Consider the following 44465-nt stretch of genomic DNA (forward strand, 5'->3'; position numbering starts at 1 on the left):
GGGGGTGAGCACGCCCCACGTGCCCGCCGGGGTGGGGGGGGGGCGGGGGTGGTGGGCCCGGGGGCGGGGGGGGCCCGCCCCCCCCCCCCCCCCCGCCGGCCGCTCCTGCCCGGGCGCCGGCGCAGCCGCCCCGACCGGCGCCGGCTCGACCGCCCCGGGGACGTCGCTGGCACCGCTCAGCGGGCCCGTCTCGTCGGGATCGGGGACCAGCTGGCTGCGCAGGTAGCGCAGCGTCACCGTGATGATGGCGATGACCGGGACGGCCAGGAAGGCCCCGACGATCCCGAAGAGCGTGCCGCCGATCGTGACGGAGCTGAGGACCACCACGGGGTGCAGGGCGAGCGTCCTGCCGACGAGGAACGGCTGCAGGACGTTGCTCTCCAGCTGCTGCACGAGCAGCACGATGCCCAGCACGATGAGCGCCTGGACCCAGCCGAGCGTCACGAGGGCGATGAGCACGGCGAGGATGCCGGTGACGATCGCCCCGACGATGGGGATGAACCCGGCGAAGAAGATGAGCACGGCCAGCGGCAGCCACAGCGGCACGCCGACGATGAGCAGGCCGAGCCCGATGAAGACGGCGTCGACGAGGGCGACGGCCGCCTGGGACATGATGTAGCCGCGCAGGGTCTCCCACAGGCGGCCGCCGAGCTGCTCGGCGTGCTTGTGCGTGCCGGCGTCGAGCCAGCGGCGCGACCACGGCAGCATCTTGTCGCCGCCGGAGAGCACGAAGAAGGTCAGCACCAGCGCCAGGACGGCGGTGATGATCCCGGACCCGATGCTGGCCCCGACGGTGCTGACCCCGCCCACGACGGTCAGCGCGATGTTCTGCGCGTTGTTCTGCAGCTCGGTGATGCCCTGGTCGACGAGGTTCCCGATCTCGTCGTTGGCCAGGTTCAGGGGCGGGCCGGTGATGAACCCCTGCAGGCTGTCCAGGCCCGCGATGGCCGAGTCGGCGATCTCCTCGGTCTGCCCGGCGATGTTCGGGATGAGCGCGGCGAAGAGCCCGCCGACCGCCACGAGCAGGGCGAGCAGGGCCACGAGGGCGGCCAGGGCCCGCGGCAGGACCGCCCGCAGCACGTGGGCCAGCGGCCACAGCACGGCGGACAGCAGCAGGGCCAGCACCAGGGGCAGGATCAGCGACCACCCGCGGGCCAGCAGCCAGATCAGCGCGGCGACGGCCACGCCCAGGATCAGCAGCCGCAGGGCCCAGCGGGAGGCCTCCGTGATGCCCCGGCCGAGGACGGCCCCGGCGTTGACGTGCTGGGGCAGCGGCTGCTCCGGGGGCTGGTGCGGCCGCTCGGTGCCCTCCTCGTGGACCTCGCGCTGCCTGGCCGCGCGGATCCGGCTCAGGCGCGCCTGCTGCTCGGCGAACGGACGGCGGCGCAGGCGGCCTCCGGGTGGTGGTTCGGGGGAACGGACGTCCTCCGCTCGCTCGCTCACGGGTGGTTCGGGCTGGTCGCTCACGCGGGGATGCTGTCAGCAACGATCCGTGGCGGCTATCCAGAACCCCACCGCGCATGCGCCCGGCACCGACCGGCGGGGGCCCGCGCCGCCGCCGGAGCCCGGTCGGCGCGCCCTCCCGGAGCGGTCAGTGCCCGCGGTCCAGCCACTCCTGCAGGTGCGGGGCCTCGTCGCCGATCGTGGTGCTCTCGCCGTGGCCGGTGAGCACGCGGGTCTCCGGCGGCAGGACGAGCAGCACGTCGCGGATCGAGGCGGTGATCGTCTCGAAGCTGGAGAAGGAGCGGCCCGTGGCGCCGGGCCCGCCGGCGAACAGGGTGTCGCCGGTGAAGACCGTCCCCAGCTGCGGCGCGTAGACGCACACCGAGCCGGGTGTGTGGCCGGGGGTGTGCAGGACGTGCAGGTCCGTGCCGGCGACGGTGACGACCTCGCCGTGCGACAGGTCGGTCGTCGCCGCGCCGTCCGGGTGGGTCAGCCGCCACACCTCGCGGTCGGCCGGGTGCAGCAGGACGGGCACCGGGTGCCCCGGAGCGGAGAACCGCTGCGCCAGCTCCGGGGCGCGCCGGACGTGGTCGTCGTGGGCGTGGGTGGCCAGCACCGCCAGCAGGCGCCGCCCGCCGACGACGGCGGCGATCGCGTCCACGTCGTGCGGGGCGTCCAGGACGACGCACTCGCGGTCGTCGCCGACGACCCAGACGTTGTTGTCGACGTCGAACGTCTGCCCGTCGAGGCTGAAGGTGCCGGAGGTGACCAGGTGGTCGACGCGCGCGCTCACAGCACGACCACCGAGCGCAGCACCTCGCCGCGGCCCATGGTCGCGAACGCCTCCTCGACGTCGCCCTGGCCGATGCGCTCGGTGACGAAGGCGTCCAGCGGCAGGCGGCCGGCGGCGTGCAGCTCCAGCAGCGCGGGGAAGTCGCGCTCGGGCAGGCAGTCGCCGTACCAGGAGCTCTTCAGCGCCCCGCCGCGGCCGAAGACGTCCAGCAGCGGCACCTGCAGCTGCATCTGCGGCGTGGGGACGCCGACGAGGACGACGGTGCCGGCCAGGTCACGGGCGTAGAACGCCTGCCGCCAGGTCTCCGGGCGCCCGACGGCGTCGATGACGACGTCGGCGCCGAAGGAGTCGGTCAGCTCCCGCACCGCGGCCACGACGCCGTCCTCGTCCAGACCGCGCGAGTTCACGGTGTGGGTGGCGCCCAGCTGCCGGGCCCACGCCAGCTTGCGGTCGTCGAGGTCGACGGCGACGACGCGGCGGGCACCGGCCAGGACGGCCCCGGCCACGGCGGCGCAGCCGACCCCGCCGCAGCCGATGACGGCGACGGTGTCGCCGCGCTGCACGGGGGCGGTGTTCACGGCGGCGCCGATGCCGGCCATGACGCCGCAGCCCAGCAGCCCGGCCACGGCCGGGTCCCAGCTGTCCCCGAGCACGGACGTGTCGATCCTCGTCGCCTGCCCGGCGGCGACGAGCGTCTTGGGCTGGAACGCGCCGATGCCCAGCGCGGGCGACAGGGGCGTGCCGTCGGTCAGCGTCATCGGCTGGGAGGCGTTGTGGGTGGCGAAGCAGTACTGGGGCCGCCCGCGCTTGCAGGCGCGGCACTGCCCGCACACGGCGCGCCAGTTGAGCACGACCGGGTCGCCGACGGCGACGGTGCTCACGCCCTCGCCGACGGCGGCCACCGTGCCGGCGGCCTCGTGGCCCAGCAGGAACGGGTAGTCGTCGCTGATGCCGCCCTCGCGGTAGTGCAGGTCGGTGTGGCAGACGCCGCACGCGGCGACGTCGACGACGACCTCGCCGGCGCCCGGGTCGGGCACGACGACGTCGACGGTCTCGACGGGCGCGCCCTGGGCGCGCGAGATCACTCCGGGGACGGTCCAGGCCATGGCCCGACCCTAGCCGCGGGGCCCGCGCCGCCGCCGTCCGGCGCGGTGGTGCGGGCGGTGGCGCGGGCGGTGGGCGCGGCGGCCGCCGGTAGCCTGATCCGGTGACCCTCCACCTGTACGACAGCGCCACCGGCGCGGTGCGCGAGTTCGTGCCCCGCGTGCCCGGACGGGTGGGCGTGTACGTGTGCGGGGCCACGCCGCAGGGGTCCCCGCACCTGGGCCACGCGCGCGCGCAGGTCGTCTTCGACGTGCTGCGCCGCTGGCTGACCGCGGGCGGGCTGGACGTCACGCTGGTGCGCAACGTCACCGACGTCGACGACAAGATCCTGGCGAAGGCGCGCGAGGCGGGCGTGGAGTGGTGGGCGCACGCCTACCGCTACGAGCGCGAGTTCAGCGCCGCCTACGACGCGCTGGGCGTGCTGCCGCCGACGGTGGAGCCGCGCGCGACCGGCCACGTGCCGGAGATGGTCGAGCTGATCGGCCGCCTCGTCGAGCGCGGCCACGCCTACCCCGCGCCGGACGGCTCCGGCGACGTCTACTTCGACGTCCGCTCCTGGCCGGAGTACGGCAGCCTGACCCGCCAGCGGCTGGAGGACCTCGCGCCGGCGGCGGACGCCGACCCGCGCGGCAAGCGCGACCCGCGCGACTTCGCCCTGTGGAAGGGCGCCAAGGCGGACGAGCCGGCCAGCGCCTCGTGGGACACCCCGTGGGGTCGCGGCCGCCCCGGCTGGCACGTGGAGTGCTCGGCGATGGCCGGTCGCTACCTGGGCCCGGAGTTCGACGTGCACGGCGGCGGGCTGGACCTGCGCTTCCCGCACCACGAGAACGAGCAGGCGCAGTCGCGCGCGGCCGGCGACGGGTTCGCCCGGTACTGGCTGCACAACCACTTCGTGACGATGGCCGGCGAGAAGATGAGCAAGTCCCTGGGCAACGTCCTGGGGATCCCGCACCTGCTGCGCTCGCACCGGGCGGTCGTGCTGCGCTACTACCTCGTCGCCGCGCACTACCGCACGGCGCTGGAGTTCTCGGACTCCTCGCTGGCCGAGGCCGACGCGGCGTACGGGCGGCTGGAGGGGTTCGTGCGCCGCGCCGCCGAGCGCCTGGGACCCGGGGCGCCGGCGTCCGCGGCGGAGCTGCCCCCGGGTTTCGCGGAGGCGCTGGACGACGACCTCGGCACGCCCGCGGCGGTCGCCTCCCTGCACGAGGCGGTCCGCCGCGGCAACCAGGCGCTGGCCGCCGGGGCGCCGGACGCGGAGCTGGCGCCGGCCCTGGCGCGGGTGCGGGCGGGGCTGGCGGTGCTGGGCCTGGACCCGCTCGCCGAGCCGTGGGCGTCGCAGGAGACCGGCTCGGGCGCCGAGCGCCGCGCGCTGGACGCGCTCGTCGGGGCGCGGCTGGACGAGCGCGCGGCCGCCCGCGCGGCGCGCGACTTCGCGACGGCCGACGCCGTGCGCGACGGCCTGGAGGCGGCGGGGATCGTCGTCGAGGACACGCCCACCGGTGCGCGGTGGTCGCTGGAGGGTGGGCAGTAGCAGTGGCAGGCAACTCGAAGCGCCGCGGCGCGGTGAGCAAGGGCAAGAAGGGCCCCACGAGCGGCACCGGGGGCAAGAACCGGCGCTCGCTGGAGGGCCGGGGGCCGACGCCGAAGGCGACGGAGCGCACCGGCCACCCGGCCGCCGCGCGCGCCGCGCGCGCCGCGCACCGGGCGGCGACGACGAACCGCCCCGCGGGCACCGCGCCGGCCCGGCGCACCCGCTCCTCGCAGGGCGACACCGAGTGGATCGCCGGGCGCAACTCCCTCGTGGAGGCCCTGCGGGCCGGCCTGCCGATCACGGCGGTGTACGTCGCCAGCCGGATCGACTCCGACGAGCGCGTCAAGGAGGTGCTGTCGGCCGCCGGTGACCGCGGCATCCCGCTGCTGGAGGCCTCGCGCGCCGACCTGGACCGCTTCACCGACGGCGCCGTGCACCAGGGCCTGGCCGCGACGGTGCCGCCGTACAAGTACGCGCACCCGCAGGACCTGCTGGAGCGGGCGACCGGCTGGGGGGTGCCGCCGCTGGTGGTCGCGCTGGACGGGGTGACCGACCCGCGCAACCTGGGCGCGGTGGTGCGCTCGGCGGCCGCGTTCGGCGCGCACGGCGTCGTGGTGCCCGAGCGCCGCGCGGCGGGCATGACGGCCTCGGCGTGGAAGACGTCGGCGGGCGCGGCGGCCCGCGTGCCGGTGGCGCGCGCGACGAACCTCACCCGCACGCTGCAGGAGTACCAGCAGGCCGGGCTGTTCGTCGTCGGCCTGGACGCCGACGGCGACGTGGAGCTGCCGGAGCTGCGGCTGGCGGACGGCCCGCTGGTGGTCGTGGTCGGCGCCGAGGGCGCGGGCCTGTCGCGGCTGGTGCGCGAGACGTGCGACCAGGTGGTCAGCATCCCGATGGCGGCCTCCGTGGAGTCGCTGAACGCCGGGGTGGCCGCGGGCATCGCGCTGTACGAGGTGTCCCGGCACCGCTGAGCCGCTGGCGCGGGTGCCGTCCGAGCAGGGTCCGATCGACGAGGGGGTGCGGGGTGGCTGAGCCCCGCTGGCTGTCCGCGCAGGAGCGGCGGGTGTGGCTGCGCGTCAGCGCGCTCATCGAGCTGCTGCCGGCGGCGCTGGACGCGCAGCTGCAGCGCGACGCGGACCTGACGATGACGGCGTACCTGACGCTGGCGATGCTGTCGGAGGAGCCGGACCGGCGGCTGCGGATGAGCGAGCTGGGCGCCCGCTCCAACGCCAGCCCCTCGCGGATGTCGCACGTCGTGGCGCGCCTGGAGCGCGACGGCTACGTGCGCCGCGAGCGCAGCCGCGAGGACGGGCGCGGGCAGGTCGCCGTGCTCACCGACGCCGGCTGGGACAAGGTCGTCGCGACGGCGCCCGGGCACGTGGAGCGCGTGCGGGAGCTGGTGTTCGACCCGCTGGAGGGCGTCGACGTCGAGCAGCTGGACCGCGCCGCGCGCCGGCTGCTGGAGGTCCTGGACCCGTGCTCCCGGTTCGCGGCGACGGCGATGGCCCGCGACATGGACGGCCCGGAGGACGCTGCCGGGTCCCGCGACGAGGACGGGGCCCCCTCCGCCTGAGCGGTGGGAGCCCCGTCACGGGCGGCGCCGTCCTCAGACGCCGCCCTCAGACGTGGTCGCGCCAGCTGTGCTGCGGCTCGTAGCCGAGCAGCCGGCGGGCCTTGTCGATGCTCAGCAGGGTCTCGTGCTCGCCGAGCTCGCGGCGCACCTCGACGTCCGGGTACACCTGCGCCATGAGCTCCGCCGAGGAGCGGCTCATGACGGTGTCGGCGTTGGCGATGACGAACACCTCGACGCCCGGGCCGGTGCGCTGCAGCGAGCGGCGCACGGCCTGCGCGCCGTCGCGGGCGTCGATGTAGCCCCACAGGTTCCACCTGCGCAGGTGCGGGTCGGCGTCGAAGGAGGGGAAGGCCGCGTAGTCCTCCACGTGCATGACGTTGGAGAAGCGCAGGCCCGTCATCGTCAGCTCCGGCTGCCACCGGCAGAAGTGGTGCGCCATCTCCTCCTCGAGCGCCTTGACGAGGGAGTAGGTGGACTCGGGGCGGACCCGGTACTCCTCGTCCAGCGGCGCGTACGGCGGGGGAGCGCTGTCGAAGGGCAGGCCGAGCAGCGTCTCGCTGGAGGCCCACACCACGTTCCGCACCCCCGCGGCGCGGGCGGCGTCGAAGACGTTCCAGGTGGCCGCGGAGTTGTTGCGGAACGTGGCGGAGTTGCTCGTCAGCCCGGGGGCGGGGACCGCCGCCAGGTGCACGACGCCGTCGAAGGGGCCGGGCCGCTCGTCGGTGCGCCCGGCGATCGCCTCGACCACCTGCCCGTGGTCGGTGAGGTCGATCCGCGCGAACTGCGCGTCGTCGTCCTCGCGCAGCGTCGACGGTCGCACCTGGTCGAGCGCGAGCACCGACCACCCGTGGTCGAGCAGGTCGCGCAGCACGACGCGGCCCAGCTTGCCCGCGGCGCCGGTCAGCGCGACGCGGGGCTTGGTCTGGTCGGTCAAGGGTTCTCCTCGGGCAGGGGGTCAGTCGTCCGCGACGACGCGGATGGCCTGGGTGTCGACGCCGAGCACGGCGCGCTCGTCGGGTTTGCCCGGCAGGACGGCCTCGACGTAGGAGTGCACGGCCTCGTCGAGGCCGACGTCGCGCCCGGCGCGCTCGGACAGGTACCAGCGGTGCTCGAGCACCTCGTGGAACAGCTCGGGGCCCTCCAGCTTGCCGCGCAGCTCGCGCGGCACGGCCCGCTGCACGGGCTCGAAGACCTCGCCCATCCAGTCGTGGGCGACGATCTCCTCGTCCTCGTTCTGCCGGTCGGCGGCGGCCATGTAGGAGTCGAGGTCGTTGAGCAGGCGGCGGGCCTGGTTCTCCTCGGCGTCCAGGCCGGTCAGGCGCAGCAGGCGGCGGGAGTGGTGGCCGGCGTCGACGACCTTGGGCTCGATGCGCACCGACGTGCCGTCGATGTCGGTGGTGATGGCCAGCTCGCCGACGTCGAAGCCGAGGTCGTTCAGGCGCCGGATGCGCGCCTCGACGCGCCAGCGCTCGCCCCGCTCGAAGGACTCCGGCTCGGTCAGCTCCGACCACAGGGCGCGGTAGCGGGAGATGATGCGGTCGGAGATGGCGATGACGTCGTCCATGTCGACCTCGAGCGCCCCGCTGGCCACGACGTCCATGAGCTCGCCGGCGATGTTGGTGCGCGCCACGTCCAGGTCGTACTCGCGCTGGCCGGTGGACAGCTCGTCGTACAGCTCGCCGGTCTCGGCGTCCACGAGGTAGGCGGCGAAGGCGCCGGCGTCGCGGCGGAACAGCGTGTTGGACAGCGACACGTCGCCCCAGTAGAAGCCGGTCAGGTGCAGGCGCACGAGCAGCACGGCGAGGGCGTCGACGGCGCGCTTGGCGGTGTCGGGGCGCAGCGTCTGGCTGTAGAGGGCCCGGTAGGGCAGGGAGTACTGCAGGTGCCGGGTGATGAGGACGGAGTTCAGCGGCTCGCCGTCGCGGTCGGCGCGGCCGGTGATGACGGCGACGGGGGAGACCGAGGGCACCTCGAGCCGGTTGAGCAGGCGCAGCATGCGGTACTCGCGGTGGGCGATCTCCGCGTTCGTCTCCTTGACGGCGATGACGCGGTTGCCGATCTTCACGAAGCGCACGACGTGCCGGCTGATGCCGCGCGGCAGGGCCGCGAGGTGCTTGTCGGGCCACTCCTCCAGCGGCACCTCCCACGGCAGGTCCAGCAGCTCGGGGTAGGGGCGGGCCGCGGTGATCTGCAGGGACTGCGCGGCCGCCGTGCGGGACGCGGCGGTGCCGGGCGCGGTCGTGCCGGGGGTCGTGGTCGGCGTGCTCACGCGCTCATCCTCCCAGGAGGGGCGGGGGACCGGGGTTCCAGCGCGCGGCAGGGCCGCCACCCCGCGGGGTGACGGCCCTGCCGCGTGAGCGCGAGCGCGTCAGGCGGTCGCCTCGATGCGCTGGCCGGTGTTCTGGTCGAACAGGTGCACGTGGCCCTGCTTGGCCGTGAAGTGCACCGTCGAGCCCTTCTCCGGGGGACGGCGGCCGTCGACGCGCGCGATGATCTGGTGCGCGTCGCGGCCCGGCTGGGCCAGCGAGCCGTAGATGTAGGCGTCGGCGCCGAGCTCCTCGACGACCTCGACCTGCACCGGCAGGCCCGTGGAGGACAGCTCCAGGTCCTCCGGGCGCACGCCCAGCGTCATCTTGTCGCCGGAGGCGGCGAGGGCGGAGCGCTCCACCGGGTGGACGGTGTCGCCGAACTGCACGCCGCCGTCGACGGTGTCCAGGGTCAGCAGGTTCATGGCGGGGGAGCCGATGAAGCCGGCGACGAACACGTTGTTCGGGTGGTCGTACATGCGGCGCGGGGTGTCGACCTGCTGCAGCAGACCGTCCTTGAGGACCGCGACGCGGTCGCCCATCGTCATGGCCTCGACCTGGTCGTGGGTGACGTAGACGGTGGTGACGCCGAGGCGGCGCTGCAGGGACGCGATCTGGGTGCGGGTCTGCACGCGCAGCTTGGCGTCGAGGTTCGACAGCGGCTCGTCCATGAGGAAGACCTGCGGCTGGCGGACGATGGCGCGGCCCATGGCCACGCGCTGGCGCTGGCCGCCGGAGAGGGCCTTCGGCTTGCGGGTCAGGTACTGCTCGAGGTCGAGGATCTTGGCCGCCTCCTGCACGCGGCGCTTGATCTCGTCCTTGGGGGTGCCGGCGATCTTCAGGGCGAAGCCCATGTTGTCGGCGACCGTCATGTGCGGGTACAGCGCGTAGTTCTGGAAGACCATCGCGATGTCGCGGTCCTTCGGCGGGACCGTCGTGACGTCGCGGTCGCCGATGAGGATGCGCCCGCCGTTGACGTCCTCGAGCCCGGCGAGCATGCGCAGGGAGGTCGACTTGCCGCAGCCGGAGGGCCCGACCAGCACGAGGAACTCGCCGTCCTCGATGTGCAGGTCCAGGGCGTCGACGGCCGGCTTGTCGCCGCCCGGGTAGATGCGCGTGGCCTTGTCGAACGTGACCGTAGCCATGTCGTGTGCGTCCTCTCCACCGGCAGGTACGTGCCGGACGATCCGTCGTGGATGGACCCGGCCGCGTGCGGCGCCCGGGCGCTCTTCGGTTGTGCCGGGACGGGGATCGCCTCAGGCGGACGGCCTGGGAGTCACCCGCGACTCCGACCCCGCGGCGCCGTCGCCGTGCGGTCGCGGCGTCGCGGTGCAGCGATGGTGCACCAGGAAAGCGCTTGCGTCCAGGGGTGTGACCCAGTCCACACGCCCGCCGGGCGGCGCCGGGCGCCCGGTCGCGGGGCCAGACTGGCCCCGTGGACCTGGAGGAGACCAAGCTGCCGGGCGTCGGCCTGCGCCACGACTTCACGACCTCGCGCGGGCGCCGCGTGGGCGTGGTGTCCCAGCGCGGCGGCGAGCGCGAGCTGCTGCTGTACAGCGAGGACGACCCGGACGCCTGCCAGGCGGTGATCGACCTGGAGGCCGACGAGGCCGAGGTGCTGGCCGAGCTGCTCGGCCAGCCGCGCGTCGTCGAGCGGCTGGCGCGCCTGCGCGAGCAGGTCGAGGGGCTGGCCACCGAGGGGGTCTACATCGAGGCCGGCTCGCCCTACGCGGGCCGGACGCTGGGCGACGCCGCCGTGCGCAGCCGCACGGGCGCCTCCGTGGTGGCCGTGGTGCGCGCCGGGGAGGTCGTGCCCTCCCCGCGGCCCTCGCACGTGTTCGAGGTGGGGGACAAGGTCGTCGTCGTGGGCACCGCCGAGGGCGTGCGGGCCACGGCCGAGCTGCTCGCGCGCGGCTGAGCCGCCCGTGCACACGGCGGCGCTGCTCGTCGAGCTCGGGGCGGTCGTCCTCGGGCTCGGGCTCCTGGGGCGGCTCGCCGGCCGGGTGGGCGTCTCGCCGGTGCCGCTGTACCTGCTGGCCGGCCTGGCCTTCGGCGTCGGCGGGATCCTGCCGCTGGACGCCCCCGAGGAGTTCCTCGACGCGGCCGCGGAGGTCGGCGTCGTCATGCTCCTGCTGCTGCTGGGGCTGGAGTACACCGCCGGCGACCTGCTGGGGAACCTGCGCCGGCAGGCCCCCGTCGGCGTCCTCGACCTCCTGCTCAACGGCCTGCCCGGCGCGGCGGTGGCGCTGCTGCTGGGCTTCGGGCCGGTCGGCGCGCTGGCCATGTTCGGGGTGACGGCCATCAGCTCCTCGGGGATCGTCGCCAAGGTCCTGTCCGACCTGGGCCGGCTGGGCAACCGGGAGACCCCGAGCGTCCTGGGCGTCCTCGTGCTGGAGGACCTGCAGATGGCCGTCTACCTGCCGGTGCTGACGGCCGTCCTGGCCGCCTCCAGCGCCTGGGCGGCCACCCGCTCCGTCCTGATCGCCCTGGCGTGCCTGGTGGCCGCGTTCGTCGTGGCGCTGCGCTGGGGCTCGACCGTGTCCCGGTTCGTCTCCGGCGGCTCGCGCGAGGTGACGCTGCTGCGGGTGCTGGGCCTGGCCCTGCTGGTGGCCGGGATCGCCGAGGCGCTGCACGTGTCGGCGGCCGTGGGGGCGTTCCTGCTGGGCATCAGCCTGTCCGACGACCTCGACGAGGACGCCCGCCGGTCCCTGGAACCGCTGCGGGACCTGTTCGCGGCCGTCTTCTTCGTCTCCTTCGGCCTGAGGACGGACCCGGCGGTCCTGCCGCCCGTGCTCGTCCCCGCGGTCGCCCTCGTGGTCGTGGGGATCGCCACCAAGCTCGTCACCGGCTGGGTCGCCGCGGCCCGCGCCGGGGTGGCCGTGCCCGGGCGCGTGCGCGCCGGCGCGGCGCTGGTACCGCGCGGGGAGTTCTCGATCGTCATCGCCGGGCTGGCCACCGCGGGCGGGGTCGACCCGCGGCTGGGCGCCCTGGCCGCCGCCTACGTCCTGCTGCTGGCGGTCCTGGGCCCGCTGCTGGCGCGCTGGGCCGACCCCGTCGGACGGGCCTGGGCGCGCCGCCGGCGGGCCGCCGCCGTCCGGGCCTGACGCTCCGCGCCCCGGCCCGCGGGGGTCGCCGGCGGGTCAGCCGCGCAGGTCGGCCAGGGCCGCGAGCAGCGCCGCGACCTCCCGCGGGTCGGCCACCCGCGCGCCGGCGGCCGTCTCGCCCTCGCCCACCTTCACGCCCAGGTCCCCGGCCGCCGGGTCCAGCACCGCGAAGGCGTCCTCGTCGGTGACGTCGTCGCCGGCGAAGAACACCGCCTCCACGGGCGCGCCGTCGGCGGACAGGCGCTCGCGCAGCCGCCGCAGCCCGCCCCCCTTGCCCAGCGGCACCGCGCCGATCTCCACGACCTCCTTGCCGCGCAGCGCGTGCGCGCCCGGCAGGGCCGCCGGCCCGGCCAGCGCCGCCTCCGCCGCCTCCTGCGCGACGGGCCGCTCGGCGGTGCGGGTGTGCAGGACCACCGACATCGGCTTGCGCTCCACCCGCACCCCCGGGTGCGTCGCGGCGATCGACTCCACCCGGTCGACCAGGCGCTCCAGCAGGGCCGCCTCCTGCGGCGACAGGGCCGCCGCACCGCCCTCCAGCGAGCTCTGCGTGCCGTGCCCGCCCACCAGCACCACCCCGGCGGGCGGCTGCGCGCACGCCGCCAGGTCGTCGATGTCCCGCCCGGAGACCAGCGCGACGTCGGTGCGGCCGGGGTCGACGAGGCGCCGCAGCGCCTGCGCGGCCTCCGGGGTCGCGCGCGCCGCGGCGGGGTCGTCGACGATCGGGGCCAGCACGCCGTCGAAGTCGAGCGCGACGAGCACCCGCCCGCGCGCGGCGAACCCCTCCAGGCCGGGCACGGTCACCGGGACGCCCGCGCCGCTCACGCCGCTCACTCCGTCGCCTCCTCCGCGCTGCGCGCGATCTCCGCCGCCTTGGCCGTCCGGTCCCCGGGCACGTGCTCGGCCAGCGCGTCCAGGAACGAGGCCGCCCACCGCTGCACGTCGTGGTCGGCCACCCGCCGGCGCAGGGAGCGCATCCGCCGCCCCGCCTCGCGCGGCGACATGCGCAGCGCCTTGACGATCGTGTCCTTGAGCCCGGTGATGTCGTGCGGGTTCACCATGAGCGCCTGCCCGAGCTCGTCGGCCGCGCCCGTGAACTCCGAGAGCACCAGCACCCCGCGCTCGTCGTGGCGGGAGGCCACGTACTCCTTGGCGACGAGGTTCATCCCGTCGCGCAGAGCCGTGACGAGCATGACGTCGGCGGCCAGGAACAGCGCCGCCATCTCCTCGCGGCCGTAGGAGTGGTGCAGGTAGTGCACCGCGGTGTTCGCGATGGTCGAGTGGGTGCCGTTGATGCGCCCCACCGTCACCTCGACGTCCTGGCGCAGCTGCTGGTACTGCTCCACGCGCTCGCGGCTGGGGGTGGCCACCTGCACCAGCGAGGCCTCCGCGACGTCGATGCGCTCGTCGTCCAGCAGCTCCTCGAACGCCTTGAGCCGGTGCAGGATCCCCTTGGTGTAGTCGAGCCGGTCCACGCCCAGCAGCACGTGCTCGGGGTTGCCCAGGTCCCGGCGGATCTCCGCCGCGCGCGCCCGCACGTCCTCGCGCTGGGCCAGCTCGTCCAGGGCCGCGAAGTCGATGGAGATGGGGAAGGACGCCGCCCGCACCTCCCGGCCGCCCTCGGCGTCCAGCCGCACCCGGCCGGCGCGCGCCGGCAGGTTGCTGGTGCGCCGGCAGGCGCGGGCGAAGTTCCCGGCGTCGGCGGCGCGCTGGAAGCCGATGAGGTCGGCGCCCAGCAGGCCCTCCACGATCGCCTTGCGCCACGGCAGCTGCGCGAAGATCTCGAACGGCGGGAACGGGATGTGGTTGAAGAACCCGATCGCCAGGTCGGGGCGCAGGCGGCGCAGCATCCGCGGCACCAGCTGCAGCTGGTAGTCCTGCACCCACACCGTGGCGCCCTGCGAGGCCTGCTCGGCGGCCGCCTGCGCGAACCGCTCGTTGACGCGCACGTACGCCTCCCACCAGCTGCGGTGGTAGCCGGGCGCGACGATCACGTCGTGGTACAGCGGCCACAGCGTGCCGTTGGAGAAGCCCTCGTAGTAGTCCTCGACCTCCTGCTCGGACAGGCCGATCGGCACGCAGCGCACGCCCTCCGCGTCGAAGGGCTCCGGGGCGTCGCCGGGGGTGCCGGCCCAGCCGACCCAGGCGCCGTCCTCGCGCTGCATCACCGGTTCCAGGGCGGTCACCAGGCCGCCGGGGCTGCGCCGCCAGGACGTCGAGCCGTCCGGTTCCTCCACGCGGTCCACGGGGAGGCGGTTGGCCACCACCACCAGGTCGTAGTCGCCGGCCATCGGGGAGTCCTCCTCGGGGTAGCTCGCGGCGACCCTACCCGCCGTGCCCACCGCCCACCCCTCGTGAGCGCCCCGCGCACCGCCCGCGCACCGCCCGCGCACCGCCCGCGCACCGCACGGGCACCGCCCGTCCCGGGGGCGCCGAGCGCCGGGGCGCCCGCGGCCCGCTGCCGTACCGTGGTGGTCGTGGTCACCCCCTACCCGCGGTCGCCGGACACCGCGCCCACGCGCGCTGTCCCGCGGGACGGCGCCGCGCCCGGCGCGGACGGCCACCCGCGGGAGGGCCACCCGCAGGACGCGACCACCGGCTGGGGCGCCCGCGCCGGCGGCCACCCGCTCGAGCCGGGCTCGCGGCTGGGCGCCTACCGCCTCGACCACGTCGTCGGCGAGGGCGGCATGGGCGTGGTGTGGCTGGCGCTGGACGCCGAGCACCGCGCCGTCGCGCTGAAGGTGCTGCGCCCGCACATCGCCGCCGACCCCTCGGCCCGCCACCGCCTGGCGCGCGAGGTCGCCACCCTGGAGCGGGTCCGCTCCCCGCGCGTGGCCGAGGTCCTCACCGCCGACGTCGACGGCCCCTTCCCGCACCTGGTCACCCGGTACGTGCCCGGCAAGCCGCTGGACGCCGTCGTGGAGGCCCGCGGGCCGCTGCGCGGGACGGCGCTGCGCGACCTCGGGCACGGGCTGGCGGAGGCCCTGCGCGCCATCCACGCCGCCGGTGTCGTGCACCGCGACCTCAAGCCCGGCAACGTCCTGCTGCTGGACGGCCTGCCCGTCGTCATCGACTTCGGCATCGCGCACGTGGCCGACGACGTGCGCCTGACCTCGACCGGCCTGGTGATGGGCACCCCCGGCTACCTGTCGCCGGAGGTCGTCGCCGGCGGCGTCGTCTCGGCCGCCACCGACTGGTGGGGCTGGGCGGCGACCGTCGCGTACGCGGCCAGCGGGCGCCCGCCCTTCGGCCGCGGGCCGATGGAGGTCGTGCTGGACCGGGTGCGCCGCGCCGACGTGGACCTGACCGGGGTGCCCGCCCACCTGCGCGACGCGGTGGGCTCGGCGCTCGCGGTCAACCCGGCCCACCGGCCCGCCCCCGACGACCTGCTCGCCGCCCTGGACGGCGCGACCGGCGCCGCCGGCGCCACCACCGGCGGGGCGCGCCCCGCCGCCGGTCCGCCCACGGTGGTCGTCGACCCCTCCTCGGCGCCGCTCCCAGGGGCGCCGGCCGGTGCGAGCCCGGAGCCGCCGCGCTCGCGCTTCCACGCGATCATCGAGGACCCGCACGAGGCGGCCACCCGGCAGCACCCCGTCGTCCCGCCCGCGGGCCACGACCCCCGGGGCACCGGCGACCACGCCGCGGACCGCACCACCGTGCTGCCGCCCGTGCGCGACGCCGGGCCCACCCGCGCCGTCCCGGGCCCGCCGCCCGCCCCGCCGGGCCGGTGGGGCCAGCGCCCGCAGCCGGCCCAGCAGGCCCAGCAGGCGCCCCCCGGCTGGATACCGCGCGTGCCGGGCCCGGACGCCGCCCGCGCCCCCGCGCCCCAGGGCCCGCCGGGCGGGCCGGCCGCGCGCGCCCCGCGTCCCGGGCCCGCCGCCCGGCCGATGGGCACCGACGGCCAGCCGGCCCGCCCGCAGCGCACGTGGACCCTGCTCGTCGGACTGCTGGCCCTGCTCGGGGTGATCGCCGTCGCGCCCACCGCCGGGGCGATCACCGCGGTCGCGCTCGGCGTGCTCGCCCGCACGGTCGACCGCGCCGCGGCCCGGCTGTTCCGCCGCCGCTGGGAGGCGGGCCCGCGCGCCAGCGACGCCTGGGCGGTGGGCCTGAGCGCCCCGTGGCTGGTGCTGCGCGCGGCGCTGTCGACGGCGCTGGCCTCGGTCGTCCCGCTGCTGGTGGCCGCCAGCGTCGCCTTCATCGGCGGCAGCGTCACCGCGAGCGCCCCCGACCGGCCGCTGCTCCTGGCCCTCGGCGGCCTCGCCGGCCTGCTGACCGCGTGGTGGGGGCCGGGCAGCCGGTCCCTGCAGCGCGGTGCCCGCGCGGCCGTGCGCGGCGTCCTGCGCGGGGAACGCGAGACCGGCGCCGCGCTGGCCGTCCTGGGCCTGGTGGCCGTGGCGTCCCTCGTGGTGGTGCTGGGCGGGACGAGCCCCGACTGGTGGCCGCTGCCGGGCTCGCCGTTCACCACCTGGTGACGTCCTCGGCGCGCGGGGACCTGCGCTCCGTGCTTGTCTAGAAGTCGCCTGCAACCCGACGGGCTTCTCGACCGGGTCCGTCCCGCGAGGGCCGGCAGGCACCACCCGTCCGACCCCGCCGGGGCGCGACCCGTCACGCACCACGACGGGAAGGACGTCCCACGGCCTCGCACGACCCCCACCGCCCCGACACGGGCAGCACCGCCGGCACCTCCGGCACCACCCGGACCGCCGCCGACCGCGGTTCCGTCGTCCGCGACGACCGCCGCGCCGCCCCCGGCGGCCTGGCCGTCGCCGCCGCCGGCATCCTCGTCTTCAACGTGGCCCCGTTCTTCGACTGGGTCACCTTCGAGGGTTCCGACGTCGGCCGGGTCGGCTACGAGACCGACTCGCTGGTCCCCTTCACCGCCTACCTGGGCCTGGGCCTGCTGCTGGCGATGCTCTACGCCCGCGGCCGCGCCCGCCGCGGCCAGCACCGCGGTCTGACGCTGGTGTCCATGGCCGTCGGCCTGGCCGCCACGGTCCAGTGCGTCGCCTTCGCCCTGAACCCGATGGGCGGTCTGGAGCGCGGCGACGCGCTGAACCCGGCGATCGGCGTCTTCATCGGCATCGTCGGTGCCGCGCTGTGGTCGATCGGCTCCGGCCTGCTCGCCAAGGAGGTCGAGGGCGACGACGAGCGCGCCGACTCGGTGCAGCTGCCGCGCGGTCACTGACCCGCACGACCCCGACGCGCGCGACCCCCGGCGAGGCCGGGGGCGCGCGCGTCGCGCCGTCCGGGCCCCTCAGGGCAGGACCACCACGCAGACGGGGCTCGGGGTGCGGGCGCGCACGCGCGCCGCGCCCAGCCGGCCCGCCTCGTCGACGCCGACCTCGACGACGTCGTGACCGCGCTCGTGCGCGACGAGCAGGGTGTCCCCGCCGGCCCCGGCCGCGGCGAACCGCGGGACGGCGCCGCCGCGGCTGACCCGCACGGGCCGCAGGTCCCCGCTGGCGGGGTCCACGGCGAAGGAGGCCACGCTGTCGTGGCCGCGGTTGGTGACGTGGACGCTGCTGCCGCCGCGCGCGACGACGACGGCGGCGGGCGTGTTGCCGGCCGGGTCGGCGCCGGCGGGCAGCGTGGGCAGCACCTGCACGCGCACGGGCACGGCGCCGGAGGTGTCGAGCACCGTCACCGAGCTGGACAGCTCGTCGGCCACGTACAGCCGCGGCAGCCGCGGGTGGGCGGCCGCGTGGCGGGGGCCCGAGCCCGGCAGCGCCTCGACGACCTGCCGCACCTCCAGCCCGCCCGCGCCGACCTCGAGCAGGAACAGCCGGTCCAGGCCCTTGTCGCACACCCACGCCGCGCTCGCCGACACCGGCAGCACCTGGTGGGGGTGCGAGGAGGTCTGCTCGACCGGGTGCGGGCCCGGCTCGCCGGGCAGGTGGAGCACGTGCTCGGCGTCGCCGAGCGTCCCGTCGGCGCGCACGGGCAGCGCCGAGACGGTGCCGGTGGCGTACTCCGCGGTCAGCAGGTGCGGACCCACGAGGGCCGCGTGCGCGGGGTTGGTGCCCCCGCAGGCGGCGGTGCCGAGGCGCTCCAGCAGACCGGTGCCGGGGTCGACGGCGTAGGTGGTGGCGCTGGTGCCGTCGGCGTGGACCGCGTGCAGGCGGGTGCCGTCCGCGGACGGCACGAGCCAGGACGGGTTGGTCTCCGGGACGGTCTGCAGCGGTTCCCACTCCGCGCCCGGGTCGTCGTGGACGCGGTGGACGGTCAGGCCGGTGCCGCTGCCGCCCCGGTGGGGGGTGGTGAGGCTGCCGACGTACGCGGTGCTCAGGCGCCCGCCCCCTCGGGCACGCGCGCCCACGGGGCGCCCGTGCCGTCCATGCGCAGGGCGAACGGGTCGTCGGGGCCGATCTCGCCGCGGCGCACGGTGCGCCCGGTGAACGCCGAGCGGTAGATCGCCGCGACGAGCTCCAGCGTGCTGCGCGCGTCGGCCAGGGCGACCGGCGGGGTGCGGCCGGCGTCCAGGGCGTCGTGCACGGCGCGGAACTGCGCCTCGTGGCTGCTGCGCACGCCCCGCGGCTCGCGCGCCCACGCCCGCTGCGCCTCCTCCTCGTGCCCGGGGGCGGGGGTCACGGTGAAGTCGTCGTCGCCGTAGCCGTACAGGTGGTGGACCTCCACGGAGGCGTGCTCGAGGTCGAAGCGCAGGATCGTCGTCTCGCGCGGGGAGACCACCGAGTTCACGACCGAGGCGAGCGCGCCGCCGGCGAAGCGCACGGTGGCCGCCGAGACCTCCTCGGTCCGCGTGGGCCGGGCGCCGCGCGAGGCCATGGCGCTGACCTCCTCCCACGGGCCCAGCACCGACAGCAGGACGTCCATCTGGTGGATGCCGTGGCCCATGGTCGGCCCGCCGCCCTCGACCTCGAACGTGCCGCGCCAGGGCACCTCGAAGTAGGCGTCGGGCCGGTACCACTGGGTCAGGCAGGTGGCCACGAGCGGGCGCCCGAGCGAGCCGTCGGCGACGATCGAGGTCAGCCGCTGCACGCCGGAGCCGAACCGGTGCTGGGACACCACGGCCACCGAGCCGGTGCTGCGGGCCTCGGCGGCCAGCAGCCGGTCGGTCTCGGCCAGCGAGAGCGCGACGGGCTTCTCCACCACGACGTGCGCCCCCGCCGCGAGCGCCTGCTCGGCCACCGGCACGTGCGCCGACGGCGGGGTGCAGATGTGCACGACGTCGACCCGCTCGTCGGCGAGGACCTCGGCGAGGTCGCCCGCCGTGCGCGGCACGTCCCACTCCTGCGCGAACGCCGCGACCCGTCCGGGGTCGACGTCGACGGCGGCGACGATCCGCACGCGGTCCCCGAGGGCGCGCAGCCCGCGGGCGTGGGCCGCGGCGATGCCGCCGGTGCCGACGACGACGACGTGGCGCGGGCTGGTCGGTGCTGGCATCAGTGGTCTCTCCCGGGTGGTGCGGTGGTGGTCGTGCCGGTGGGTGCTGCCGGTGGTCAGGCGGACTCGACGGACGCGGTGAGCTCGTCCACGAGGCCCTGCGCGGCGCCGGCCGGTTCCTGCCGGCCGAACAGGACGTCGGTGCCGTAGCGCAGGACGGTGGCCTGCACGGCGCTGGCGCCCTTGGGCGCGCTCGTCGGCATGGGGCCGACGACGTCGCGCAGGGAGTCGACGTAGCTCACGGCGAGCGCGTCGGTCTCCGACAGCTGCGGGACGATCCGCTCGCGGATCTCCGGGTTGGCGGGGATGCCGCGCTCGGTGAGCATGATGTCGCCCGCGGTCGTGGAGTTCTCCAGGTAGTCCACGAACCGCGCGGCGGCCTCGGGGTACCGCGTCCGCGCGGAGATCGACCAGTACATGGCGGCCTTGTAGAACAGGCCGCTGTCCCCGCCGGCGTTCTGGCGCGGCGGGCGCAGCAGGGCCAGCGGCGAGCCGTGGGCGTTGGTGAACGCGGTGACCTGGGTGGCCCAGATGCCCTGCATGCCGATGGTGCCGGTCGCCATGCCGGACTGGTCCAGGCCGAGGGTCTGGCTCTCGACCGCCAGCGAGGCGGGGGTGGCGGCCCCGCTCTCGATGGTGCGCAGGTGGTACTCCCACCAGGAGGCGACGACCTCCGGGTCGAGGGTGACGGTGCCGGAGCGGTCGTAGAAGTCGTTGCCCAGCTGCTGGCCCCACAGCGCCAGCCCCGGCTCGTCCAGGCCCCCGGCGGACAGGCCGTAGGTGCCCGACGGGCCGGCCTGGGTGATGGCCGCCCCGAGGCGCTCGTAGTCGTCCCACGTCCACGCCAGGTCGTCGGGCAGCTCCTGGCCCGCGGCGGCGAAGAGCTCGGGGTTGGCGATGACCGCGTGCGGGACGATGCCGTTGACCAGGCCGAACAACCCCTCGTCGGTCTGCCCGGTCGACAGGTCCTGGGGGTCGATGAGGCTGGTGTCGATGCCCTCGACCTGGGACAGGTCGAGCAGGGCGCCGCGGTCGGCGTAGGAGCGCAGCTGGATGACGTCCATCTGGATGACGTCGGGGGCGTCGTTGGCGGCCACCGTGGTCGCCAGCTTGTCCCAGTACCCGGACCACTCGGTGTACTCGCCGGTGACGCGGATGTCGGGGTTCTCGGCGTTGAAGGCGTCGATGACCTCCTGCGTCGCGCGGTGCCGGGTGTCCGAGCCCCACCAGGTGAAGCGCAGCTCGGCCGGGCCGGAGGACCCGCCGGAACCGCCCGCGCCGCAGGCGGTCAGGGCGGCGGCGCCCGCGGCGGCGGCGCCGAGGCCGACCGCCCGCCGGGACGGGTGGCGTCCTGCGCTGGTGCCCGCGCTGGTGCTCGTCGTGCCGCTGGTGTCCACGTCGTCGGCTCCCCGTGTCGGTCGTGCCCGGTCGGTGGCGCTCACGCCGAGGCCACGTTGTTCGTGAGCTCCTGGACCATCGCGTCGGCGGCGGCGCGCGGCTCCTGGTTGCCGAAGAGGACCTCGGAGCCGTAGCGGGTGACGAGGTCCTGCACGGTGCTGGCGCCCGGCGGGGCGGCCGGCGGGGCGGGGGAGGTGGAACCCTCCAGCGACTCCACGTACTCCACGGACTGCGCGTCGGTCGGCTCCAGCAGCGGGACGACCTGCTCGCGGCGCTCGGGGTCGGCGGGGATGCCGCGCTCGACCTTGAGGATCTCCGTGGCGGCGGGGGAGTTCAGCAGCCAGTCGACGAACGCGGCCGCGGCCTCCGGGTTCCGGCTGCGCGAGGAGATCGACCAGAACATCGACGCCTTGTAGAAGACGCCGGGGGTGCCGCCGGGCTCCTGGACCGGCGGGCGCAGCAGCACCATCTCCTGCCCGGCTGCCGAGGACAGCGCCGTGACCTGGTTGGCCCACCACACCGCCATCGCGGCGGTGCCCGTGGCGGTGCCGGACTGGCTGAGGCCGGCGGCCTGGCGCTCGACGGCGAGGCTGGCGCCCGCGGCGGCGCCGGAGGCGACGGCGTCGAGGTTGTACTCCCACCAGGAGGCGACGTGCGCGGGGTCGAGCGTGACCTCGGTGCCCTCGTAGAACTGCCCGCCGAGCTGGGAGACCCACAGCTGCAGGCTGGCCTCGTCCAGACCCATCGTCTGCAGGCCCTGGACGTCCGGCTCAGTGGCGGCGGAGATCCGGTTGGAGATGTCCAGGGCGTCCTGCCACGTCCACGTCGTGTCGTCGGGCAGCGGTACGCCCGCGGCCTCGAACAGGGCCGGGTTGGCGACGACGACGTGGGAGTTGATGCCGACCGGGACGGCGAACAGGCCCTCCTCGGTGCGGCCGGTGTCGAGCGTGTCCGCGGGGATGCCCCCGGTGTCGATGCTGGTGCCCGCCAGGTCGAGCAGGGCGCCGCGGTCGGCGTAGGAGCGCAGCTGCAGGACGTCCATCTGGATGACGTCGGGGGCGTCGTTGGCGGCGACGGTGGTCGCCAGGCGGTCCCAGTACCCCGACCACTCGGTGTACTCGCCGCGGACGGTGGTGCCCGGCTCCTCCGCCGCGTACGCCTCGATCGCCTGCTCGGTCAGGGCGTGGCGGGCGTCGGAGCCCCACCAGGTGAAGCGCAGGTCCCCGCCGCCCCCGCCGGCCGCTGCGCCGCCGGAGTCCCCGCCGCAGGCGGCGAGGCCCGCGACGGCCGCGGTGCCGGCGACGCCGGCCCCGAACGCGCGGCGGGTGAGGGGGCGGGCGAGCGGACGGGCGGGGGGGCGGGGCGAGCTCGGCGTCGGCGACGAGGTCACGGTGTCTCCTGGGGTGAGGTTCCGGCGGGGGAGGAGCGGTCGGGGGCGCGTCAGGCGGAGTCGATCTGGCCCTGCAGCTCGTCGACGTACGCCTGCGCGGCGGCGGCGGGTTCCTGGCGCTCGAACAGCACGTCGGCGCCGATCCGCGTGAGGATCTCCCCGGAGGAGTTGCCGCCGGCGGGCGGGATGGGCGGCGCCTCCTCGACGACGTCGGCGATGGACTCGACGTAGGCGACGGCGGCCTGGTCGGTCTCGGCCAGGTTCGGGGTGATGCGCTCGCGGATGCGCGCGCTGGCCGGGATGCCGCGCTCGGTGAGCATGAGGTCGGCGGCGGTGTCGGAGGTCGCCAGGTAGTTGACGAAGCGGACGGCGGCCTCGGGGTTGCGGCTGCGCGCGGACACCGACCAGTACATGGACGCCTTGTAGTACAGACCGGGGTTCCCGCCCGCGGTCTGCGCCGGCGGGCGCAGCAGGACCAGCCGCTGCCCGGAGGCGTTCGTCAGGGCCGTGAGCTGGGTGGACCACCACGGAGCGAACGCGACCGTGTTGGTGGCGGTGCCGGACTGCTCCAGGGAGGCGGTGGCGGAGTTGCGCTCGATGGTGAGCGTGACGGGGGTGCCCGCGCCCGTCTCGGCGAGCTGGAGCTGGTACTCCCAGAACTCGGCCAGGGTGTCGGGGGACAGGCCCACGTCACCGCTGTCGGTGAACAGGGACTCCCCGCGCTGGCGGGCCCAGTTCTCCATCGGCGGCCCCTGCACGCCCTCGGTCTGGATGCCGTACACGTTCGGCAGGCCCGCCTCGGTGACGGCCAGGCCGGCGGCGGCGTACTCCTCCCACGTCCAGGCGCTGTCGTCGGGCAGCGGGACACCCGCCTGCTCCAGCAGGTCGGCGTTGGTGACGACGGCCAGCGGCACGACGCCCTGGACGATCCCGTACAGCCCGCCCTCGCTCTCGCCGAGGGCCAGGTCGGTGTCCTCGATGTCGCCGGTGTCCAGGCCCTCCTGCTGGGACAGGTCGAGCAGGGCGCCGCGGTCGGCGTAGGAGCGCAGGTAGGCGGCGTCCATCTGCATGACGTCGGGGGCGTCGTTGGCGGCCACCGTGGTCGCCAGCCGGTCCCAGTAGCCGGACCACTCGGTGAACTCGGGCTCGACGACGACGTCCGGGTTCTCCGCGTTGAACGCGTCGATGATCTCCTGCGTGTACTGGTGCCGGGTGTCCGAGCCCCACCAGGTGAAGCGCAGGCGGACGGGGCCGTCGCCGGACCCGCCGCCCTGCCCGCAGGCGGCCAGGCCGGTGGTCGCGGCGGCGCCGAGGGCGCCGAGGCCGACCGCTCGCCGGGTCGGTCCGGTGGGTCGCTGCTGCTGGTGCTCTCGTGCGTCGGGCACGGGGTCCTCCCTGTGTCGTCGTCGACCGTTCGGGTGGTGCGGGTGCGCGGCGTGCGCTGGTGCTCGTTCAGGCGGACTGGACGCTCGCGGTCAGCTCGTCGACGAGCGCCTGCGCTGCGGCGGCGGGCTCCTGGCGGCGGAAGAGGACGTCGGTGCCGTAGCGGCGCACGATCTCCTCGATGCCGGAGGCGCCGGCCGGCGCGGACGGCGGGGTCTCCTCCACGACACCGGCGACGTCGTCGATGTACTGCACGACCTGGGTGTCGGTCTCGTCCAGCTGGGGCGTGATGTGCTCGCGCACCGCGCTGTTGGCGGGGACGCCGCGCTCGGTGAGCATGAGGTCCGCCACGTCCGTGGAGTTCACCAGGTAGTCCAGGAAGGTCGCGCACGCCTCGGGGTGGCGGGTGCGCGCCGAGGCGGACCAGAACATCGACGGCTTGTAGTACAGGCCGGTGGAGCCGGCCGGGTCCTGGCGCGGCGGGCGCAGCAGCGTCAGCGGGTCGCCGCTCAGCTTCGCCAGCGCGGTGAGCTGGGTGTTCCAGAACGGGGCCATCGCGGTGCGGCCGAGGGCGATGCCGTTCTGGTCGAGGGAAGCGGTCGCCTCCTCCACGGCGAGGGTCACGGGGACGGCCGCGCCGGCGTCCAGGGCACCGAGCCAGTGCTCCCACCAGTCCACGAGCAGGTCGGTGGGCAGGACGACCTCGCCGTCCTGCGAGTACAGCGCCTCCCCGCGCTGGCGGGCCCACGACTGCAGGGTGATCTCGTCCATGCCGCCGGCGGAGATGCCGTGCACGTCGGGCACGCCCGCGCCGGAGACGGCCGCGCCGGCGGCCACGTAGTCGTCCCACGTCCAGGAGGAGTCGTCGGGCAGGGCCTGCCCGGTCTCCTCCAGCAGCCGCGGGTTGGTGATGATCGTGAGGGCGTTCAGGCCGGTCACGAGACCGAACAGGCCCTCGCCCGTGTCGCCGGTGTTCAGCGCCTCCGCGTCGATGCCCGAGGTGTCCAGGCCGTCCAGCGTGGACAGGTCCAGCAGGGCGCCGCGGTCGGCGTAGGAGCGCAGGTAGATGGCGTCCATCTGGATGATGTCCGGCGCGTCGTTGGCCGCGACCGTCGTGGCGAGGCGGTCCCAGTACCCGGACCACTCGGCGAACTCGCCGGTGACGCGGATGTCCGGGTGCTCGGCGTTGAAGGCGTCGATGACCTCCTGCGTGTAGCCGTGCCGCGCGTCCGAGCCCCACCAGGTGAAGCGCAGCTCCGCCGGGCCGTCGCCGGAACCGCCCGACCCGCCCCCGCACGCCGCGAGGCCCGCGGTGGCGGCGGTCCCGGCGGCGAGGCCGCCGAAGGCGCGCCGGCTCACGGTGCGGCGCGCGGGGGAGGGGGTGCTGGGCACGGTGACCGTCTTCCCGCCGGGAGGGCCCGGCTGTCTCGGGTGGTGCGGGTGCTGCGGACGGGTGGCGCGGAGGGCTACTTCCCGCCGGTGGTGGCGATGCCCTTGATGAGGAACCGCTGGCCGAAGAGGAAGGCCAGGAAGATCGGCACGAGGGACACCACGCTCATCGCGAACAGCGAGCCCCACGAGCTCTCGGCCGTGGCGTCGATGAAGGAGCGCAGCGCGACCGGCACCGTGTACATGTTCGGGTCGGTCAGGAAGATCAGCTGGCTGAAGAAGTCGTTCCACGTCCAGATGAACGTGAAGATCGCGGTCGTCGCCAGGGCCGGGACCATGAGCGGCAGGATGATCCGGAAGAAGATCCGGAAGTGCCCGCAGCCGTCGATGCGCGCGGCCTCGTCCAGCTCGCGCGGGATGCCGCGGATGAACTGGACCATGAGGAAGACGAAGAACGCGTCGGTGGCGAGCACCTTCGGCACGATCAGCGGCAGGAAGGTGTTCAGCCAGTCCAGCTGGGAGAACAGGATGTACTGCGGGACGATCACGACGTGGATCGGCAGCATGATCGTCATCAGCATGATGGCGAACAGCGTCCGCTTGGCCAGGAACTCCATGCGGGCGAAGGCGTAGGCCGCCAGCGAGCAGGACACCAGGTTGCCGATGATCGAGCCGAGGACGACCGCGGCGGAGTTGAGCATGTAGTGCCCGAACGGCGAGGACAGCGCCGACCAGCCGTTGCTGTAGTTCTGCGGCTGCGGGTCGGCCACCCACAGGCCGGGAGCCGTGAAGATCTGGTCCTGGCTGCGCAGCGAGCCGGCGATCATCCACAGGACCGGGTAGAGCATGAGCAGCGCGGCCGCGATGAGCAGCGCGTGCTTGAGGACGGAGCGGCCGCGGCCGGGCCAGCGGCCGTCCGGCCTGCTCTCGGGGGCGGTGGGCCGGGCGGAGCTCGCACCGCCGGACGTCGTGGTGACGCGGGCGGCGCCGGACTGGGTTCCGGTCTCAGTCGTCATAGAACACCCACCACTTGGACGCGTAGAAGTTGATGGCGGTGAAGACGCCGATGATGAGCACCAGCAGCCAGGCCATCGCGGACGCGTAGCCCATGTCGAAGTTGGAGAACCCGCGCTGGTACAGGTACAGCGTGTAGAAGAGCGTGGAGTCGCTGGGCCCGCCGGTGCCGCCGGAGACGACGAAGGCCTGGGTGAACGACTGGAACGCGTGGATCAGCTGCAGGACCAGGTTGAAGAAGATGATCGGGGTCAGCAGCGGCATCGTGATCGAGGCGAACTGCCGCCACCTGCTGGCGCCCTCGGTGGAGGCCGCCTCGTAGTACATGCGCGGGATCTGGCGCAGGCCGGCCAGGAAGATGACCATCGGCGCGCCGAAGGTCCAGACGTTGAGGATGATGATCGTCGACAGGGCGGTCGACGGGTCGGAGATCCACCCGCGACCCTCCAGCTCGACCAGCGCGAGCACCTGGTTCACCAGGCCCTGCGTGCCGAACATCTGCCGCCACAGCACCGCGATGGCCACCGAGGAGCCGAGCAGCGAGGGCAGGTAGAACACCGAGCGGTAGAACGCCAGGCCCCGCATGCCGCGGTCCAGCAGCACCGCCAGCGCCAGCGCGAGCGCCAGCTGCAGCGGCACGGAGATGAACACGTACAGGAACGTGACCGTCAGCGACTGGTGCAGCCGCGGGTCGTCGATCATGCGCGTGAAGTTGTCGAACCCGATCCACTCCGGCGCCTGGATCAGGTTGTAGTCGGTGAAGGCCAGGTACAGCGAGGCGAGCAGCGGCCCGATCGTGATGACGAACAGGCCGACGAACCAGGGTGCCAGGAACAGGTAGGCGGTCTTCGTCTCGCGGTTCTCGGCCTTCGCCTGGCCCTTGAGCTGGCGCAGTTCGCCGAGCGCGCTCACGGCGTCCCAGCCGTCCTGCGCGTCGTGGCGACGATCGCTGGAACGATCGTCGGGACGAGGTCGTCCATGGCCCCTCCTGGGTCGTCGTCGACCGGTACGGATAGCGCTTACCGGCGGGACGATAGCAAGCAGTCCAGCTTCGTGGAAGTAGTCCACGGGACTGGACGCCCGGACGGCGGGGTGGACGGGGGAGGGTCCTGCGGCCGCGCGGTCCGGGCTCGCTCAGGAGGCGTCCAGGCGAGGTCCAGGTGCGGGCGGCGCCGCCCGCGACCGGCTCAGGAGCGCGCGGCGCCCACGTCGTGCAGGGCGCGGCGCTTGACCGCCTCCCCGAACAGGCACAGCCCCGCGTTGAGCAGCACCAGCCCCGCGGTGCCCTCGGCGGCCCAGCGGGCCGTCCCGGCGCCGCTCGCGCGGCGCGCCGAGGCGTCGCAGGCGGTGCTCAGGCCCGCGCCGACGAGCAGGAGACCGGCGGGGGCGTACGTGCGCCAGGCGCTGTAGTGGTCCACGCGCCCACTGTGACGGCTCGGGGCCCGGCGGGTCCACGACCCTCGCCCGCCGCCGAGCGGAGGATCAGCGGAGGCCGGTGCCCTGCTCGGGGTGCCGGGCGAGGTGGTCGCGCACGAAGGAGCAGGCCGGCACGGCCCGCAGCCCGCGGCGGCGCACCTCCGCCAGGGCCTCCTCGACGACGCGGGTGGCCAGGCCCCGCCCGGCGTGCCCCGGGGCGGTCTCGGTGTGCACGAAGGCCCACGCCCCGTCGCGCGGCACGTAGTCGACCACCGCGACGAGCTCGCCGTCCAGGCGGCCCTCCCAGCGGTGGGCGGCCTCGTCGTGGGCGACGTCCAGCCGCCCGGCGGGGCCGGCGGGGTCGGTGCCCTGCGCGTTCACGCTCGCTCCTCGGGGTGCGGTGCCGGCGCCCTGCGCGTCCGGCCGTCCCGTCCAACACGGCCGGTACCGCGCTCCTTCCGCGGCGGCGCCCGGGTCCCGTCGGCCCACCGGGGGTTCCGCCGGCTCCGGCGGGGTAGGCAGGGGGCGCAGCTGCGAGGACCGCCCTCGCCGCCCGACCTCGGGAGCTCCCGTGAGCCCACAGGTCCACCACCCCGCCGCGCCGCCGGAGGAGCCCGAGCCGGAGATCGAGGAGGCGTTCGACCGCCTCGTCGAGGAGGGGCGCGACCGTCTGCGGCGTCCCTTCCTGCCCCTGCTCAGCACCGGTCTGCTGGGCGGCACCGACATCGGCACCGGCGTCCTGGCGTACCTGCTCGTCCTGCACGAGACCGACGACCACCTGCTGGCCGGTCTCGCGTTCTCGATCGGCTTCGTGGCGCTGCTGCTGGCGCGCAGCGAGCTGTTCACCGAGAACTTCCTCGTCCCCGTCACGGCCGTCGTGGCCCGTCAGGGGACCGTCGTGGCGCTGCTGCGGCTGTGGGGGGTGACGCTGGTCGCCAACCTGGCCGGCGGCTGGGTCGTCGCCTGGCTGGTGGTGGCCGGGCTGCCGCAGCTGCGCCCGACGGCGGTCGAGGCCGGCGGGCACTACGCGACGATGCCGATCGGCTGGCGGTCCTTCGCCCTGGCGGTGCTCGCCGGGCTGGTCATCACCCTCATGACCCGGATGCAGCACGGCACCGAGAGCGTCGGGGTGCGCGTCGTCCCGGCCGTGCTCTTCGGGGCCCTGCTCGCCGGGGGGCAGCTCTTCCACTCCGTGCTGGACTCGCTGCTGGTGTTCGCCGCGATCCACGCCGGCGCGGACTCCGGCTACCTGGACTGGCTGCCGCGGCTGGGGTGGTCCGCCCTGGGCAACCTGACCGGCGGTCTGGTGCTCGTCACGGCGGTGCGGCTGCTGCGGGTCCCCCACCGCGTCGCGGAGGCGCAGCAGGGGTGAGGCGGCGGCTGGAGCCCCCTGTCGGACTCGAACCGACGACCTACCGCTTACAAGGCGGTTGCTCTGGCCAGCTGAGCTAAGGAGGCGTTCTGGTGCCCGCCGAGTCTGCCACAGCGGTTCCGGCGCGCCCTTCCGCGCGCGGGGCCCGAGCTGTTACGTTGGATCGGTAAGCGCTATCCGCAGCCGGGCCCGACGACGAGCGTCCCGCCCGCGCCGGCCGAGCGCCGCAGCGGCACCGCGCAGCCACCCGAGGAGCCACGTGATCGACGTCGCCGTCATCGGCACCGGCAACATCAGCCCGTCCCACCTGCAGGCCTACCGGCGCTTCGGCGAGCGCTGCCGCGTCGTCGCCCTCGTCGACGTCGTGCCCGAGCGCGCGCAGGCCGTGCGCCGCGAGCACGGCCTCGACGACGCCCGCGTGTACGCCTCGCACACCGACCTGCTCGCCGCCCGCGGCGACGGCCTGCGCGTGGACCTCGCCAGCGTCTGCACGCCGCCGTCCACGCACGAGCGCATCAGCGTCGACCTGCTGGAGGCGGGCGTGAACGTGCTGTGCGAGAAGCCGATGGCTCCCTCGCTGGCCGCCTGCGACGCGGTCCTGCGCGCGCAGCAGCGCAGCGGCGCCCTGTTCTCCTCCGTGGCGCAGAACCGGTTCCGCGACGACGTCGTGCGCCTGAAGACCCTGCTCGACTCGGGCCTGGCCGGCCCGGTCACCCACGCCCGGGTGGACTCGGCGTGGTGGCGGGGACTGGGCTACTACGACCTGTGGTGGCGCGGCACGTGGGAGCAGGAGGGCGGCGGCTGCACCCTCAACCACGCCGTGCACCACGTCGACCTGCTGCTGTGGCTGCTGGGCTCGCCGCGCGCGGTGACCTCCGTGCTCGCCAACACCGCCCACGAGAACTCCGAGGTGGAGGACCTGTCGGTGACCGTGCTGGCCTACGAGCGGGCCCTGGCCACGCTGACCGCCTCCGTCGTCCACCACGGCGAGCCGCAGGGCATCGTCGTGCAGGGCCGCGAGGCGTCCGTGTCCCTGTCCGGCGAGGTGGTCGCCGACACCGCGCAGTCCAACGGGTTCCCCGTCCCCGGCGGGAACCCGGAGCTCGTCGAGCGGCTGCGCGAGCTGGCCGCCGCCCACCGCCCCCTCGCGCACACCGGTCACACCGGTCAGGTCGACGACGTGCTGACCGCGCTGGAGACCGGCCGGGCGCCCGCGGTCGACGGCCGCGACGGCCGGCGCACCATCGAGCTCATCACCGCCGTGTACCGGGCGGGGATCGAGGGCCGCACCGTCGAGCTGCCGCTGGCCGCCGACGACCCGTGGTCCGCCGCCGGCACCCTGCCCGCGCGCGCCCCGCGCTTCTACGCCAAGAGCGCCTCCGTGGACGACCTGGGCGGGTCGATCACCGTGCCCGGCGACCCCGCGGAGCGGGCGGTGGCCCGGTGAGCGCCGACGGCGGCACGTACGCGCCCGCCCCGTTGCCCGACCCCGTCGTGTCCGAGGGCGAGTTCCCGATCGCGGCGGTCGGCCTGGACCACGGCCACGTGTTCGGCATGTGCGAGGGGCTGCTGGGCGCCGGGGCCACGCTGAGCTGGGTCTACGACCCCGACCCGGCGAAGGTGGAGCGCTTCCGCGAGCGGTTCCCGCAGGCGCGCGCGGCCCGCTCGGAGGCGGAGGTCCTCGACGACCCGGCGGTGCGGCTCGTGGCCGGTGCCGCCGTCACCAGCGAGCGCTGCGCGCTGGGCCTGCGGGTGATGGACGCCGGCAAGGACTACTTCACCGACAAGGCGCCGCTGACGACGCTGGAGCAGCTGGCCGCCGCCCGCGAGGGCGTGCGGCGCACCGGCCGCAAGTACGCCGTCTACTACTCCGAGCGCGTCCACGTCGAGGCCGCCGTGTTCGCCGGCCAGCTGATCGAGCAGGGCGCGATCGGGAAGGTCGTGCAGGTCATCGGGATGGGCCCGCACCGCCTGAACGCCGCGAACCGGCCCGCGTGGTTCTTCGAGAAGGACAAGTACGGCGGCATCCTCGTCGACATCGGCAGCCACAACGTCGACCAGGTCCTGCACTACACCGGGTCCACGAGCGCCCGGGTGGTCAACAGCCAGATCGCGAACTACGCGAACCCCGAGCACCCGGAGCTCGACGACTTCGGCGACGCCAACCTCGTCACGGACACCGGCGCCACCGGCTACTTCCGCTGCGACTGGTTCACCCCCGACGGCCTGCAGTCCTGGGGCGACGGGCGCACGTTCATCCTCGGCACCGAGGGGTACATCGAGCAGCGCAAGTACTTCAACCTCGGCACCCAGGACGGGCCCGGCCACGTGTTCCTGGCCAACGGCGAGCAGGAGACGCACTTCCGGGTCTCGGGCAAGGTCGGCTACCCGTTCTTCGGGCAGCTCGTGCGCGACTGCCTGGAGCGCACCGAGACGGCGATGACGCAGGAGCACGCCTTCACCGCCATCGAGCTCGCGGTGCAGGCGCAGGAGGCGGCGGTGGACCTGTCCCCGGTGCCGCGCGGGGGCGCGGCGGCCCGGGTGGGCTGAACCGGCCTGGTGCTCCCGCCCGCGGGGGTGCACAGTCGCTGGCGTGCCGTGCGACGCAGCGCGTGCGTCCCGGGCGCCGCGCTCGCGCAGCGCCGCCCGGGCGCTGGCCGCCGCCGCGGCGCTGCTGCCGCTCGCCTGGGCGTTCACCCCTCCCGCCCCGGCGCACCCGCCGCCGGTCCCGCCCCTGCCGCCGCGGGCGCGGGTGGTCGCCGACCTGCTGGCGCCCGTCTACGGCGCGGGGCGGCCCGTGCCGCTGCTGCCCGTGGCGGCGCTGCTGCGGCCCGCGCTGCCGGGCGAGCGCGGGGACCGCGTCCTGGCCTACCGCTGCGAGGCGCCCGGGCCGGTGGGCGCGGTCGCGGTGACGACGGTGGCGGCCGAGCCGGTGTGGACGCCGCTGCCGGCGGAGTCGCGCGACGGCGCCGTGCCCGCGCTGGTCTGCGACGGCCGGACCCGCACGGCCGGCGTGGTCCTGGTGGCCACGGGCGGCGGGGGCGCCCCGCCGTCCGGCCCGTCCCCGGTGCTGCTCCTGGTCCGGGAGGTGCCCGCGCGCTGAGCGCCCCGCCGACGGCTGTCGGACCCGCGTGCCACGCTGCGGCGGTGACCGCAGCGCAGGACGGGGTCCGTCAGTCGCCCGACCCGACCACCGCGGGCGCCCTGCGCCTGGCCGTGCACGTCGACCGGCCGGCGCAGCTGGTCCACTCCTTCGCCCGCGACCCGGAGAACCTGCCGCGCTGGTCCAGCGGCGTGGGCGACGCCGTCGAGCACGAGGACGGCGAGTGGTGGGTGCGCACACCCGCGGGCCGCGCGCGGTTCCGGTTCACCGGCGACGAGCCCGGTGTCCTGGACCACGAGGTGCTCACCCCCGCCGGTGAGAGCGTGCGGGTGCCGCTGCGCGTGGTGCCCGACGGCGAGGGGTGCGAGGTGGTGTTCACGCTGCTGCGCCCGCCGGGGGCGGGCCAGGAGGAGTTCGCCCGCGACGCCGCCGCCGTGCGCGCGGACCTGGCGCGCCTCAAGCGCGTCGCGGAGGCCCTCCCGGGGTGATCAGCCGCCCCACCCCGCGGGTACCGGCCGGCCGGGTCGCAGGGGCACCAGTTCCGCGGCCTCGGCGCCGTGCACGACCTCCGCGGCCAGCAGCCGCGCGACGGCCGGCGCCAGCGTGAGCGCCGCGTGCAGCACCGCGACGTGGAGCCCGGCGGTCCCCGGGACGGGGCCGGTCAGCGGCAGGCCGTCCGCGGGCACCGGGCGCACCCCCGTCCGCGCGCCGAGGACGCGGACCGCGCCGGGCGCGACGTCGAACGCGTCCAGGACCCGCCGGCGGACCTCCTCGCCCGCCGCCCGCGGGTCCCCGCCCGCGCCCTCCTCGCCGGCGGTCGCCAGCAGCAGCCCGGCGGCGGCCTCGCGGACCTCCAGGTCCGGGGCGGCGACGAGGGTGCCCACCAGGCCCGGGGGAGCGGACAGGCGCACCAGCAGCGCCGGGGACCCCGCGACGGGCAGGTCCAGGCCCAGCGGCGCGCACAGCGCGCGGGTGCCCGTCCCGGCGGCGAGGACGACGGCGTCGGCGGGCACGGTCCCGGCCGTCGTGCGCACGCCGGTGACCCGTGCGCCGCGCACGTCCAGCCCCGTGGCGGCCGTGCGCGGCAGGACCCGCGCCCCGCGCGCCCGGGCCGCCCGCGCCAGCGCCCGCACCAGCGCCACCGGGTCCACCGCGCCGTCGCGCACCAGGTGCGGGGACCGCTCCGGCCGCACCCGCAGATGCGGTTCGAGCCGGGCCAGCCGCCCGGCGTCCAGCAGCCGCTCCCCGGGACCCAGCGGCACGTCCGCGGCGAAGGGCTGCGCGCCCCACGTCACGCACCCCCGCCACCGCACCCGGGCGCCCGGCACCTGCGCCTCCAGGCGCCGGTGCTCCGCCAGCGCCAGCCGGCGCAGCGGGGTGCTCGCGTCGGGCGGGTCGCTGCCGCGCGGCTCGCCGATCCACGCGAAGGAGTCCGCGGTCACGCCGGAGGCGGGCGGCCCGGCGTCCAGCAGGACGACGTCGGCGCCGGCGCGCGCCACCTCGTGCGCCACCGCCGCGCCGACGATCCCGGCGCCCACCACGACCACCCGCACCGCTCGCCCTCCCCGTGCCCTCCCGCCAGGCTGCCGGGCCGCGCGGGGCGGCGCGAGGGAGTTCCCGTCCTCCGGCCGGGAGGGCGCCGTCTTCGCTTGACCACGGCTCCAGCGAAGAGGACGCTGGAGCCGTGGCGGGGACGCGCCCGTACCGGATGGGGGTCCGGGCCGCGAGCACCGAGCGCACCCGCCGGCGCCTCCTCTCGGCCGCTCGGGCCGAGTTCCTCACCAGGCCCTACGACGACGTCCGGCTCGCGCGCGTCGCCGCGGCGGCCGGAGTGAGCCAGCAAACCCTGCTCAACCACTTCACCTCCAAGGAGAACCTGTTCCTCGCCGTCCTCGACGAACTGGGGGCGGAGATCCGGGCGGCCCGCGCGCCGGTGCCCCGCGGAGACGTCGACGCGGCCGTCGCGCAACTGCTGCGCGAGTACGAGGAGTACGGCGACGCGTACGCGTTCCTGCTCCCGGCGGTCGAGCGCGCGCCTGACCTGCTCGGCGGGGTCCTCGCTACGGCGCGGACCACCCACACGTCCTGGCTGGCGGACGTCTTCGGCGACGTCCTGCCCCACGATCCGCGCCACCGGCGGCGCGTCCTGGCGGCCCTGTACGCCTCGACCGACGTGGGGACCTGGAAGCTCCTGCGCCGCGACCTGGGGCGCTCGCGCGCCGAGACCGGCGCCACCCTGCGGCTGATGCTCCGCGCCGTGCTCGCCGCAGCGGCCGGACCCTGACGGCGCACCGTCCGGAGGAGGAACGATGCACCACCTGCTCGCGCTCTGGGAGGGCGGTGGAACCGTCCCGGTGGAGCTGGGCGTGACCCGGCGCCTGCTGTCCCGGGGGCACACCGCCACCGTGCTGGGCGACCCGACGATGGAGGGCGCCGTCACGGCGCTCGGGGCCGAGTTCCGTCCCTGGGTCGAGGCGCCGCACCGCGTCGACGAGGGCGTCGACGGCGACCTGTTCCGGGACTGGGAGTGCCGGACGCCGTTCGGGCAGTTCGCCCGCGTGCGCGACCGGCTCTTCACCGGCCCGGCCGCCGCGTTCTCCCGGGACACCCGCCGCGTCCTGGCGGAGCGGCCCGCCGACGTGCTGCTGGCCAACGGTGCGCTGCTCGGCGCGCTGGCGGGTGCTGAGTCCCTCGGCGTCCCCCAGGTCTGCCTCATGCCGAACATCTACTTCGCCCCGGCGCCGGGGATGCCGCCGCTCGGGCTGGGGCTGCGCCCCGCGCGCGGTCCGCTGGGGCGCGCCCGGGACGACCTGGTCAACGGCGCCGTGAGGAGGATGTGGGACCGGGGGATGGGTGACTTCAACGCCGCGCGCGCCCTCCTCGGGCTGCCGCCCGTGCGGACGGTCTACGAGCAGTGGGACCACGCCGCCCGCGTGCTGGTCCTCACCTCGCGCGCCTTCGACTTCCCCGCCCGGCTGCCCGCCAACGTGCGCTACGTCGGCCCCGTCCTCGACGACCCTCCCTGGGCCGGACCGGTCGACCTGCCCCCGGGCGACGAACCGCTCGTCGTCGTGGGGCTCTCGAGCAGCTACATGCGGCAGGTCCCCCTGCTGCGGCGGGTCGTCGCGGCCCTGGACCGGCTGCCCGTGCGCGGGCTGGTCACCACGGGCCCGGCCGTCGACCCGGGCGAGGTGCCCGGCACGGACCGGGTGCACGTCGTGCGCAGCGCCCCGCACGCGCAGGTGTTCCCGCTGGCCGCGGTGGTCGTCACGCACGCCGGGCACGGCACGACGGTCAAGGCCCTGGCGGCCGGTGCCGCGGTGCTGGGCCTGCCCATGGGGCGCGACCAGGCCGACAACGTCGTCCGGTTCGTCCACCGCGGGGCGGGTCTCGGGCTGAAGCCCACCGCGTCCACGGCCGCCATCGCGCGCGCGGTCCGCCGGCTGCTCGAGGAGCCGTCGTTCCGGGCAGCGGCCGCCCGGCTGGGACGGGCGCTGCGCGAGGACGCCGCGTCCTCACCGCTCCTGGAGGAGGTGGAGGCGGCGGGCTCGCGAGCGCCGCGCGAGACCGTCCCCTGACACCCCGCCCGGGCGGCGCGGCACGATGGGGGACCGTGCCCGTCACCCCCGCCCACCCGGCTGCCGTCCTGCCGCTGCTGCGCGGGCCCCTCGTGCCGGCGGCGCTGGTCGCGGGGGCCGTCGCGCCGGACGTGCCGTACTCGCTGCGGGCCACGGGGATCCCGGTCAGCGCGCAGTCCTGGTACGAGCCGTTCCTCAACGCGACCACCTCGCACAGCGCGGCGGGCCTGCTGCCCGTCGCCCTGCCGCTGGCGCTCGCGCTGTTCGCGCTCTGGCTGCTCGCGCGGCGACCCCTCGCCGCGCTGCTGCCCGCGCTGGCTCCGCGGCCGGACCGCACCCGCCGGGCGTGGTGGGCGGGTGCGGCGCGGGTCCTCGTGTCCGCGCTGGTGGGGATCGCGACGCACCTGGTGTGGGACGGCCTGACGCACGGTGACGGCTGGCTGGTGCAGCGGTTCCCGGCGTCGGGCGAGCCGGCGTTCGCCGGGCTGACGCGGGCGCGGGTGTGGGAGCACGGCAACAGCGTCGCCGGGCTGCTCGTGCTGGCGGTGTTCGCGCACCGCCGGCGCGCCCGGCTGCTCGCCGGTCTGGACGGCCCGGCCCGGCGCCGCGCCGGGACCGCGCTGGTGCTCGCGGCGGGCGCCGCGCTGACCGGCGCGGTGCTCGCCGCCCGCCGGTGGTGGGGCGAGACCGGCGTGAGCGGCCTGCACCTCCTCGAGGGCGTCGCCTCGGACGCCGTCAAGGGCGCGGGCGCCGCCCTGGGGCTGGCGGCGGTCGTCGCGGTGGCGGCCTGGTGGGTGCACCGCGCCGCGACCGGGCACCGCCTGGCGCCCGCCCGCTCCCGCGGCGGACGATGACGCCGACCGACTCGACTCGACCGACCCGACCGACAGGAGGGGGCCCGCCGTGGTCCTGCCGACCAGCCACCCCCACCAGCGCTACAGCGTGCGCGGCTACCAGGAGCAGGAGCACCCCGCCGGTGACGGGTTCTCCTGGTCGTGCGAGCTGCTGCGCCACGGGCAGAGCTTCGGGCTCGTCAGCGACGAGGGACGGGGCGGGGAGTTCCGGTACGCGTTCACCGACAGCGCCCGCGGCGAGGAGTTCTGCGAGGCGGCGCGCGCCCTGCACCCGGACGCCGAGCGGCCCGCCGACCGCCTCGTCGACGAGCTGCTCACCGCCCGGCAGATGGACGCCCTGGACCAGGTCGCCTACTGCTTCGCCGAGGACCGGTTCGAGGAGACCGGCGAGCACCGCCTCGCCGACCCCGGGCTCAGCCTGGAGCAGGTGCGCCACGCCCTGGCCACCGAGCACCCCGAGCGGAACCCGCGCGTGTGGGACCGCTCCGTCTCGGCGATGGTCCCCGTCCTGCCCGACCCGCCCCGCTGACTCCTGGCGCGTCCACCACCCCTCCCGGTCGCGGGAAGGGTGGTGAACGCGCCAGGAGTCGGACGGGGAGGCGGGGTCAGGCGAGGCCGAGGGCGTCGAGGACGCGCTCGGACGCCCGGCCGTCCTCCAGCGCGCACCAGCGCTCGCGGAACCGCGCGTACTGCTCCTCGCTCGCCGCGGCCACGCCCGGCAGGTCCCGCAGCGCCGCGGTGAGGGAGTCCTGGTCGCGCAGGACCGGGCCGGGACCCTCGGTCTCCAGGTCGATCGTGAAGCCGCGCAACCGGTCCCGGTAGTGCTCCAGGTCGTACGCGTACAGCAGGACCGGCTTGCCGGTGACGGCGAAGTCGAACATCGAGGAGGAGTAGTCGGTGACCAGGACGTCGGCGGCCAGGTACAGGTCGGAGATGTTTGGGTGCCCGGAGGCGTCGCGCACCCGCTCACCGGTGGCCGGCCGGCGGTGGTGGGCGACGTAGTGGTGCAGCCGCAGCAGCACCACGACGTCCGGCCCGAGCCGCTCCGTGAGGGCCGCCACGTCCAGCCCGAGGGGCGCGTCGGTGGCCGCGGCGGCCTCGTCGTCGCGGTACGTCGGCGCGTACAGGACGGCGGTCGCGCCCTCCGGCACGCCCAGCGCGGCGCGCACGCGCGCGCGGCGCTCGTCGCGGTCGCCGGCGTTCAGCACGTCGTTGCGCGGGTAGCCCGTCTCCAGCACCGCGCCGGTGCGCCCGAACGCCGCCAGCAGCAGCTGCGTCGCCGCCGGGCTGGGGGAGACGAGGTGGTCCCAGCGGGCGATGTCCTCGTCGAGGGCGGCCATGACGTCCTCGGCCGGCAGGGAGGCGGCGTCGCGGTGGATGCGCTTGAGCGGGGTGCCGTGCCAGGTCTGCAAGTACCGCGCCCCGGGGGGTTTGCGCCACTCGTCGAGCTGCACGTGGGTGTTCGACACCAGCAGGTCCGCGGACTCCAGCGCCGCCACGGCCTCCGGCGTCCCGATCGGCACCGTCGCCGTGCCGGGCGGGAACGCCGCCGCGTGGCGGGCGTCGGCCAGCCACAGGTGCTCGTCGCCGGTGCGCCCGCGCGCCAGCAGCGCCTCGTGCAGCGCGCGCGGGTTGTCCGCGTACCGGCCGTTGAACGCGTTCCAGACGACCCTCACCGGCCGGCCCGCCCGCGCCCGAGCGCGAACCAGGCCAGCGGCAGCAGGCCCGCCGAGCTGGTCACGGCCAGCGCGAGCGCCCACGCGGCCTTCGGCCCGCGCACCCGCTCGCGCGGGGTGCGGGTCAGGTCCGCGAGGGCCACCGCCCGCAGGACCGCGTCCGCCACCCCCGCGGCCACCAGCGCCCGCTGCACCCCCGGATCCAGCTCCCGCCACCGCGCGTCCGCTCGTCCCACGTCGACCTCCTCGTCCGTCCCGCCTGCTCCGTCCCGCCGGGACCTTCCGCCGGGACCCGTCATCCTGCCCGGGGGCCGCGCGCACCGGGACAGCCGGGCCGGGCGCCGGCGGGACGGCGCAGCGGCCCCCGCCGGGTCCGCGCCGGTGCCCGCGGCCGGGTCCGGCCCGGCCGCGCACGCCGTCAGCGCGGCCGCGGACAGCACCAGGGCCGCGGCCGCCGGCGCGAGGCGCCGCGCCCCGTTCACGGTTCGAGGCACTCGGGCACCGAGTCGCCCGGACCGCCGGGGCGACCGGTGCGCCCGGCGGGGTCGAGCACCTCCACCCGCCGGACCGCGGGGAACTGGTGCAGGGAGGGCAGGAGGTGACCGGCGACCGTGACGGTGGAACCCCCGCTGGAGCAGCCGCCGACCAGGCGCACGCGGGCCGTGCCGCCGGAGATCGACAGGCGGTCGAAACCCGTGGCGCCGGAGGCGACCAGCCGCAGGCCGCGCGCGTGCTCGGCCGCCGTCGGCCCGGCGAACACGCGGTCCAGCACGCCCGTGGCCGGGGCTCCGGGGACCACCTGGCGCGTCACCGGCACGAAGAAGGGCTCCTCGTTCCGCAGGAAGCGGCCCTCGTCGAAGAACCACACCCGCCGCGGGACCGTGCGGAACGCCGCGTCGACGTCGACGACGACGCGGTCGGGCGAGCGCAGGGTCGACACCCGGAACGGCTGGCGGCGGGCCAGGCCGATGCCGTAGGTGGTCACCGCCTCGAAGTCGCCGGAGCGCACGACGGACACCACGTTCGGCAGCGCGAACGCCAGGCGCCCGGGGGCGGTCGGGTCCCCGGCCGCATCGTGCGCGTCGGCGCTCTCGAAGCGCACCTGCAGGACGGCCCGGCCGGCGACGGGCACAGGCTCACCGGAGCCGTCCCCGACCAGGGCGGGCACCCAGCCGACGTCCCGCCGCGCGGGCAGGCCGCCGCGGAAGTCGAACACGACCCGGTCGAAGCCCGGGTGGTGCGCGGCGCGGACGCCCACCAGCACCGGGACCGCCGGGGCCGCCCCGGCAGGCGGGGCGGCTGCGGCGACCGGAGCGCCGGTGAGAAGGAGCAGGGGAGCCAGGAGCAGGGCGGCCGCGCGCGGCGACCGGCCCGGACGACGGGACCTGCGGATCACGAGCACGGGGCACCTCCCGGTGGTCGTCCCGGACGCGCCGTCGCGTCCGGGCGCGGCACCAGCGTGCGCCCGGGGGGCGGGTCCCGGCAGGGACGAAGGTCACGTCCGCGGCGCCGGGTCCCGCGCGTCTCAGCCGCGGACCGGCTCGCCCCGCGAGGACACCTGGTCGCTCGCGCCGGGCACGGGTTCGGCCGGGTCGCTGCCCAGCGCGACGATCCGGTTGCGGTCGTCGACGTGCACCACGTGCGGGCGGTGCGCGGCGCGCTCGGCCTCCTCGACCTCCACGTAGGAGATGACGATGACCACGTCGCCGGGGTGGACCAGGTGGGCGGCGGCGCCGTTGACCTTCACCTGCCCGGTGCCGGCCTCGCCGACGATGACGTACGTCTCCAGTCGGGCGCCGTTCGTCACGTCGACGACCTGCACCTTCTCGCCCTCGACGAGGTCGGCCGCCCGGCACAGGTCGGCGTCCAGGGTGATCGAGCCGACGTAGTGCAGGTCCGCCTGCGTCACCGTGGCCCGGTGGACCTTGCCGTTCATCAGCGTGCGGCGCACCGCCTGCTCCTCCGCTCCCCGGGGTGGTCCCCGTCCGTGGGGGAGGAGCATCGCACGCCCCGTCGTTGTTCCCGCGCCGCCCGCCCTCGCCTCGCGGCGACCCGTGCGCAGGAGCACACTCCCCGCGACGGCGCCCGGTGGAGCCCCCCGGCCGGCCCGTGGCCGTGGCCCTCCCGGGCCGGTGGGACGACCCCCGAGGAGCCAGCGTGACCGACCGCATCGCCGACGTGTGGGGCACCCGCACCCCGCACCCGCGGGGCACGCCGTGGCCCGTGCGCGTCGACTCCCACCTCGACGCCGGCCTCGCCGAGGCCGACGTGGACCGCTGGGTGCAGTCCGCGTGCGTGCTGTGCAGCAACGGCTGCGGCTGCGACATCGCCGTCAGGGACGGGCGGGTGGTCGGAGTGCGGGGCCGGGCCGCCGACGTGGTCAACCACGGCCGGCTTGGCCCCAAGGGCCTGTACGGCTCCTGGCAGTGGAACCGCACCGACCGCCTGACCCGCCCGCTGGTGCGCGACGCTTCCGGCGTCCTCGTCGAGTCCGACTGGGACACCGCCATGGGCCGCGTCGTGCAGCGCTCGCGCGAACTGCTGGCCACCGACGCCGGTGCGCTGAGCCACGCCTTCTACACCAGCGGGCAGCTGTTCCTGGAGGAGTACTACGCGCTCGCCGTCGTCGGCAAGGCCGGGCTCGGCACCCCGCACATGGACGGGAACACGCGCCTGTGCACGGCGACGGCCGCCGCCGCGCTGAAGGAGAGCTTCGGCTCCGACGGGCAGCCGGGCAGCTACTCCGACGTCGAGCACGCCGACGCGGTGTTCCTGTACGGGCACAACATGGCCGAGACGCAGACCGTGCTGTGGGCGCGGGTCCTGGACCGCGTGCACGGCGCCGACCCGCCCGTCGTCGTGGCCGTCGACCCGCGCACCACGAAGGTCGCCGAGGCCGCCACCGCCACCGGCGGCGTGCACCTGGCCCCCGTCCCCGGCACCAACCAGGCGCTGATGAACGGCCTGGTCCGCGAGGTCGTCGCCAACGGCTGGGTCGACGAGGAGTACGTGCGCCGCCACACCCTCGGCCTCGACGACCTCGTGGCCACCGTCGAGGAGTGGACGCCGGAACGGGTCGCGGAGGTGTGCGACGTCCCCGCCCGCGACGTGCGCCGGGCCGCGGAGGTGTTCGGCACCTCCGAGCGGGTCCTGTCCACGGTGCTGCAGGGCTTCTACCAGTCCCACCAGGCCACCGCCGCCTCCTGCCAGGTGAACAACCTGCACCTGCTGCGCGGCCTGCTCGGGCGGCCCGGCTGCGGGGTGCTGCAGATGAACGGCCAGCCCACGGCGCAGAACACCCGCGAGTGCGGCGCCGACGGCGACCTGCCGGGGTTCCGCAACTGGGACAACCCCGAGCACGTGCGGCAGCTCGCCGACCTGTGGAACGTCGACCCGCTCGTCGTCCCGCACTGGTCCCCGCCGACCCACGCCATGCAGATCTGGCGCTACTGCGAGCAGGGGTCCGTGCGGTTCCTGTGGATCTCAGGGACGAACCCGGCCGTGTCGCTGCCGGAGCTGGGCCGGATCCGCTCGATCCTCGAGCGCGAGGACCTGTTCGTCGTCGTGCAGGACGGCTTCCTCACCGAGACCGCGCGGTACGCCGACGTGGTGCTGCCCGCGGCGCTGTGGGGCGAGAAGCAGGGGACGTTCACCAACGTCAACCGCACCGTCCACCTGTCGGAGAAGGCCGTCGACCCGCCGGGGGAGGCGCGCAGCGACCTCGACGTGTTCCTGGACTACGCGCAGCGCATGGACCTCCGCGACCGCGACGGGGATCCGCTGATCACGTGGACGACGCCGGAGGAGGTGTTCGAGGCGTGGAAGGAGTGCACCCGCGGCCGCCCCTGCGACTACACGGGCCTGAGCTACGAGCAGCTGCGCGGCGGCAGCGGCGTGCCCTGGCCGGTGAACGCCGACGCCCCCGAGGGCACCGACCGGCTGTACGCCGACGGGGTGTTCCCGACCGACCCCGACGTGTGCGAGTCGTACGGGCACGACCTGGTCACCGGCGGCTCGCTCGACGAGCGGACCTACCGGGCCCTGGAGCCCGCCGGGCGGGCGTTCCTCAAGGCCGCGGCCTTCTCCCCACCGCCGGAGACGCCGTCGGGGGAGTTCCCGTTCGTCCTCACCACCGGGCGGACCGTCTACCACTTCCACACCCGCACCAAGACGGGACGCTCGCGGCAGCTGCAGCGGGCGGCCCCGGACGCCTGGGCGGAGCTGTCCGTGGCCGACGCGGGTCGCCTCGGCGTGGCCGAGGGCGACCTCGTGCGGGTGGAGTCGCCGCGCGGGCACGTCGTCGTCCCGGCTCGGATCGGGCGCGGGCGCGACGGGGTGGTGTTCGTGCCGTTCCACTTCGGCTGGTTCGACGTCCCCGGTGACGTCCCCGGTGACGTCCCCGGTGACGTCTCCGGCGGGGGCTCCGGCGACGGCTCGCCACCCGGGCGCCCGCGCACCGCCAACGAGATGACGATGACCGAGTGGGACCCCGTCTCCAAGCAGCCGGTGCTCAAGGTCGCGGCCGTGCGCGTCGTGCGCGCCGGACCGGGGGAGGGACCGGCGCCCGCGCCCACCACCACCGCGTCCGCCCCCGCCGACCCGGGGTCGGTCCCGCCGACCACCGGGGGGCCGGACGCGGCGACCAGCGAGCGGTTCGACGCCGCCCCGCCCCCGCCGCCTGCCCCGGGCCGCTGCGGCCCGTCCGCCTCGACCCCGGGGAGCTGACCGTGCACCTGCCGATCTACGTGGGCCTGCAGCACGCGGCCAGCGCGACGCTGGCCGACTCCTTCCGCCAGGTGGCGCGGGGGCACGCCGCCGAACCGGACGTCGTCGTCGACTGCCGGCGCCTCGCCGGCTGGTGCGACGCGCACGTGGAGCGGCTGGCGCCGGTGGCCGAGCGCTACGGGGAGCGTCCCGACGACGAGCCGGAGCGCCTGCACGCGCAGGGGCTGCCGGGGGTGCGCAGCGGCGGGGTGGGGCTGCTGCGCGACCTGCAGGACCTGTACGTCCTCGCCTCGTTCGTCGACGTGACCTGGACGGTGCTGGGCCAGGCGGCCCAGGGCGTCCGCGACCGCGAGCTCCTGGGCGTCGTCCGCTCGTGCGAGGAGGACACCCGGCGGCAGCTGGTGTGGCTGCTCACCCGCCTGAAGCAGGCAGCGCCCCAGGCGCTCATCGCCGCCGGCGGCTCGACATGAGCGGTGGTGACGGGGACGGGCGTGGCCCCGGCGGGCTGCTGGAGGCGGCCGAGCGGCGCGCTGGGCGCCCGGGCGCGGGCGCGTACGCCTTCGCCCTGTGCCTGGTGGTGGTGTGCGCGGCCGGCCTGGCCGCGCTGCTGCTGCGCCAGCCGCTGCTGTTCCCGAGCCTGGGACCCACCGTCGTGCTGTTCTTCGAGTCGCCGCGCCAGTCGGCCTCCGCGCCCCGCAACACCCTCGTCGGGCACGTCGTGGCGGTCTCGGCCGGCGCCGCCTGCCTGGCCCTGTTCGGCCTGCAGGACCACCCGCCTGCCACGCAGGAGGGCGTCACGCTCGCGCGCCTGGTGGCCGCGGGCCTGTCCGTGGCCCTGACGGCTCTCGTGCTGAAGCTGCTCGCCGCCCCGCACCCGCCCGCGGGGGCGACGACGCTCCTCGTCAGCCTCGGTCTGCTCACCTCGGCCACCGAGCTGACGAGCGTCGTGGCGGGCGTCGTGCTGGTGACCGCGCTGGCGGTCGCCCTGAACCGCGCGCTCGGGGTCCGCCAGCCGCTGTGGCGCTGACCCGACGGGCGAGTCCCCCGGGGGTGTTGACAAGCTCCCCGGCCGGCGTGAGGCTCGACCTCGCGTTGCAACGTTGCACACGGTGGTGCGCTCGCTGACGACGCACCACCACCGACGAGGAGAACCCCGTGTCCACCAGCACCCCCGCCGCCTCGCAGTCCTCCGCCCGCGTCAGCGCCGTCGTCGACCTCGACGTGCGCGGCCCGAAGATCAGCCGGCACTTGTACGGGCACTTCGCCGAGCACCTGGGCCGCTGCATCTACGGCGGCTTCTGGGTGGGGGAGGACTCGCCCATCCCCAACGAGGGCGGCATCCGGCTGGATGTCGTGCAGGCTCTGCGGGAGCTGGCGATCCCGAACCTGCGCTGGCCGGGGGGCTGCTTCGCCGACACCTACCACTGGCGCGACGGCATCGGGCCGCGCTCGGAGCGCCCGCGGATGGTCAACTCCCACTGGGGCGACGTGGTGGAGGACAACGCCTTCGGCACCCACGAGTTCATGCACCTGTGCGAGCTGCTGGACACCCAGGCGTACGTGTCGGCCAACGTCGGCTCGGGGACGGTGCGCGAGGCGGCGGAGTGGATCGAGTACCTGACCCGCGCCGATGACTCCCCGATGGCCGCGCTTCGCCGGGCCAACGGGCGCCAGGAGCCGTGGCGGGTGCCGTTCTGGGGGCTGGGCAACGAGCCGTGGGGCTGCGGGGGCAACATGGGCGCCGGTGCCTACGCCGAGCTGGCCCGCCAGTTCGGCACCTACGCGCGTGAGCACGGCGGCAACAGCCTGTACCGCATCGCGGCGGGGGCGGCGGACGCCGACTACGCCTGGACCGAGGTCCTCATGCAGAACCTGGGCCGCTACCTGGGCGCCGGCCAGGTCAGCGGGCACGGCA

The 44465-nt window shown here is 75.9% G+C and carries 43 protein-coding genes and 1 tRNA gene; 20 read left to right on the forward strand and 24 right to left on the reverse strand.

The window, feature by feature from the left end; genetic code table 11:
* The 3 genes from AB8M62_RS16415 to AB8M62_RS16425 all read right to left on the reverse strand — a co-directional run.
* The coding region (locus tag AB8M62_RS16415) for an AI-2E family transporter (protein ID WP_369070231.1) at nucleotides 1-1467 on the reverse strand (1467 nt) is incomplete at its 3' end.
* 124 nt (nucleotides 1468-1591) lie between these two features.
* Nucleotides 1592-2236 (reverse strand): MBL fold metallo-hydrolase, encoded by a 645-nt coding sequence (locus AB8M62_RS16420; protein ID WP_369070232.1) that lies wholly within the window; start codon nucleotides 2234-2236, stop codon nucleotides 1592-1594.
* On the reverse strand, nucleotides 2233-3342 hold the full coding sequence (locus AB8M62_RS16425; protein WP_369055545.1) for an S-(hydroxymethyl)mycothiol dehydrogenase: 1110 nt from the start codon (nucleotides 3340-3342) through the stop codon (nucleotides 2233-2235). The genes AB8M62_RS16420 and AB8M62_RS16425 overlap by 4 nt, the downstream gene beginning before the upstream one ends.
* 101 nt (nucleotides 3343-3443) lie before the next feature.
* On the opposite strand from AB8M62_RS16425, the gene cysS reads away from it, so the two are divergent.
* Genes cysS through AB8M62_RS16440 form a run of 3 tightly spaced genes read left to right on the forward strand, consistent with a single transcriptional unit; the run spans nucleotide 3444 to nucleotide 6444 of the window.
* Complete coding sequence (gene cysS / locus AB8M62_RS16430) at nucleotides 3444-4871, forward strand: cysteine--tRNA ligase (protein ID WP_369070233.1); 1428 nt, start codon at nucleotides 3444-3446, stop codon at nucleotides 4869-4871.
* Nucleotides 4872-4873: 2 nt separating this feature from the next.
* A complete protein-coding gene (rlmB, locus tag AB8M62_RS16435) occupies nucleotides 4874-5842 on the forward strand; it encodes a 23S rRNA (guanosine(2251)-2'-O)-methyltransferase RlmB (RefSeq protein WP_369070234.1) in 969 nt (322 codons plus the stop codon).
* A gap of 53 nt (nucleotides 5843-5895) precedes the next feature.
* Entirely contained in the window at nucleotides 5896-6444 is a 549-nt protein-coding gene (locus AB8M62_RS16440) for a MarR family winged helix-turn-helix transcriptional regulator (RefSeq protein WP_369055548.1), read from the forward strand.
* Nucleotides 6445-6490: 46 nt separating this feature from the next.
* On the opposite strand, the gene AB8M62_RS16445 is transcribed toward AB8M62_RS16440, so the two are convergent.
* The 3 genes from AB8M62_RS16445 to AB8M62_RS16455 form a co-directional block, all read right to left on the reverse strand.
* Nucleotides 6491-7378, reverse strand: coding sequence for an NAD-dependent epimerase/dehydratase family protein (locus tag AB8M62_RS16445; protein ID WP_369070235.1), 888 nt, complete (start codon nucleotides 7376-7378; stop codon nucleotides 6491-6493).
* Nucleotides 7379-7399: 21 nt separating this feature from the next.
* Complete coding sequence (locus AB8M62_RS16450) at nucleotides 7400-8713, reverse strand: DUF4032 domain-containing protein (RefSeq protein ID WP_373694975.1); 1314 nt, start codon at nucleotides 8711-8713, stop codon at nucleotides 7400-7402.
* Nucleotides 8714-8812: 99 nt separating this feature from the next.
* Complete coding sequence (locus AB8M62_RS16455) at nucleotides 8813-9895, reverse strand: ABC transporter ATP-binding protein (RefSeq protein WP_369055550.1); 1083 nt, start codon at nucleotides 9893-9895, stop codon at nucleotides 8813-8815.
* 290 nt (nucleotides 9896-10185) lie between these two features.
* On the opposite strand from AB8M62_RS16455, the gene AB8M62_RS16460 reads away from it, so the two are divergent.
* Entirely contained in the window at nucleotides 10186-10668 is a 483-nt protein-coding gene (locus AB8M62_RS16460; RefSeq protein WP_369055551.1) for a cation:proton antiporter regulatory subunit, read from the forward strand.
* A 7-nt stretch (nucleotides 10669-10675) separates the two neighbouring features.
* Nucleotides 10676-11854: a cation:proton antiporter gene (locus tag AB8M62_RS16465; RefSeq protein WP_369055552.1), complete on the forward strand. Its 1179-nt coding sequence runs from the start codon at nucleotides 10676-10678 to the stop codon at nucleotides 11852-11854.
* Between the two features lie 36 nt (nucleotides 11855-11890).
* Here AB8M62_RS16465 and otsB read toward each other — a convergent pair whose 3' ends face one another.
* Together otsB and AB8M62_RS16475 are read right to left on the reverse strand one after the other, a co-directional pair.
* On the reverse strand, nucleotides 11891-12685 hold the full coding sequence (otsB, locus tag AB8M62_RS16470) for a trehalose-phosphatase (RefSeq protein WP_369055553.1): 795 nt from the start codon (nucleotides 12683-12685) through the stop codon (nucleotides 11891-11893).
* On the reverse strand, nucleotides 12682-14142 hold the full coding sequence (locus AB8M62_RS16475; RefSeq protein WP_369055586.1) for an alpha,alpha-trehalose-phosphate synthase (UDP-forming): 1461 nt from the start codon (nucleotides 14140-14142) through the stop codon (nucleotides 12682-12684). Before AB8M62_RS16475 ends, otsB begins: the two co-directional genes overlap by 4 nt.
* A 186-nt stretch (nucleotides 14143-14328) precedes the next feature.
* Between AB8M62_RS16475 and AB8M62_RS16480 the strand changes: the two genes are divergently transcribed.
* Together AB8M62_RS16480 and AB8M62_RS16485 are read left to right on the forward strand one after the other, a co-directional pair.
* The gene (locus AB8M62_RS16480) at nucleotides 14329-16323 is read left to right on the forward strand and encodes a serine/threonine-protein kinase (RefSeq protein ID WP_369070237.1); all 1995 of its coding nucleotides are present in this window, start codon (nucleotides 14329-14331) and stop codon (nucleotides 16321-16323) included.
* A gap of 320 nt (nucleotides 16324-16643) precedes the next feature.
* A complete protein-coding gene (locus AB8M62_RS16485; RefSeq protein ID WP_369070238.1) occupies nucleotides 16644-17036 on the forward strand; it encodes a hypothetical protein in 393 nt (130 codons plus the stop codon).
* 69 nt (nucleotides 17037-17105) lie between these two features.
* On the opposite strand, the gene AB8M62_RS16490 is transcribed toward AB8M62_RS16485, so the two are convergent.
* The 10 genes from AB8M62_RS16490 to AB8M62_RS16535 form a co-directional block, all read right to left on the reverse strand.
* Entirely contained in the window at nucleotides 17106-18167 is a 1062-nt protein-coding gene (locus tag AB8M62_RS16490; protein ID WP_369070239.1) for a lactonase family protein, read from the reverse strand.
* Complete coding sequence (locus AB8M62_RS16495; RefSeq protein ID WP_369070240.1) at nucleotides 18134-19252, reverse strand: Gfo/Idh/MocA family protein; 1119 nt, start codon at nucleotides 19250-19252, stop codon at nucleotides 18134-18136. Before AB8M62_RS16495 ends, AB8M62_RS16490 begins: the two co-directional genes overlap by 34 nt.
* Nucleotides 19253-19308: 56 nt before the next feature.
* Nucleotides 19309-20649: an ABC transporter substrate-binding protein gene (locus AB8M62_RS16500; protein WP_369055558.1), complete on the reverse strand. Its 1341-nt coding sequence runs from the start codon at nucleotides 20647-20649 to the stop codon at nucleotides 19309-19311.
* Nucleotides 20650-20690: 41 nt separating this feature from the next.
* A complete protein-coding gene (locus AB8M62_RS16505) occupies nucleotides 20691-22040 on the reverse strand; it encodes an ABC transporter substrate-binding protein (RefSeq protein WP_369070241.1) in 1350 nt (449 codons plus the stop codon).
* A 50-nt stretch (nucleotides 22041-22090) separates the two neighbouring features.
* The gene (locus tag AB8M62_RS16510) at nucleotides 22091-23425 is read right to left on the reverse strand and encodes an ABC transporter substrate-binding protein (protein ID WP_369055560.1); all 1335 of its coding nucleotides are present in this window, start codon (nucleotides 23423-23425) and stop codon (nucleotides 22091-22093) included.
* Nucleotides 23426-23492: 67 nt separating this feature from the next.
* On the reverse strand, nucleotides 23493-24815 hold the full coding sequence (locus tag AB8M62_RS16515) for an ABC transporter substrate-binding protein (protein WP_369055561.1): 1323 nt from the start codon (nucleotides 24813-24815) through the stop codon (nucleotides 23493-23495).
* 74 nt (nucleotides 24816-24889) lie between these two features.
* Nucleotides 24890-25828 (reverse strand): carbohydrate ABC transporter permease, encoded by a 939-nt coding sequence (locus tag AB8M62_RS16520; protein ID WP_369055562.1) that lies wholly within the window; start codon nucleotides 25826-25828, stop codon nucleotides 24890-24892.
* Nucleotides 25818-26738 carry a carbohydrate ABC transporter permease gene (locus tag AB8M62_RS16525; protein ID WP_369070243.1) on the reverse strand — a complete coding sequence of 307 codons (921 nt, stop codon included), beginning with the start codon at nucleotides 26736-26738 and terminating at the stop codon, nucleotides 25818-25820. The genes AB8M62_RS16520 and AB8M62_RS16525 overlap by 11 nt, the downstream gene beginning before the upstream one ends.
* A gap of 275 nt (nucleotides 26739-27013) precedes the next feature.
* Nucleotides 27014-27244, reverse strand: a complete 231-nt coding sequence (locus AB8M62_RS16530; RefSeq protein WP_369070244.1) for a hypothetical protein — start codon at nucleotides 27242-27244, stop codon at nucleotides 27014-27016.
* A 64-nt stretch (nucleotides 27245-27308) separates the two neighbouring features.
* Nucleotides 27309-27623 (reverse strand): GNAT family N-acetyltransferase, encoded by a 315-nt coding sequence (locus AB8M62_RS16535; RefSeq protein ID WP_369070246.1) that lies wholly within the window; start codon nucleotides 27621-27623, stop codon nucleotides 27309-27311.
* Between the two features lie 190 nt (nucleotides 27624-27813).
* Between AB8M62_RS16535 and AB8M62_RS16540 the strand changes: the two genes are divergently transcribed.
* Nucleotides 27814-28614: a formate/nitrite transporter family protein gene (locus AB8M62_RS16540; RefSeq protein ID WP_369070247.1), complete on the forward strand. Its 801-nt coding sequence runs from the start codon at nucleotides 27814-27816 to the stop codon at nucleotides 28612-28614.
* Nucleotides 28615-28623: 9 nt separating this feature from the next.
* On the opposite strand, the gene AB8M62_RS16545 is transcribed toward AB8M62_RS16540, so the two are convergent.
* Nucleotides 28624-28700, reverse strand: a tRNA-Thr gene (locus AB8M62_RS16545).
* Nucleotides 28701-28873: 173 nt separating this feature from the next.
* Between AB8M62_RS16545 and AB8M62_RS16550 the strand changes: the two genes are divergently transcribed.
* The 4 genes from AB8M62_RS16550 to AB8M62_RS16565 are packed head-to-tail and all read left to right on the forward strand — an operon-like array spanning nucleotide 28874 to nucleotide 32205.
* Complete coding sequence (locus tag AB8M62_RS16550) at nucleotides 28874-30061, forward strand: Gfo/Idh/MocA family protein (RefSeq protein ID WP_369070248.1); 1188 nt, start codon at nucleotides 28874-28876, stop codon at nucleotides 30059-30061.
* Nucleotides 30058-31164: a Gfo/Idh/MocA family protein gene (locus tag AB8M62_RS16555; protein WP_369055568.1), complete on the forward strand. Its 1107-nt coding sequence runs from the start codon at nucleotides 30058-30060 to the stop codon at nucleotides 31162-31164. The genes AB8M62_RS16550 and AB8M62_RS16555 overlap by 4 nt, the downstream gene beginning before the upstream one ends.
* 43 nt (nucleotides 31165-31207) lie before the next feature.
* On the forward strand, nucleotides 31208-31717 hold the full coding sequence (locus AB8M62_RS16560) for a hypothetical protein (protein WP_369070249.1): 510 nt from the start codon (nucleotides 31208-31210) through the stop codon (nucleotides 31715-31717).
* Nucleotides 31718-31761: 44 nt separating this feature from the next.
* Nucleotides 31762-32205: an SRPBCC family protein gene (locus AB8M62_RS16565; protein WP_369055570.1), complete on the forward strand. Its 444-nt coding sequence runs from the start codon at nucleotides 31762-31764 to the stop codon at nucleotides 32203-32205.
* Here AB8M62_RS16565 and AB8M62_RS16570 read toward each other — a convergent pair whose 3' ends face one another.
* Nucleotides 32206-33270, reverse strand: coding sequence for an NAD(P)/FAD-dependent oxidoreductase (locus AB8M62_RS16570; RefSeq protein ID WP_369070250.1), 1065 nt, complete (start codon nucleotides 33268-33270; stop codon nucleotides 32206-32208). It abuts the gene before it with no gap.
* A gap of 131 nt (nucleotides 33271-33401) precedes the next feature.
* Here AB8M62_RS16570 and AB8M62_RS16575 point away from each other — a divergent pair, with 131 nt between their 5' ends.
* From AB8M62_RS16575 to AB8M62_RS16590, 4 genes are read left to right on the forward strand one after another with little or no spacing between them, the layout of a single operon-like run.
* A complete protein-coding gene (locus AB8M62_RS16575) occupies nucleotides 33402-34001 on the forward strand; it encodes a TetR/AcrR family transcriptional regulator (protein ID WP_369055572.1) in 600 nt (199 codons plus the stop codon).
* Nucleotides 34002-34026: 25 nt separating this feature from the next.
* Nucleotides 34027-35295 carry a glycosyltransferase gene (locus AB8M62_RS16580; protein WP_369070251.1) on the forward strand — a complete coding sequence of 423 codons (1269 nt, stop codon included), beginning with the start codon at nucleotides 34027-34029 and terminating at the stop codon, nucleotides 35293-35295.
* 35 nt (nucleotides 35296-35330) lie between these two features.
* A complete protein-coding gene (locus tag AB8M62_RS16585; RefSeq protein ID WP_369070253.1) occupies nucleotides 35331-36149 on the forward strand; it encodes a DUF4184 family protein in 819 nt (272 codons plus the stop codon).
* 49 nt (nucleotides 36150-36198) lie between these two features.
* Complete coding sequence (locus AB8M62_RS16590) at nucleotides 36199-36678, forward strand: hypothetical protein (RefSeq protein WP_369055575.1); 480 nt, start codon at nucleotides 36199-36201, stop codon at nucleotides 36676-36678.
* A 76-nt stretch (nucleotides 36679-36754) separates the two neighbouring features.
* On the opposite strand, the gene AB8M62_RS16595 is transcribed toward AB8M62_RS16590, so the two are convergent.
* The 4 genes from AB8M62_RS16595 to panD all read right to left on the reverse strand — a co-directional run bounded on the left by AB8M62_RS16595 (nucleotide 36755) and on the right by panD (nucleotide 39776).
* Nucleotides 36755-37825, reverse strand: coding sequence for a CDP-glycerol glycerophosphotransferase family protein (locus AB8M62_RS16595; RefSeq protein WP_369070255.1), 1071 nt, complete (start codon nucleotides 37823-37825; stop codon nucleotides 36755-36757).
* Nucleotides 37822-38061: a hypothetical protein gene (locus tag AB8M62_RS16600; RefSeq protein WP_369055577.1), complete on the reverse strand. Its 240-nt coding sequence runs from the start codon at nucleotides 38059-38061 to the stop codon at nucleotides 37822-37824. The genes AB8M62_RS16595 and AB8M62_RS16600 overlap by 4 nt, the downstream gene beginning before the upstream one ends.
* A 242-nt stretch (nucleotides 38062-38303) precedes the next feature.
* On the reverse strand, nucleotides 38304-39089 hold the full coding sequence (locus tag AB8M62_RS16605) for an AMIN-like domain-containing (lipo)protein (RefSeq protein WP_369055578.1): 786 nt from the start codon (nucleotides 39087-39089) through the stop codon (nucleotides 38304-38306).
* Nucleotides 39090-39350: 261 nt separating this feature from the next.
* The gene (gene panD / locus AB8M62_RS16610) at nucleotides 39351-39776 is read right to left on the reverse strand and encodes an aspartate 1-decarboxylase (RefSeq protein WP_369055579.1); all 426 of its coding nucleotides are present in this window, start codon (nucleotides 39774-39776) and stop codon (nucleotides 39351-39353) included.
* A gap of 206 nt (nucleotides 39777-39982) precedes the next feature.
* Between panD and AB8M62_RS16615 the strand changes: the two genes are divergently transcribed.
* The 4 genes from AB8M62_RS16615 to AB8M62_RS16630 all read left to right on the forward strand — a co-directional run.
* On the forward strand, nucleotides 39983-42550 hold the full coding sequence (locus AB8M62_RS16615) for a molybdopterin oxidoreductase family protein (protein WP_369070256.1): 2568 nt from the start codon (nucleotides 39983-39985) through the stop codon (nucleotides 42548-42550).
* Nucleotides 42551-42552: 2 nt separating this feature from the next.
* Entirely contained in the window at nucleotides 42553-43020 is a 468-nt protein-coding gene (locus AB8M62_RS16620) for a hypothetical protein (protein WP_369070257.1), read from the forward strand.
* The gene (locus tag AB8M62_RS16625; RefSeq protein WP_369070258.1) at nucleotides 43017-43577 is read left to right on the forward strand and encodes an HPP family protein; all 561 of its coding nucleotides are present in this window, start codon (nucleotides 43017-43019) and stop codon (nucleotides 43575-43577) included. Before AB8M62_RS16620 ends, AB8M62_RS16625 begins: the two co-directional genes overlap by 4 nt.
* A gap of 128 nt (nucleotides 43578-43705) precedes the next feature.
* On the forward strand, nucleotides 43706-44465 hold a 760-nt coding region (locus AB8M62_RS16630), incomplete at its 3' end, for an alpha-L-arabinofuranosidase family protein (RefSeq protein WP_507237570.1).

This window comes from Kineococcus terrestris, from assembly GCF_041020755.1.
Lineage (GTDB): Bacteria > Actinomycetota > Actinomycetes > Actinomycetales > Kineococcaceae > Kineococcus > Kineococcus terrestris.

Coding starts and splice junctions, on each gene's coding strand:
- AB8M62_RS16625 (WP_369070258.1), top strand. CDS start 43,017: ATGAGCGGTGGTGACGGGGACGGGCGTGGCCCCGGCGGGCTGCTGGAG.
- AB8M62_RS16425 (WP_369055545.1), bottom strand. CDS start 3,342: ATGGCCTGGACCGTCCCCGGAGTGATCTCGCGCGCCCAGGGCGCGCCC.
- AB8M62_RS16475 (WP_369055586.1), bottom strand. CDS start 14,142: ATGGCCGGCGACTACGACCTGGTGGTGGTGGCCAACCGCCTCCCCGTG.
- AB8M62_RS16580 (WP_369070251.1), top strand. CDS start 34,027: ATGCACCACCTGCTCGCGCTCTGGGAGGGCGGTGGAACCGTCCCGGTG.
- AB8M62_RS16520 (WP_369055562.1), bottom strand. CDS start 25,828: ATGACGACTGAGACCGGAACCCAGTCCGGCGCCGCCCGCGTCACCACG.
- AB8M62_RS16495 (WP_369070240.1), bottom strand. CDS start 19,252: ATGCCAGCACCGACCAGCCCGCGCCACGTCGTCGTCGTCGGCACCGGC.
- AB8M62_RS16455 (WP_369055550.1), bottom strand. CDS start 9,895: ATGGCTACGGTCACGTTCGACAAGGCCACGCGCATCTACCCGGGCGGC.